General features: G+C 66.0%; 49 protein-coding genes and 1 tRNA gene (1 of these 50 only partly in view). 16 read left to right on the top strand and 34 right to left on the bottom strand.

The genetic code is table 11. The features are described from left to right. The 6 genes in view from ACK4S9_RS12895 to ACK4S9_RS12870 are tightly spaced (at most 37 nt apart) and all read right to left on the bottom strand, a layout consistent with a single transcriptional unit that may run on beyond the window. On the bottom strand, window positions 1-31 hold the beginning of the coding sequence (locus tag ACK4S9_RS12895) for an RNA polymerase factor sigma-54 (protein ID WP_409726176.1). 1,445 nt of this gene lie to the left of the window's left edge; 31 of the gene's 1,476 nt are visible here — the first part of the coding sequence; its start codon is at window positions 29-31; its stop codon lies beyond the left edge, outside the window. A 15-nt stretch (window positions 32-46) separates the two neighbouring features. Beyond that, the gene (lptB, locus tag ACK4S9_RS12890) at window positions 47-832 is read right to left on the bottom strand and encodes an LPS export ABC transporter ATP-binding protein (RefSeq protein ID WP_409726174.1); all 786 of its coding nucleotides are present in this window, start codon (window positions 830-832) and stop codon (window positions 47-49) included. A gap of 8 nt (window positions 833-840) precedes the next feature. Then, entirely contained in the window at window positions 841-1,398 is a 558-nt protein-coding gene (gene lptA, locus ACK4S9_RS12885; protein WP_409726172.1) for a lipopolysaccharide transport periplasmic protein LptA, read from the bottom strand. Window positions 1,399-1,435: 37 nt separating this feature from the next. Continuing rightward, on the bottom strand, window positions 1,436-2,044 hold the full coding sequence (lptC, locus tag ACK4S9_RS12880) for an LPS export ABC transporter periplasmic protein LptC (protein ID WP_409726170.1): 609 nt from the start codon (window positions 2,042-2,044) through the stop codon (window positions 1,436-1,438). 22 nt (window positions 2,045-2,066) lie between these two features. After that, entirely contained in the window at window positions 2,067-2,597 is a 531-nt protein-coding gene (locus ACK4S9_RS12875; RefSeq protein ID WP_409726168.1) for a KdsC family phosphatase, read from the bottom strand. Next, window positions 2,597-3,619: an SIS domain-containing protein gene (locus tag ACK4S9_RS12870; RefSeq protein ID WP_409726166.1), complete on the bottom strand. Its 1,023-nt coding sequence runs from the start codon at window positions 3,617-3,619 to the stop codon at window positions 2,597-2,599. The genes ACK4S9_RS12875 and ACK4S9_RS12870 overlap by 1 nt, the downstream gene beginning before the upstream one ends. Window positions 3,620-3,706: 87 nt before the next feature. Here ACK4S9_RS12870 and ACK4S9_RS12865 point away from each other — a divergent pair, with 87 nt between their 5' ends. After that, the gene (locus ACK4S9_RS12865; RefSeq protein ID WP_409726164.1) at window positions 3,707-5,686 is read left to right on the top strand and encodes a cation:proton antiporter; all 1,980 of its coding nucleotides are present in this window, start codon (window positions 3,707-3,709) and stop codon (window positions 5,684-5,686) included. 110 nt (window positions 5,687-5,796) lie between these two features. On the opposite strand, the gene ACK4S9_RS12860 is transcribed toward ACK4S9_RS12865, so the two are convergent. The 5 genes from ACK4S9_RS12860 to ychF form a co-directional block, all read right to left on the bottom strand. Continuing rightward, window positions 5,797-6,915 (bottom strand): DUF484 family protein, encoded by a 1,119-nt coding sequence (locus ACK4S9_RS12860; RefSeq protein WP_409726162.1) that lies wholly within the window; start codon window positions 6,913-6,915, stop codon window positions 5,797-5,799. A gap of 111 nt (window positions 6,916-7,026) precedes the next feature. Continuing rightward, window positions 7,027-7,872 carry an MOSC domain-containing protein gene (locus ACK4S9_RS12855; protein ID WP_409726160.1) on the bottom strand — a complete coding sequence of 282 codons (846 nt, stop codon included), beginning with the start codon at window positions 7,870-7,872 and terminating at the stop codon, window positions 7,027-7,029. Between the two features lie 57 nt (window positions 7,873-7,929). Further along, window positions 7,930-8,832: a subclass B3 metallo-beta-lactamase gene (gene bla / locus ACK4S9_RS12850; protein WP_409726158.1), complete on the bottom strand. Its 903-nt coding sequence runs from the start codon at window positions 8,830-8,832 to the stop codon at window positions 7,930-7,932. A 183-nt stretch (window positions 8,833-9,015) separates the two neighbouring features. Continuing rightward, window positions 9,016-10,458, bottom strand: coding sequence for a DUF2142 domain-containing protein (locus ACK4S9_RS12845; protein ID WP_409726156.1), 1,443 nt, complete (start codon window positions 10,456-10,458; stop codon window positions 9,016-9,018). A gap of 240 nt (window positions 10,459-10,698) precedes the next feature. Further along, entirely contained in the window at window positions 10,699-11,790 is a 1,092-nt protein-coding gene (gene ychF, locus ACK4S9_RS12840; RefSeq protein ID WP_409726154.1) for a redox-regulated ATPase YchF, read from the bottom strand. Window positions 11,791-12,000: 210 nt separating this feature from the next. Between ychF and ACK4S9_RS12835 the strand changes: the two genes are divergently transcribed. Then, complete coding sequence (locus ACK4S9_RS12835; protein ID WP_409726152.1) at window positions 12,001-12,258, top strand: hypothetical protein; 258 nt, start codon at window positions 12,001-12,003, stop codon at window positions 12,256-12,258. Next, window positions 12,255-12,947: a transglycosylase domain-containing protein gene (locus ACK4S9_RS12830; protein WP_409726150.1), complete on the top strand. Its 693-nt coding sequence runs from the start codon at window positions 12,255-12,257 to the stop codon at window positions 12,945-12,947. The genes ACK4S9_RS12835 and ACK4S9_RS12830 overlap by 4 nt, the downstream gene beginning before the upstream one ends. Here ACK4S9_RS12830 and ACK4S9_RS12825 read toward each other — a convergent pair. After that, window positions 12,944-14,038, bottom strand: a complete 1,095-nt coding sequence (locus ACK4S9_RS12825; protein ID WP_409726148.1) for a patatin-like phospholipase family protein — start codon at window positions 14,036-14,038, stop codon at window positions 12,944-12,946. The two genes, ACK4S9_RS12830 and ACK4S9_RS12825, sit on opposite strands and share 4 nt — an antisense overlap. 99 nt (window positions 14,039-14,137) lie before the next feature. Between ACK4S9_RS12825 and ACK4S9_RS12820 the strand changes: the two genes are divergently transcribed. Next, window positions 14,138-16,000, top strand: a complete 1,863-nt coding sequence (locus tag ACK4S9_RS12820) for a DUF3857 domain-containing transglutaminase family protein (RefSeq protein ID WP_409726146.1) — start codon at window positions 14,138-14,140, stop codon at window positions 15,998-16,000. A 3-nt stretch (window positions 16,001-16,003) separates the two neighbouring features. On the opposite strand, the gene pth is transcribed toward ACK4S9_RS12820, so the two are convergent. The 7 genes from pth to ACK4S9_RS12785 form a co-directional block, all read right to left on the bottom strand. Then, a complete protein-coding gene (gene pth, locus ACK4S9_RS12815; RefSeq protein WP_409726144.1) occupies window positions 16,004-16,588 on the bottom strand; it encodes an aminoacyl-tRNA hydrolase in 585 nt (194 codons plus the stop codon). Between the two features lie 338 nt (window positions 16,589-16,926). After that, window positions 16,927-17,514 carry a 50S ribosomal protein L25/general stress protein Ctc gene (locus ACK4S9_RS12810; protein ID WP_409726142.1) on the bottom strand — a complete coding sequence of 196 codons (588 nt, stop codon included), beginning with the start codon at window positions 17,512-17,514 and terminating at the stop codon, window positions 16,927-16,929. Between the two features lie 247 nt (window positions 17,515-17,761). Beyond that, window positions 17,762-18,712: a ribose-phosphate pyrophosphokinase gene (locus ACK4S9_RS12805; protein WP_409726140.1), complete on the bottom strand. Its 951-nt coding sequence runs from the start codon at window positions 18,710-18,712 to the stop codon at window positions 17,762-17,764. Window positions 18,713-18,855: 143 nt separating this feature from the next. Continuing rightward, window positions 18,856-18,932: transfer RNA gene (locus ACK4S9_RS12800), tRNA-Gln, on the bottom strand. Between the two features lie 71 nt (window positions 18,933-19,003). Beyond that, on the bottom strand, window positions 19,004-19,897 hold the full coding sequence (gene ispE, locus ACK4S9_RS12795) for a 4-(cytidine 5'-diphospho)-2-C-methyl-D-erythritol kinase (RefSeq protein WP_409726138.1): 894 nt from the start codon (window positions 19,895-19,897) through the stop codon (window positions 19,004-19,006). Window positions 19,898-19,903: 6 nt separating this feature from the next. Continuing rightward, the gene (locus tag ACK4S9_RS12790; RefSeq protein WP_409726136.1) at window positions 19,904-20,500 is read right to left on the bottom strand and encodes an outer membrane lipoprotein LolB; all 597 of its coding nucleotides are present in this window, start codon (window positions 20,498-20,500) and stop codon (window positions 19,904-19,906) included. A gap of 35 nt (window positions 20,501-20,535) precedes the next feature. Continuing rightward, entirely contained in the window at window positions 20,536-22,386 is a 1,851-nt protein-coding gene (locus ACK4S9_RS12785; RefSeq protein ID WP_409726134.1) for a tetratricopeptide repeat protein, read from the bottom strand. A 114-nt stretch (window positions 22,387-22,500) separates the two neighbouring features. Here ACK4S9_RS12785 and mutM point away from each other — a divergent pair, with 114 nt between their 5' ends. From mutM to mutY, 3 genes are all read left to right on the top strand, one after another. After that, window positions 22,501-23,346 carry a bifunctional DNA-formamidopyrimidine glycosylase/DNA-(apurinic or apyrimidinic site) lyase gene (mutM, locus tag ACK4S9_RS12780; protein WP_409726132.1) on the top strand — a complete coding sequence of 282 codons (846 nt, stop codon included), beginning with the start codon at window positions 22,501-22,503 and terminating at the stop codon, window positions 23,344-23,346. Between the two features lie 144 nt (window positions 23,347-23,490). Beyond that, a complete protein-coding gene (locus ACK4S9_RS12775) occupies window positions 23,491-25,398 on the top strand; it encodes a dynamin family protein (RefSeq protein WP_409726130.1) in 1,908 nt (635 codons plus the stop codon). Further along, on the top strand, window positions 25,395-26,498 hold the full coding sequence (gene mutY / locus ACK4S9_RS12770) for an A/G-specific adenine glycosylase (RefSeq protein WP_409726128.1): 1,104 nt from the start codon (window positions 25,395-25,397) through the stop codon (window positions 26,496-26,498). The genes ACK4S9_RS12775 and mutY overlap by 4 nt, the downstream gene beginning before the upstream one ends. Before the next feature lie 183 nt (window positions 26,499-26,681). Here mutY and ACK4S9_RS12765 read toward each other — a convergent pair whose 3' ends face one another. From ACK4S9_RS12765 to ACK4S9_RS12730, 8 genes are all read right to left on the bottom strand, one after another. Continuing rightward, window positions 26,682-27,815 (bottom strand): deoxyguanosinetriphosphate triphosphohydrolase, encoded by a 1,134-nt coding sequence (locus ACK4S9_RS12765; RefSeq protein ID WP_409726126.1) that lies wholly within the window; start codon window positions 27,813-27,815, stop codon window positions 26,682-26,684. Window positions 27,816-27,820: 5 nt separating this feature from the next. Continuing rightward, window positions 27,821-29,464, bottom strand: coding sequence for a bifunctional shikimate kinase/3-dehydroquinate synthase AroKB (gene aroKB / locus ACK4S9_RS12760; protein WP_409726209.1), 1,644 nt, complete (start codon window positions 29,462-29,464; stop codon window positions 27,821-27,823). A gap of 138 nt (window positions 29,465-29,602) precedes the next feature. Further along, window positions 29,603-31,708 (bottom strand): hypothetical protein, encoded by a 2,106-nt coding sequence (locus ACK4S9_RS12755; RefSeq protein ID WP_409726124.1) that lies wholly within the window; start codon window positions 31,706-31,708, stop codon window positions 29,603-29,605. A 55-nt stretch (window positions 31,709-31,763) separates the two neighbouring features. Then, window positions 31,764-33,962, bottom strand: coding sequence for a type IV pilus secretin PilQ (gene pilQ, locus ACK4S9_RS12750; RefSeq protein WP_409726122.1), 2,199 nt, complete (start codon window positions 33,960-33,962; stop codon window positions 31,764-31,766). 8 nt (window positions 33,963-33,970) lie between these two features. Continuing rightward, window positions 33,971-34,525: a pilus assembly protein PilP gene (locus tag ACK4S9_RS12745; RefSeq protein ID WP_409726120.1), complete on the bottom strand. Its 555-nt coding sequence runs from the start codon at window positions 34,523-34,525 to the stop codon at window positions 33,971-33,973. Beyond that, entirely contained in the window at window positions 34,522-35,187 is a 666-nt protein-coding gene (locus tag ACK4S9_RS12740) for a type 4a pilus biogenesis protein PilO (RefSeq protein WP_409726118.1), read from the bottom strand. Before ACK4S9_RS12740 ends, ACK4S9_RS12745 begins: the two co-directional genes overlap by 4 nt. Beyond that, window positions 35,184-35,807 carry a PilN domain-containing protein gene (locus ACK4S9_RS12735; protein WP_409726116.1) on the bottom strand — a complete coding sequence of 208 codons (624 nt, stop codon included), beginning with the start codon at window positions 35,805-35,807 and terminating at the stop codon, window positions 35,184-35,186. The genes ACK4S9_RS12740 and ACK4S9_RS12735 overlap by 4 nt, the downstream gene beginning before the upstream one ends. Then, complete coding sequence (locus ACK4S9_RS12730; protein WP_409726114.1) at window positions 35,807-36,871, bottom strand: pilus assembly protein PilM; 1,065 nt, start codon at window positions 36,869-36,871, stop codon at window positions 35,807-35,809. The genes ACK4S9_RS12735 and ACK4S9_RS12730 overlap by 1 nt, the downstream gene beginning before the upstream one ends. Before the next feature lie 479 nt (window positions 36,872-37,350). Between ACK4S9_RS12730 and ACK4S9_RS12725 the strand changes: the two genes are divergently transcribed. Beyond that, the gene (locus ACK4S9_RS12725) at window positions 37,351-39,684 is read left to right on the top strand and encodes a penicillin-binding protein 1A (RefSeq protein WP_409726112.1); all 2,334 of its coding nucleotides are present in this window, start codon (window positions 37,351-37,353) and stop codon (window positions 39,682-39,684) included. A 197-nt stretch (window positions 39,685-39,881) separates the two neighbouring features. Here ACK4S9_RS12725 and cyaY read toward each other — a convergent pair whose 3' ends face one another. Continuing rightward, complete coding sequence (gene cyaY / locus ACK4S9_RS12720; protein ID WP_409726110.1) at window positions 39,882-40,211, bottom strand: iron donor protein CyaY; 330 nt, start codon at window positions 40,209-40,211, stop codon at window positions 39,882-39,884. 41 nt (window positions 40,212-40,252) lie between these two features. Here cyaY and lptM point away from each other — a divergent pair, with 41 nt between their 5' ends. The 6 genes from lptM (at window position 40,253) to ACK4S9_RS12690 (ending at window position 47,471) form a co-directional block, all read left to right on the top strand. Continuing rightward, window positions 40,253-40,444: an LPS translocon maturation chaperone LptM gene (lptM, locus tag ACK4S9_RS12715; protein ID WP_409726108.1), complete on the top strand. Its 192-nt coding sequence runs from the start codon at window positions 40,253-40,255 to the stop codon at window positions 40,442-40,444. An 11-nt stretch (window positions 40,445-40,455) separates the two neighbouring features. Next, window positions 40,456-41,733 (top strand): diaminopimelate decarboxylase, encoded by a 1,278-nt coding sequence (gene lysA / locus ACK4S9_RS12710; RefSeq protein WP_409726106.1) that lies wholly within the window; start codon window positions 40,456-40,458, stop codon window positions 41,731-41,733. 177 nt (window positions 41,734-41,910) lie between these two features. Continuing rightward, window positions 41,911-43,242: a hypothetical protein gene (locus ACK4S9_RS12705; RefSeq protein ID WP_409726104.1), complete on the top strand. Its 1,332-nt coding sequence runs from the start codon at window positions 41,911-41,913 to the stop codon at window positions 43,240-43,242. Next, the gene (locus tag ACK4S9_RS12700) at window positions 43,239-44,579 is read left to right on the top strand and encodes a hypothetical protein (protein ID WP_409726103.1); all 1,341 of its coding nucleotides are present in this window, start codon (window positions 43,239-43,241) and stop codon (window positions 44,577-44,579) included. The genes ACK4S9_RS12705 and ACK4S9_RS12700 overlap by 4 nt, the downstream gene beginning before the upstream one ends. After that, the gene (locus ACK4S9_RS12695; RefSeq protein ID WP_409726101.1) at window positions 44,576-46,126 is read left to right on the top strand and encodes a CHAT domain-containing protein; all 1,551 of its coding nucleotides are present in this window, start codon (window positions 44,576-44,578) and stop codon (window positions 46,124-46,126) included. Before ACK4S9_RS12700 ends, ACK4S9_RS12695 begins: the two co-directional genes overlap by 4 nt. Then, a complete protein-coding gene (locus tag ACK4S9_RS12690) occupies window positions 46,080-47,471 on the top strand; it encodes a hypothetical protein (RefSeq protein WP_409726099.1) in 1,392 nt (463 codons plus the stop codon). The genes ACK4S9_RS12695 and ACK4S9_RS12690 overlap by 47 nt, the downstream gene beginning before the upstream one ends. A gap of 22 nt (window positions 47,472-47,493) precedes the next feature. On the opposite strand, the gene ACK4S9_RS12685 is transcribed toward ACK4S9_RS12690, so the two are convergent. The 4 genes from ACK4S9_RS12685 to ACK4S9_RS12670 all read right to left on the bottom strand — a co-directional run bounded on the left by ACK4S9_RS12685 (window position 47,494) and on the right by ACK4S9_RS12670 (window position 51,294). After that, a complete protein-coding gene (locus ACK4S9_RS12685; RefSeq protein WP_409726097.1) occupies window positions 47,494-48,117 on the bottom strand; it encodes a sulfite oxidase heme-binding subunit YedZ in 624 nt (207 codons plus the stop codon). A 2-nt stretch (window positions 48,118-48,119) separates the two neighbouring features. Continuing rightward, window positions 48,120-49,091 carry a protein-methionine-sulfoxide reductase catalytic subunit MsrP gene (gene msrP / locus ACK4S9_RS12680; protein ID WP_409726095.1) on the bottom strand — a complete coding sequence of 324 codons (972 nt, stop codon included), beginning with the start codon at window positions 49,089-49,091 and terminating at the stop codon, window positions 48,120-48,122. A gap of 131 nt (window positions 49,092-49,222) precedes the next feature. Continuing rightward, on the bottom strand, window positions 49,223-50,611 hold the full coding sequence (locus ACK4S9_RS12675) for a heavy metal sensor histidine kinase (RefSeq protein WP_409726093.1): 1,389 nt from the start codon (window positions 50,609-50,611) through the stop codon (window positions 49,223-49,225). Beyond that, on the bottom strand, window positions 50,608-51,294 hold the full coding sequence (locus tag ACK4S9_RS12670; protein ID WP_409726091.1) for a heavy metal response regulator transcription factor: 687 nt from the start codon (window positions 51,292-51,294) through the stop codon (window positions 50,608-50,610). Before ACK4S9_RS12670 ends, ACK4S9_RS12675 begins: the two co-directional genes overlap by 4 nt. A gap of 157 nt (window positions 51,295-51,451) precedes the next feature. Between ACK4S9_RS12670 and ACK4S9_RS12665 the strand changes: the two genes are divergently transcribed. Both ACK4S9_RS12665 and uraH read left to right on the top strand, forming a co-directional pair. After that, entirely contained in the window at window positions 51,452-51,916 is a 465-nt protein-coding gene (locus ACK4S9_RS12665; RefSeq protein ID WP_409726089.1) for a GlcG/HbpS family heme-binding protein, read from the top strand. A gap of 23 nt (window positions 51,917-51,939) precedes the next feature. Further along, window positions 51,940-52,353, top strand: coding sequence for a hydroxyisourate hydrolase (gene uraH, locus ACK4S9_RS12660; RefSeq protein WP_409726087.1), 414 nt, complete (start codon window positions 51,940-51,942; stop codon window positions 52,351-52,353). A 6-nt stretch (window positions 52,354-52,359) separates the two neighbouring features. Here uraH and ccsB read toward each other — a convergent pair whose 3' ends face one another. Both ccsB and ACK4S9_RS12650 read right to left on the bottom strand, forming a co-directional pair. Further along, a complete protein-coding gene (gene ccsB, locus ACK4S9_RS12655) occupies window positions 52,360-53,526 on the bottom strand; it encodes a c-type cytochrome biogenesis protein CcsB (RefSeq protein ID WP_409726085.1) in 1,167 nt (388 codons plus the stop codon). 21 nt (window positions 53,527-53,547) lie between these two features. After that, window positions 53,548-55,647, bottom strand: coding sequence for a cytochrome c biogenesis protein ResB (locus tag ACK4S9_RS12650; protein WP_409726083.1), 2,100 nt, complete (start codon window positions 55,645-55,647; stop codon window positions 53,548-53,550). Window positions 55,648-55,809: the final 162 nt, after the last annotated feature.

Here is a 55,809-nt window from a genome sequence, read left to right as displayed (position 1 = left end):
GCGAGGTGCGTAACTGCAGGGACTGTTTCATGCCTGGTGCTCTTGATTACATCCTGAAATGCTCGCCGAGATACACGCGCCGCACCGACTCGTTGGCGATGATGTCGTCAGGGCGGCCCGAGGCCAGCACGGCGCCCTGGTTGATGATGTAGGCGCGGTCGCAGATGCCGAGCGTCTCGCGCACGTTGTGGTCGGTGATCAGGACGCCGATGTTGCGCTCCTTCAGGAAGCGCACGATGCGCTGGATCTCGATCACCGCGATCGGATCGACGCCGGCGAAGGGTTCGTCGAGCAGCACGAAACGCGGATTGGTCGCGAGCGCGCGCGCGATCTCGACGCGGCGCCGCTCGCCGCCCGACAGCGACAGCGCCGGGTTCTCGCGCAGCTTCTCGATCTGCAGTTCGGCCAGCAGGGTGTCGAGGCGCTCGTTGATCTGGTCCTTGCCCAGCGCCTTGCCGTCCTCGTTGCGCTGCAGTTCGAGCACGGCGCGGATGTTCTCCTCCACCGTCAGCTTGCGGAACACCGAGGCTTCCTGCGGCAGGTAGGACAGGCCCAGCACCGCGCGCCGGTGGATCGGCAGGCTCGAGATGTCGGTGCCGTTGATGTCGATGGTGCCGGCATCCGAGGGCACCAGGCCGACGATCATGTAGAAGGAGGTGGTCTTGCCGGCGCCGTTGGGGCCGAGCAGGCCCACCACTTCGCCGCATTCCACCTGCAGCGACACGTCGCGCACCACCAGGCGCTTGCCGTAGCTTTTCTGCAGGCCCTTGACGATCAGGGTGCTGCAGCCTTCGACCGCGGTCGCCGCTTCCGCGTTCGTGCCTGCGCTCATGGCTGCCGTCATTGCTTGCTACCTTCGGCGGGCGCCGTGGTACGGCGCGGCGCGATGATCAGGGTGCCGCGGCCGCCGCCGACCTTGCTCGTGCCGGTCGGATCGTTGCGCACCTGGGCCACTTCGCGGCGGTTGTCGTAGGAGATGAAGGGACCCTTGATCTCGTTGGTCATGCGGCCGTTCTCCAGTTCGCGCACTTCGGCGTTGCTGAACAGCCTGACCAGTTCGGCGCGCTCGTCGTATTCGATGCGCTGGGCCTGGCCCTCGACCCACAGGTCGGGACCGCCGTCGCGCTTCTGGCGGAAGGTCGCCAGCTTGCCGTTGTTGGCGGTGAGGGTCACGCTCATGTAGCCTTCCGGCGTTTCCTTGACCAGGGCGCGGTCGGATTTCAGCACCAGGGTGCCGCGCGTGAGCACGACGTTGCCGGTGAGGATGCGGGTCTGCGTGACTTCGTCCACGTCGAGCGAATCGAAGTTGATCACGGCCTGCTTGAGCGAATCGGCGCGCTCCGCCGAGGCGCCGAAGGCGGCCAGGCTGAGGAATACGGCAGCGATGAGTTTTTTCATGTTCTTGCTTTGTCCTGGGTTGACGCGCTGCGGCTGCTCATTGAACCTGCGGCCGCTGCGCGCGTGGCGGATACACGATCTGGCCGCGGCTGGCCAGGTGCAGCTTCTGGGTCGCGTTGTTGGCCACCATGCCGGTGCCGGTCACGGTGGCGGCCCCCAGCCGCATCTCGATCGGCCGCTCGGTCTTGAGGATTTCTTCGTCGGGCAGCACGGTGAGCGCCTGCGTCCGCACGCGCAGTGCTTCGCTGGTCGGCGTGGCCGGGCGCTGGATGTCGACGTTGCCGAGCAGCTCGACGCGGTGTTCCTCGTGGTAGATCTGGGCGCGGTTGGCGACGATGGTCATGCGCGGGCGGCCGGGCGTGATGCCCTGCATCACCGGCGCCTCGACCTGCGACACGTCGCCCAGCGGCGTGTGCGCCAGGCGCTTGCCCGACACCACATAGCTCGGCTTGCCCTCTTCCGTCATGCGCACGAAGGAAAAGTTCTCGACGATGTAGTCCGGCTCGTCCTGCGGCCCGCCGAGGCGGCCGCCGTCCTCGTTCTCCATCACCTGCACCAGCCAGAAGCTGCCGAAGGCGCAGAAGGTCGCGATCATCATGATCGTCAGGAGCTTCCAGCGGTGGGCGGTGCGTTTGTAGGTGACCATGTCTTGCCTCTTTGCCGCCGCCTTATGCGAAATACGGCGCCAGCGCCTGTTCGTAGGTGCCCTGCGCGCGCATGACGAGGTCGCAGACCTCGCGCACGGCGCCGCGGCCGCCCGCGTTCTTGGTGACGTAGTGCGCGCGGTGCTGCACCTCCGGGTGGCCCGAGGGCACGGTGACGGCGAAGCCGACGCGGGTGAACAGCGGCAGGTCGATCACGTCGTCGCCGATGTAGCCGCATTCTTCCGGCGTCACGCCGGTGGCGGCAAGCAGCTCGGCGAAGCCGACGCGCTTGTCGTGGATGCCCTGGTAGACGTGCGAGATGCCCAGGTCGGCGGCGCGCTTGACCACGATCGGCGACTTGCGCGCGCTGATGATGGCCGTCTGCACGCCGGTCTTGTTCAGCAGCTGGATGCCGAGGCCGTCGAGCACGTTGAAGGTCTTGGTGACCTCGCCGTCCGGACCATAGGTGAGGCTGCCGTCGGTGAGCACGCCGTCGACGTCGAAAATCATCACCTTCACGCGCGCCGCGCGCTCCATGAATGCTAATGGGGTCATCAGATCACCTTGGCGCGGGTCAGGTCGTGGATGTGGAGCGCGCCCACCAGGCGGTCGTCGCCGTCGACGACCAGCATCTGGTTGATGCGGAATTCTTCCATGACGGCGACGGCATCCACCGCCAGCTGTTCCGGATGGACGCGGCGCGGGTTGGCGTGCATCACGTCGCGGATGCGGATGTTGGAGAAGTCGGTCACGCGCTCGATCAGGCGGCGCAGGTCGCCGTCGGTGAACACGCCGACCGGGCGCCGCTCGTCGTCGACGATGGCGGTCATGCCCATGCCCTTCTGGCTGATTTCCAGCAGCGCGCGCGTGAGCGGGGTGTCCGGCGAGACGCTCGGCACCGCGTCGCCGCTGCGCATCACGTCGCGCACGTGGGTGAGCAGGCGACGGCCCAGGGCGCCGCCCGGGTGCGACATGGCGAAGTCTTCCTCGCGGAAACCGCGCGCGTCGAGCAGCGCCACGGCCAGCGCGTCGCCCATGGCGAGCGTGACGGTGGTGCTGGTGGTCGGGGCGAGATTCAGGGTGCAGGCTTCCTTGGCCACCGAGATGTCCAGGTGGATCTCGGACAGCTTGGCCAGGCGCGAATGCGGCTTGCCGGTCATGGAGATGACGGGCGTGCCCATGCGCTTGATGGCCGGCAGGATCTCGAGCAGCTCGGACGATTCGCCGGAATTCGAAATGGCGATGAACACGTCGTGCGCGGTCACCATGCCGAGGTCGCCGTGCGCGGCTTCGCCCGGGTGCACGAACATGGCCGGGGTGCCAGTCGAGGCCAGGGTGGCGGCGATCTTGCGGCCGATGTGGCCGGACTTGCCCATGCCGGAGACGACCACGCGCCCGGTGCAGCCGTACAGCAGCTGCACGGCGCGCACGAAACTGTCGTCGTTGCCGAGGCGCGCATGCAGCGCCTGGATAGCGTCGGCTTCGATGGCGAGGGTCTCGCGGCCCAGCTCCAGTACACGGCGGGCCTGGTCCGCGTCAAAACGTTTCAGCATTATTTTTTCATCGGTTAAACTCATATCGGCAGTATAAACGAATTGGGTAAGCAAAAAACTTGCCAGTCGTAACAAACCATAACAACGACAACGGCTTGGCCACTGGCGACGATGCATTCCGGACTCGAACTCACCTTGCTCCTGCTGGGCTGCGCCGTGCTCGGCGTGGTCGCCTTCCGGATGCTGCACCTGCCGCCGATGCTGGGCTATCTGGCGGTGGGCGTGTTGATCGGCCCCCATGCGCTGGCACTTGCGGAAGACAGTCCGGCCACCCATGCGCTGGCCGAATTCGGCGTCGTCTTCCTGATGTTTTCCATCGGGCTCGAATTCTCCTTGGCCCAGCTCAAATCGATGCGGCGCATCGTGTTCGGGCTGGGTATGGCTCAAGTCGTATTGACAATCGTGTCCGCAATGGTGTTTGGCCTGTTCATCTCCTGGTGGGCGCCGACCCTGCAGGTGAGCTGGCAGGCCGCGTTCGCCCTGGGCGGGGCGCTCGCCATGTCGTCGACCGCGATCGTGGTCAAGATGCTCACAGAAAGGCTCGAGCTCGAGAGCGAGCACGGCCGCCGCATCGTCGGCATCCTGCTGTTCCAGGACCTGGCCGTGGTGCCGCTCCTGATCATGATCCCCTCGCTGGCGCGCCCGGCCGAGGAGCTGGCCATCACGCTCGGCTGGGCGGCGCTGAAGGCCGCGCTCGTGCTGGCCCTGCTGTTGAAATTCGGCCAGAAGCTGATGCGCAACTGGTTCACCGTCGTCGCCAAGCGCCGCTCGCAGGAGCTGTTCATGCTCAACCTGCTGCTGGTGACGCTCGGCCTGGCCTGGATCACCGAGCAGGCCGGCCTGTCGCTGGCGCTGGGCGCCTTCGTTGCCGGCATGCTGATCTCCGAGACCCAGTACAAGCACCAGGTGGAAGAAGACATCAAGCCCTTCCGCGACGTGCTGCTCGGGCTGTTCTTCATCACGGTGGGCATGCTGCTCAACCTGCAGCTGGTGCTGCAGCACTGGTGGCTGGTGCTGGCGCTGGTGATCTTCCCGGTGCTGCTCAAGTTCGCGATCATCGCGGCGCTGGCCAAGGCCTTTGGCTCGAGCGACGGCGTGGCCATGCGCACCGGCCTGGCGCTGGCACAGGCGGGCGAGTTCGGCTTCGTGCTGCTCAACCTGGCCATGGGTTCGAAGCTGGTGGATCCCTTCCTGATCCAGCTGGTGCTGGCCTCGATGGTGCTGTCGATGCTGCTCGCGCCCTTCATCATCGACAACATGGACCGCATCGTCATGAAACTGGCGGCCAACGAATGGATGATGCAGTCGCTGCAGCTGACCCAGATCGCCAGCCGCGCCATGAAGACCCAGAAGCACGTGATCATCGCCGGCTTCGGGCGCAGCGGCCAGAGCCTGGCCACCCTGCTCTCCGAGGAAAAGCTGCCCTGGTACGCGCTCGACCTGGACCCGGAGCGGGTGCAGGAAGCCCAGCGCGCCGGCGCCAACGTCTCCTACGGCGACGCGGCGCGCCGCGAAAGCCTGATCGCGGCCGGCATCAACCGCGCCAGCGCGCTGGTGATCACCTTCGCCGACACCAGGTTGGCGCTGAAGGTCCTGCACCTGGTGCACGAGCTGGCCCCGAACCTGGCGGTGATCGTGCGCAGCCACGACGACAGCGACCTCGACGTGCTCAAGCGCGCCGGCGCCACCGAGGTGGTGCCGGAAGCGCTGGAGAGTTCACTGATGCTGGCCTCGCACGCGCTGGTGACGATGGGCGTGCCGCTGCGCCGCGTGGTGCACCGGGTGCAGTTGGCGCGCGACGAGCGCTACGCCTCGCTGCGCGGCTACTTCCACGGCGCCAGCGACGTCTCCGACGACCTCGAGCACACCTACGTGCGCCTGCACTCGGTGACGCTGCACAGCGGCGCCGCGGCGATCGGCCGGCACCTGCGCGAGCTGGCGCTGGAGGAAGTGGGGGCGGAGGTGACGACGCTGCGCAGGAACGGGAAGAGCTTGCACTTCGATCCGGAGACGATCCTGCTGGCGGGGGACGTGCTGGTGCTGCGGGGTGAAGGAGAAGCGGTCAGCCGGGCCGAGAGCCGCTTGCTCTGACCGTAGGGTGGGCGGGTCTCCCGCCCACGCGGAGATTGTTGATGGCTCCGCTGTCGTGCTCGATGATCTCGCAGCTAACTATCACCGCGTGGGCGGCAAAGCCGTCCACCCTACGACAGCGACACCACCCGATTGCGACCATTTGCCTTGGCCTGATACAAGGCCGTATCCGCCTGCGCCACCAGATCCTGCGCCACGCCCTCGATCGCATGATCGCGCTCGAAATCATCGAGCGACGCCACGCCGATCGACACCGTCACCGGCACTTCCTCGCCCGTGTTCAGGTGCACCGGGTTCAGCGCCACGCTGGCGCGGATGCGCTGCGCCACCATGCTGGCGCTTTCCAGGTCGGCGTCGATCAGCAGCACCACGAATTCCTCGCCGCCGAAGCGCGCCAGCGCGTCGGACATGCGCAGCTCGGCCTTGATGCGGTTGGCCACTTCGCGCAGCACCTCGTCGCCGCCGGCATGTCCGACGCTGTCGTTGACCTGCTTGAAGTGGTCGATGTCGATGTACATGCACGAGACACGGTAGCCCTGGCGGCGCGCCCGCGCGATCTCTTCCACCAGGCGGCGGTCGATGTAGCGGCGGTTGTAGACGCCGGTGAGCGAATCGGTCAGCCCGATGAACTTCAGCATCTCGTTGCTGATGACGTTCTCGAGGCAGATCGCGACGATCGATCCCATGTGCTCGATGAAATCGGTGCCGAGGGCCGGCGTGAAGCGATTCGGGTCCGCGCTGCCCAGGTTCAGGCTGCCGATCAGGCGGGTATTGCGCAGCAGCGGCACCAGGGCCACGCTCTGCAGGTTCCTGGGCGGCTGCGGGAACATCGCGCCATGGCGCGACGGCGCATACGGCCCCATGACGGGACGCGGGCGGCGCCCTTCCGCCACCTTGAACCCGAGTTCGTCGGCATGCTCGCAGAACAGGAGGTTGGGCAGCTGTTCGTAGTCCACGCCCAGCTTGTGCATGACGGTATAGATGTCGGCGTCCGGATCGACGAGCGACAGCGTCACGGTATCGAGTTCCGAGATGACCGGCAGCGTGCCGAAGATGGTCGACACCAGTTCCTGGAACGAGCTCGCCCCCACGATCTTCAAATCGAAAGCCTGGTGGCGGGTCATGATCGAGTGGTTGCGCTCGGCCTGCTCGAGCAGGTACGCCATGCGGGAACGCAGGGTCTCGTTCTCCAGCATCAGTTCTCGCGTCTGCGCATCCGGCTCGTGCATAGAAGATTCCTTTCAGCAATAGCCGTAACATTACGCCATCTTTCCAGCCTTGGAAACGAAAAATCACCCGGGTGGGCGATTTAACGACACTGCAACACCTATCTTGCCGGGTCAGAACGCGATGGCGGTATCGAGTTGCTGGCCGACGCGTAACGACGCGCCCTCGCCCGCCGTGACGATGCAGTTCATGCCCATGCAGACCGCGCCGTCCATGCGCGGATTGGCGCGGTAGGCCTGCAGGATGTCGAGCGGATCGGGGCCGGGAATGCCGGTGGCCTGGTCGATCGCCGGGATCGGGCAGCGCGCGCAGGGTTTCACCGGGCGGATCGCCAGGCTGTCCGCCGTGAAGGACTCCAGGTAGTCTTCCTCGAAGGCCTCGATGCCGTCGACCACCAGGTTCGGGCGGAAGCGGTTCATGGGCAGCGGCGCGCGGCCGGCGGCCTGCAACCTGGCGTTGAGGTCGTCGAGCGAGGCCTGGCCGATGACCAGGATCGGGTAGCCGTCGGCAAAGCGGGTTTCGGCGGGCAGGCCGCCGGTCCATTTGGTGCTGGTGGGGCGGTGCACGTCCGGGCGGAAGCGCACCAGGCGGCAAGGCCCCTGGATGGCATCGGCGAACCAGCCGGCGGCGGCATCGCCGCAGTCGGCGGCGTCAACGCTGTGGTCCCAGATCTGGACGGTGATTTTTGCTGCCGCGGGGTCATGCGCGAGCGGCAGGCGCAGCGGCGGCATGCCGGGGGCGTTCACCTCGACGGCATCGCCATCGATACGCGGGGTAATGAGCGCCATGCGCGGGAATTCGCGCTGGGTCAGGAACTGGCCCTCGCGCGTGACCAGCATCCACTCGCGGTCGTGCACGCCCTGCGCGACCAGGCCCGAGACGAGGAATTGCGCCTCCGCTACCTGGATGCCGGCGCAGGACTTGATCGGGTAGATGAGGAGTTCGGTGACGGTGACCATGCTGTTAGCGCTTGCAAGTGAAGGCCGACAGTATGGCAGCAATCAAGATCCTTGTCCTCAGCCCCCGGTGGCCTTGGCCTTTTCAATGCGCTCGCGCTGCAGCCGCGCTTCGAAGCTCTTGGCAGCGCTCGCCGCCAGCTTGCGGCAGCCTTCCGGATCGATGAATGGGTTCGATTGCGCAGTCTTCGCCGCCGCCTTGTTAAAAGCATCGCTGAAGCCCGGATGGGCGGCGATCACGATGTCGCACTTCAGCTTGGCGACCTTGTCGATCGTGTTGCGAAACGCTGCCGAGCGGTCCGGATAGTTGGCGCCGCCGGTGAAGTAGAAGCCGTCGGTGGACACCGCTGTCAGGCTGTCGGCATACACCACGTCGAGGCAACGCCCTGCTTCGCAGGACTGCCAGGTCCAGGTGGTGCCGCCGGGCGTGTGGCCGGGCGTGTAGTGGACGGTGAAACGCAGCGGGCCGACCGACAGGGTTTCGCCGTCCGCCACTTCCTTCACCTGTGCGACTTTGGGAATGTAGAAACGTTCCTTCGGGTCGTACTGCGGATCGTCGGTGCCGGGTGTGCCGTCGCGCAGCACCTGGGCGCCATGCGGGCTGTGGGCGACCGTGGCGCCGCTGGCCTTCTGCAGCGCGGCAATGCCGCCGGCGTGGTCGAAGTGGGCGTGCGAGTTCAGGATCAGCTTGACGTCCTTCATCTTGAAGCCGAGGGATTCGATGTTCTTCTGGATCAGCGGGGCGGACTGCGGCAGCGCGCCGTCGAGCAGGACGTGGCCTTGCGGGCTGGTGACCAGGATGGCGGACAGGCCGGCGGTGCCAACGTACCAGGTGTTGCCGTGGATGTTGAAGGGCTTGGTGGGCTGGTTCCATTCGGCGCAGGAACCGCAGTTGATCGCGTCTTGCGCCAGAGCAGCGCTCGCGGCCAGCAGGAGGACGGTCGTCGCCAGGCTTGTTCTCATGGTTCGCTCACTGATCTGTTTTGCTTGAGTCTAGTGGGCCATAAATGCGGCAATCAGGAAACCACTGTGGGATGAACTTCCATCTACATGGGACGAACGTTCGACGGCTGCATCGGGGCAGCCGCCATCAATCCTGGATGACACGTTCGATATGTTTCTTTGCTTTGCAACAGGGATTACGAGCTAAATAGTCCAATAAGAGACACAAGCTGCCATTACCCCTCCGGCTATGAGTACTACAATCGACGGCGCAAACATTTTTTCAGTAAACCGTTGCCACGCCGAAGTCGTTCTCAAAAATCCAGCCATAACTATCCCCAATAGCGGTAGAAATGGCGTGAAGTAGCGGCCTTGCGTTCCCTGGATATAGTCTGCGCCATAGGGAGTTCCCGTGAGATAAAGGGCTGTTTCTATGAGCACCAGCATTCCAAGACATAAGATCAACCACCACGTCAATTGCCCCTTGTCTACCGTTTTTTTTGCAGACGCGCTTTTAACGAGGCATACAACCAGAGCAAAGCCTGCGAACAAGTATAAAGGAATCGGGAGAATGATCGTATTCCAGCCGAATCTTCCGATAATTCCTACGATGTATGTCGGCAGTCGATCGACAATGCTCGTTATTAATACGTAGCAATAGCTGAATGGTGATGCGAGTATAAACTGGAGCTGCTCCATGGGAATGGCCGTGATCTCCCGCTGCAGCGTTTTTCGCGATACGAGCGATGCCTGAAATCCTCCCCCGTGGCCTCCTAATGCGGTCCATGCAAGAAACAACACGATTCCTGCCGCTATCGCCCCCAAGACAATCAGTTGATTTCTATTGCTTAGCTTATTCTTGATGGAAAAGCCTGCAGCTGCGATTGGTAGATATACTCCTTTTGCCAAAATCAGTCCGATAATGGCCAATGGCATGGCGACCGACTGCCAATTCATCATGTTTCGAGGCTGTATTGAGTAGAAAGCCATTGCAGTGACGAGAAAGCTGAGGCCGAGAATCGTCGAGTCGGGAGAGAGGGAGCCGATTTGAAACAGCGTCATCGGAAGCGCAAGAATTCCTACCATGACCGAGCGGCCAAAAGGCATTATCGAAATTGCTGCCAGCGCAAGCAGGATGCCGCAAAGCGCATTCACAAAACGACCGCTGTAGAATTGCAGCAGTATTGGCGCATCCAACGCTCGAGCAACAAAAATGCCCAATGCCTGCGGTAGATACATCGTCGGCGAATAAGAAGCGGCATTTGGAAACACGACAAACACGCTACCACTGGTGTTCGAGGTGTGAAACACGTGCTTCAGCACATCCGATACTACATATTTCTCTCCAGACTCCACTGCTTTGAGAGGGAATGTCGAGCCGGTCAGTTCGCGTACGTCTTGCGGGAGTACATATCCCAATCCTCCTTGCCCATGGGTGTTCTTCACTCCCCCGACAGCAACCTGGTAGGACTTAAAAAAATGGAATGTTTCGTCAGGGGATTGGAACGGAGGAATAATCAGGCAATACACCAGAGCGGCTGCCAGAAACAGCCAACTCAGCCATCGTGGGTAAGATTCCGTCTCGATCGCCTTGACAGGACCAAGCGTCTTGAGGTCATTTTTTAGTATGTCCGTTTCGTTTTTCATATTGGCCGTAGATGCTTGAACTCAGTTGTCTCAAACTTTATTAATTCTGAGCATGTGTTAATTTTACATTCAGCCGATTTATCAATAAGATCCGACTGTTGTTTATATCCATGTCCGGTAGCGTACGCGCGTATTTCCATATTCGCAACGTACGAATTGGATTTAAACAACAAAAAACCCCGCAAGCGCTAGGCTATGCGGGGTTTGTAGTCCGGAAGATTCGCGGAACCGGATGCTCTGTCAGACGTTAAACAGGAAGTTCAACACATCCCCATCCTTGACGATGTACTCCTTGCCTTCCGCCCGCATCTTGCCCGCTTCCTTGGCGCCCGCCTCACCCTTGTAGGCGATGTAGTCGTCGAAGGAAATGGTCTGTGCACGGATGAAGCCGCGCTCGAAGTCGGTATGGATCACGCCCGCGGCCTGCGGCGCGGTGGCGCCAATCGGCACGGTCCAGGCGCGTACTTCCTTCACGCCGGCGGTGAAGTAGGTTTGCAGGCCCAGCAGCTTGAAGCCGGCGCGGATCAGGCGGTCCAGGCCCGGCTCGTCCATGCCCATGTCAGCCAGGAATTCCTTCTTGTCGGCGTCGTCCATCTCCGCGATTTCCGACTCGATGGCCGCGCAGATGGCGACGATCGGGGCGTTCTGCTCGGCGGCGAAGGCGGTCAACTGGTCCAGCAGCGGGTTGTTGGTAAAGCCGCTGTCCGAGACGTTGGCCACGTACATGGCCGGCTTGGCGGTGATCAGGCTCAGCTGCTTGAGCAGGGCCATGTCATCGGCGTCCAGGCCCAGGGTGCGGACCGGCAGGCCTTCGTTCAGGTGCGGCAGGACCTTTTCCAGCAACGTGACCAGCTTGAGTGCATCCTTGTCGCCCGAACGCGCCTTCTTCTGCTCGCGGTGGATCGCCTTCTCGACGGTGGACAGGTCGGCCAGCGCCAGTTCGGTCTGGATCACGACGATGTCGTCCAGGGGGCTGACCTTGCCGGCCACGTGGATGACGTTGTCGTCTTCGAAGCAGCGCACCACGTTGACGATGGCGTCGGTTTCACGGATGTGCGACAGGAACTGGTTGCCCAAGCCCTCGCCTTTCGACGCGCCGGCCACCAGGCCCGCGATGTCGACGAATTCCACGATGGCCTTGACCACGCGCTCCGGCTTGACGATGGCAGCCAGCTGGTCGATGCGCGGATCCGGCACCTCGACCACGCCGACGTTCGGCTCGATGGTGCAGAACGGGTAGTTTTCAGCCGGGATGCCGGCCTTGGTCAGTGCGTTGAACAGGGTGGACTTGCCGACGTTCGGCAGGCCGACGATGCCGCATTTGAGGCTCATGGGAACTCTTTCTATTCGGTGAACGCGGAGCGCGGATACAGCCTGCTCCAAAACCCCACATTGTAACCTCGGACGCGTCGGGTTGCCGAAAAAAACGGCGTGCGCCGCCGCTGCTGTTGCGTCCAATTGCACATCCTATGCGTGCAAAAGCGCGTATTTTGGCCGGGATCGTTGCTGATAAGATTAAAAATCCCCGTCTTCTGGAACGACATGACCCCGCAAGCCTTGCAATACATTGCCGACTACATGATGCCGGCCTTCCCGCCAAGCCGTTCCGACCTCGGTTTCCTGTTCGGCACCCGGCATGGCGTCGACCAGTTTTGCGAGACCGCACACGCGCTCTGGCAGGATGGCATGTTCGACCGCCTGCTGGTGTCGGGCGGACGCACCGCCGGACAGGCCACGGCCGAGGCGGACGTGATCGGCGCGCGGCTGGTACAGCTCGGTATGCCCGCGGTGCTGCCGTGACGCGCGTGCGCAAGGCATGGCGCCTGTCCGCGCTGCTGGCGGCATTCGTGCTGGCCTACTTGGCCGTAGCGGCCGCCTGGGCGTGGACGGCGTTCGATGACGCGCTCCGTTTGGCGCCGCTCACGGAAACGGTGGTGCTCTCCGAACGCCAGGCCGCGATCCTGCTGCGCGTCGAAGACCCGGACTTCTACGGTCATCCTGGCCTGAGCATCGGCCAGGGCCAGGGCGTGGCCACCATTTCATCGGCGGTGGCGCGTGACCTGTTCCTCGGCAAAGACCGGCTCGACGGCGTGCAAGGTGTGTTCCAGGCCTTCTACCGCGGCGTGTTCGCCTGCTGCAAGCGCATCGACCTGGGCCGCGACATGATGGCGCTGGTGCTGGACGCCAGGATGTCCAAGCGCGAACAGCTGCAGCGCTATACCGCCACCGTCTACATGGGTACGCACGAAGGGCAGCAGCTCAAGGGGCTGGCGCAGGCCGCGCGCAGCTACCTGGGCAAGCCGCTCGCGGCGGCGACGGACGAGGAATTCATCCGGCTGGTGGCGATGATCAAGGCCCCCAACCACTACCACCCCTCACGCAACCCGGCGGCGCTGGCCGAGCGCGCGGCGCGCATCCAGGCGCTGCTGCTCGGCAGCTGCGCGCCCGACGGCTGGTTCGATACCGACTACGCGGGCTGCGCGACCTAGATCGGCTTGATCAGCGACAGGTCTGGCTTGGCCACGAACGCGGCCAGCTCGTCGCGCAGGCGCTGCCCCTCCCCCATCGCGCGTTGCCAGTTGCGGATGCGCTCGTCATGGTCGAGGCCATAGAACTTGAAGTCCGCCCGGTCCGGCAGCTTGGCGCGCGGCAGGGTGCGCAGGAATTCGCTCGATGGCGAGACGATCAGCACGTTGTCGAGCCAGTGGCGGTGGGCTCGCCCCGCACGGCGCCATGGGAAGCCCTTGTCGAGCCAGCCCGGCACGATGTGCTGCGTGAAGTGCGGGTACAGCACCAGGTCGCCCTTCGCCTCGCCGGCGGCCTTCGCATAGGGCAAGGCGAGGTGGTAGTCGATGATGCCACCGTCCCAGTAGCAGCCGGGCGGCAGGTCCGCGATGCCGCTGACCGGCTTCATGATGAGCGGCAGCGTGCCCGAGGCCAGCAGGCTGGCGGCGAGGTTCTGGCGCGTGAGCGAGGAAAAATGGGTGGTGAAGGCGTCGAAGCGCTCGCGCAGCCAGGGCGCCCGGGCACGCGCGTCGCCGATCACGACACGTTCCATCATGCGCCCCAGCCAGGCACGCGAGCAGGCATTGTGCAGTGCCGCCGCGGCGAAACCGCGCAGCTCGGCGCGCGAATGCGCCGGCGACGCCAGGCTGCCCTTGCCGCGCACCGCCAGCAGGTGCAGGCGGTGGTGCGGATGGCTGACGATGTCGTCTTCGTGGCCGCGCACGAACTCGCCCAGCAGGCCCTGCACCACCTCGTCGATCTGCTGCTGGGTCGGCTTCTTGCTGGTGTAGCGCTGGCCCGCGTACAGCTCGCCCAGGCGCGCAAACGCCTTGACCGGGTCGCGCTGGCAGGCGGCGGCCATGCGCCATGCGCCGATCGAGGAACCGATCAGCACGCGCTCGCGCGGCGCGCCAGGGAGCCATTCGCCGAACATCCATTGGTCGAGCGCCTGGAAGATCAGGCCCTTGGGGCCGCCGGCCGCGGCCGGCACGATGGCGATGTCCTGCGCGCGCAAGCCCTGCGCGCCGATCTGGGCCAGGGCCTGCGGCCCGGCGTGGAATGTAAGTGCCTTCATGGGCCGAAATTATGGCAGGAAGAAGCTACTTGCGCAGGCTCAAGGGTGGCACGGAGGCGCTGCGTAACATGGGTCGGTCGCTTTTGCGGGGAGCCGCCCATGCCCTTCCGATTTGCCATGTTCCTCATGCTGCTCCTCGCCTGCGGCCGATTGGCGGCGGCCGACAGCGGCACAGACCCTTCGGTCCTCATCGAACGGCACTGGCAGCACTTCACGGTCGACGCCGACGGCGCCTACACCCTCGACGTCGAACTGGCAAAGACGATGCTCACGCCGGCCGCCGTCGAGCAGCATGCCGAGCAGTTCGTCGGCTTCAATGGCTCGCTCGACGAAATCATCTCCATCGAAGCATGGACCACCAAGCCCGACGGGCGCCGCGTGCCGGTCGGGCCGGAGCAGATCCGCGACCAGCACGAAGCCGCCTCGCCGGACGCGCCCATGTTCCAGGACACGCGCCTGAAAGTCGTGATCTTCCCGGGCGTGCAAGCCGGCGACACGCTCACCCTGCGCTATTCGCTACGGCGCCATACGCCGCTGTTTCCCGGCCAGTTCGAAGATTTCACGGTGGCCCGCCCCTACCGCCACAAGGACTTCCGGCTCAGCTACGACTTGCCGGCCTCGATGAGCTTGCAGGCCGATGCCGTCGGCTTCGTCCCGGAGTTTGCCGTCAGCGCGCCGGGCCGGCGCCGCCATGCGTTTCGCTACGTGGACGGCGCCAATCCACGCATCGAACAGGGTTCGGTGAGCCATCTCGACCATGGACGGCGGCTGGCGGTCTCCACCTTCCCCGACTATCCGGCTTTTGCGCAGGCCTATCATGCGCGCGCCAGCGCGGCAGCCAGGCCGGATGCCGCCATCGCGGCGCTGGCAAGCCAGCTCACGCAAGGCCTCGACGACACGCAGGCGCGGGCGATCGCGCTGTCGGACTGGGTGCGGCGTAATATCCGCTACGTCGCGGTCTACCTGGGGCCGGGCGGCGTGGTGCCGCACCCTGCCTCTTCCGTGCTGGCGAACCGCTATGGCGACTGCAAGGACCATGCGGTGCTGCTGCAGGCCCTGCTGGCAGCCGCCGGCATCCCGTCCAGCGCCGCGCTGGTCAACGGCGACGATGCCTACCGCCTGCCCGCGGTGCCGACGCTGGGCGTGCTGAACCACGTGATCGTCTACGTGCCGCAGTTGCAGCTCTTCCTCGACCCGACCGCCGGCACGGTGGCGGGCGGCTTCCTGCCACCGAGCCTGCTCGGCAAACCGGTGCTGCTAACGGAGTCCGGCGGATTCGCGGTCACGCCGGTGTACCAGCCGGCGCGCAGCCGCACCCTGACGCGCTTCGCTATCGCGCGCGACGGCAGCAGCCGCTTCCACGTCCGGCGCACCAGCGGCGGCGCCATCGCGGAACCCTACCGCCAGGCCGTGCGCGCCACGCCCCAGGCCGAGCGCGAGCGTTTTGTCAGGCGCATGCTGGCAGGGCTGGGACAGACCGGCGATGGCCTGTTCGAGCCGGGCGAGACCGAGGGCGCCGGCAAAGGCTCGCCGCGGGACGACTACACGCTGGGCTTCTCGGGTGCGACCGACGGTTTCGTGCGCCTGCCCGGTCCGGCCGCGCTGCCCACCACCTACAACTTCTGGGGTGGGCTGGGCGACGCGGTATTCGAGCTGGGACGCGAACCGGAGCGGCGCCAGGAATTCGTCTGCCCCGCCATCGATGCGGAGGACGAACTGCGCTACGCGCTGCCGCCGCGTACCCGCGTGCTGGCGCTGCCCAAGGGGGTGACCGTCGATGACGGCAGCTTCTTCTACCGCTCGCAGTATGCGCGCCAGGGCGATGAGGTGGTGGTCAAGCGCCGTCTGCAGTTCCGGCATACGGCGGCCACCTGCACGCCGGAAGACTACCACCGGATGCGGCCGGCCCTCGAGCGCATGATGGGCGACCTGCGCGGACAGGTGGTGCTGCGGGGACGCTAGCGCTCAGGCGGTATGCAGCTGCATCATCGCCACGTCCATCTTGCCTTCGCAGCACAGCGGAACGATGCGCAGGGCCTTGTCGATCGATTCCTCGATCAGGGTCTGCTCTTCGCGGCGCGGGCGGTGCAGCACGAAGTCCGCCACGGCCTGCTGCAGGTTCAGGCTGCGCGGGTGGCCGATGCCCAAGCGCAGGCGCCAGTATTCCTGGGTGCCGAGGGCGGAGGTAATATCCTTCAGGCCGTTGTGGCCGCCCGATGAGCCGCCCTTCTTGAGCTTGGCGACGCCCGGCAGCATGTCGAGTTCGTCGTGTACGACGAGCACCTCGTCCGGGTTGATTTTATAGAAGCGCGCCAGCGCGCCGACCGACTGGCCGGAGCGGTTCATGTAGGTCAGCGGTTCCAGCAGCCAGACTTCGTTGCCGGCGATCCGGGTCTTCGCCACCATCGCATTGAAGCGCGATTCACGCTGCAGGCGGCAGCCCGGCAGCGAATTGGCCAGGTTGTCGACCAGCCAGAAGCCGGCGTTGTGGCGGGTTTGTTCGTATTCCGGGCCCGGGTTGCCGAGGCCGACGATCAGACGGATGGACATGCGCTGTCTACTTTGATTCTAGGAAAAAGAGGATTATCGCTGAAAAACGCAGCGCGCCGTCATTCGTAGGGTGGGCGGCTGCACCACAACAATATGATCTGCCGCTAAAACGCTGCCGCCCACGCGTTCAAGCAGCGGAAGAACAGACGCGCGGGCAGGCTCATCGTGCTTTGAACGCGTGGGCGGCGACGAAGCCGCGGTGTGGGCGCCGTCCGGGTAGAGCCGCCCACCCTACGGAAAAGCACGACATCGCGAACCGGGAAAAGCAAAAACCCGCCGGGCAAGCCACGGCGGGTTTCGATTCCAGCAAGCCGCCGAAGCGGCCGGCAAAGAAGGTATTACTCGGCAGCGGCTTCAGCCGATGCTGCGCCACGCGGGATCGAGGTGGTCACCAGGGTCAGGTTCTGGCCGTGGGTCAGCGCGGTCACGCCTTCTGGCAGGGTCAGGTCGTTCACGTGGACCGACTGGCCGGCTTCCAGCTTGCTCAGGTCGACTTCGATGAACTCCGGCAGTTTGCCCGGCAGGCAAGCCACTTCCAGTTCGTTGGCGACGTGCGAGATCACAGCGCTGCTCAGCTTGACGGCCGGCGAGATGTCGGCGTTGATGAAGTGCAGGGTGACCTTGGTGTGGATCGGCTTCGATGCGTCGACGCGCTGGAAGTCAGCGTGCAGGACCAGTTGCTTGTATGCGTGCATCTGGAAGTCGCGCAGCAGGACTTGCTGGGTCTTGCCTTCGATTTCGAGGTCCAGCACCGAACCGTGGAAAGCTTCTTTCTTGAGCGCGTGGAACAGCGCGTTGCCATCCAGGGCGATCAGTTGCGGGGCTTCGGCGCCACCGTAGATGATGCCCGGGGTCTGGCCAGCGTTGCGCAGGCGGCGGCTCGCTCCGGTCCCCTGCTGAGTGCGGTTGAATGCGACTACTTTCATGTGAAACTCCAAGATAAACGGGTCCGAATGCCAGGAACGCCTGGCCCGGTAACCCAGTGGTGACTCCCCCGCGACCAGGGGAGTCGTGAACAAGCGCCATGCTGCGCGCTCAAGATTTCGTAAAACTGACATTTTCGGCATCGCCGGAAATGTCATCCCCGCGAAGGCGGGGACCCAAGTTCTATTTACGTCAACGGCGCGCCGGCCATGTCAGCCAGGCGCGCCGCAAAATACGACGTGTTGTTGCTTAATCGACGAACAGCGAGATGACCGAGTCGCCCTTGACGATCCGCTTGAAGGTCTCGGCCAGCAGCGGTGCGCAGGTCAGCTGGCGGATCTTGGTGCAGGCGGCGCCGGCTTCGCTCAGCGGGATGGTGTCGGTGACGACCAGCTCGTCGAGCGGGGAATTCTGGATGCGCTCGATTGCCGGGCCCGACAGGACCGGGTGCGTGCAGTAGGCAACGACCTTCTTGGCGCCGCGCTCTTTCAGCACTTCGGCGGCCTTGCACAGCGTGCCGGCGGTGTCGACCATGTCGTCCATGATCACGCAGTTGCGGCCTTCGACTTCACCGATGATGTTCATGACTTCCGACACGTTCGCCTTCGGGCGGCGCTTGTCGATGATCGCCAGGTCGCAGCCGAGGCGCTTGGCCAGCGCACGGGCGCGCACCACGCCGCCGACGTCCGGCGACACGACCAGCAGGTCGTCGTAGTTGCGCTTCTGCAGGTCACCCAGCAGGATCGGCGATGCGTAGATGTTATCGACCGGGATGTCGAAGAAGCCCTGGATCTGGTCGGCGTGCAGGTCCATGATCAGGACGCGCTCGACGCCGGCTTCTTCCAGCATGTTGGCGACGACCTTGGCCGAGATCGCGACGCGCGCCGAGCGCGGGCGGCGGTCCTGGCGGGCATAGCCGAAGTAAGGGATGGCGGCGGTGATGCGGCCTGCCGATGCGCGCTTGAGAGCGTCGACCATCAGCATGATTTCCATCAGGTTGTCGTTGGTCGGTGCGCAGGTCGATTGCAGGACGAAGACATCCTTGCCGCGCACGTTCTCGTTGATCTCGACCATGACTTCGCCGTCCGAGAATTTCGAGACGACTGCTTTACCGAGTGGAATGCCGAGGTTTTTGGCGACCCCCTCTGCTAGTGCCGGATTAGCGTTGCCGGTAAAAACCATCAGGTTTTCGTAAGCCATGGAGGGAATCCCAAGAAATGCGTTGTTGATACTGGAAAAACAATCAGCCGGACGAACCGGCTGATTAGCTTATGGATGCAGGCCGAACGCTGCACCGCTGTTTATCCCGCTGGAGGATCATGCCTCGACAGCCGGGAAAACTTTGGCAGGGGAACAAGGATTCGAACCTTGGAATGCCGGAATCAAAATCCGGTGCCTTAACCAACTTGGCGATTCCCCTACACGACTTGAAGCTTGCCGTTACATTCTACGTATTTTAACGTCTAACGTCGCGACAGGCAAAATTTTATTCTACAACTCGTTGATTTGCAAGAGCGATTTCATCGGGTGGCTCGCCAGCGAATGCGCTTTCCATGCTTTCCACTGCTTTGGCACCTGTGCCAGAACCTGGTCCGCTTCGCGCTCGCCGGAGAAGGCACAGAACAAACATGCCCCCGAGCCAGTCATCCTGGCATCGCCGTAGCCGCCCAGCCATCTCACCGCCTCTGCTACCGGCGGGAACAGGCGTTCAGCCACGTCCTGCAAATCATTTTTTCCGAAGCCAATCTGCTTGCCTGAAACAGCGAGGCTGCTGGAAAAGTCCGCTATTGTAACGGGCTTCGTATCCCGCGTCAAATCGTGCGCGGAAAAAATTGCCGGCGTCGGCACCGCGACGCCCGGCTCGAGCACCACATACCAGCAATCCGGCCCCGGCACCGCCTGCAGGGCTTCGCCCACGCCTTCCACGAACGCGGTCTCGCCGAACAAGAAGAAGGGGATGTCGGCGCCGAGCGGCAGGCCCAGGTCCATCAGTTCCTGCGTGCCCAAGCCGGTGCCCCACAGATGGTTGGCCGCCATCAGCGCGGTGGCCGCGTCCGACGAGCCGCCACCCAGCCCGCCGCCCATCGGCAGGATCTTCTCGATGGCGACGTCGATGCCCGGCGGCAGGCGGCCGTGGCGGCGCGCATGTTCCGCCTGCAACAGGCGCAGCGCGCGCACGATCAGGTCCTGGTCCTGCGGCACCCCCGGCACCTCGGTCGTACGTACGATTTGCTCGTCGTCGCGCAGGTCGAAGTGCAAGGTGTCGCCATGGTCGATCAGCTGGAACACGCTTTGCAGCAGGTGGTAGCCGTCGGCGCGGCGGCCGGTCACGTGCAGGAACAGATTCAGCTTGGCCGGAGCCGGGCAATCGTGAAGCGAGCGCATTGATGCTTATCCCTGTCCTGCCGGGTTGATGACGATGCGGATTTCGAGGTCCTGGATATCTCCCACCGCGGCACGGGTGGCGTGGATGACGCGCGGCACCGGCTGGGCGGCGTTCGGGTCCTGCCACTCGACGAAGCGCAGGCGCCAGCCGTCTTGCGTGACGAGCTCGTTGCGTGCCGGCGAAGCGCTGAAGCGCTGCCCCTGCGCATCCACGGCATAGCCCTGCAGCCAGTCACGCAGGCCCGACACCGGCAGCGGCCAGCCCAGCGTGCGCTGGCTCAGGGTGTCGACGTCGGCTTCCGTCACCGGTGCGCGGCCGGCCTGGGTCAGCGTGGCCGATTGCGGCCTGACCTCGATGGTGGCGACCGTCTGGCCCAGCGGGTTGGCGATGGTGACATCCACCTGGCCCGGGCGCTGCGTCCAGTCGAAGTTGACGGTCATCGATTCGCGGTTGCCGCTCTTCTGGTAGTTGACCGACAGGCGGCCGCTGAGATCGATGGCATCGCGGTAAGCGCCCACGGTGGCGACATTGGTGCTGGTGGTGGCGCAGCCGGCAAGGACGGCGGCGCAAGCGAACAGGGTGAGGCGACGGGTAAGCGGCATCGGCAAAGGGGGCGGAATCGAAAGCGTGGATTATTTCACAAGCTCTGGCGCAGGCGCGCCAGCGTGCTGCGCAGGGTGTCGTTCTGCGGGTCCTTGGCACGCGCCTCGCGCCACAGCTCCTGCGCGGCGGCCTGCTGCCCCTTCTGGAACAGCACCTCGCCCAGGTGCACGGCGATTTCCGGGTCGCGCCGCAGCGCATAGGCATTGCGCAGGTACTTCTCGGCCTCGTCCAGCTTGCCCAGGCGGTACTGCACCCAGCCCATGCTGTCCATGATGAAGGGGTCGCCCGGCGCCATCTCGAGCGCCTTGGCGATCAGGGCGTGGGCCTCCTGCAGGCGGACATTGCGATCGGCCAGCGAGTAACCGAGCGCGTTGTAGGCATGGTGGTTGTCCGGCGCCAGCGCCATCACCTCGCGCAGCAGCTTTTCCATCACTTCCACGCGGCCGATCTTTTCGGCCAGCAGGGCGAAGTCGTACAGCAGGTCCGGGTTCTTGGGGAAGCGCTTGGCGGCGGCCTCCATCAGCGAATACGCCTCGAGCAGGCGGCCGGCATCGCGCAGCAGCTGCACTTCGGCCACCGCCACCTGGGCCTGCTGTGCCGGCTCGAGCGGCTTGAGGCCGGCCAGCAGCTTGCGCCCGCCCGCCAGGTCGCCCTGCTTGGCCATCAACTGGGCGCGGCGCAACTGGGCGCTGAGCAGCAACTGGGGGTCGGTGCCGGCGGGGACCTTGTCGAGCCAGGCCAGCGCGGCCGGGACGTCGCCGCGCTCGTCCGCGATCTGGGCCAGGATCAGGAGCGCGCGGGTGGGGTCGCGCTCGTCTTCCGGATTGCGGCCGAGCACCTCGACGAAGCGGGTGAAATAGCCTTCGGCGGCCTTGGGATCGTTCATCTGGGTGGCCAGCACGCCCAGCGCGTACAGGTTGCCGGCATCGTCCGGACGCCCCTTGAGCAGGGTCTCGAACTGGGCGCGCGCCTGGCCGTACTGCTTCTGGTTGACCAGGACCCGGGCGTGTGCGGCGCGCACCTCGCGCGCTTCCGGGTGGGCTTTCAGGAAGGCTTCCAGCATCGGGGCGGTCTTGGCTTCGTCCTCGATGACCTGGGCCATCATCAGCACCGCGATCTCGGAATCCGGCTTGAGGCCGAGCGCCGCCTGCGCCGCGCGCTGGGCCGCTTCGCGGTCGCCGCGCCCCAGCGCCGCCTGGGCGCGCACGATATGCGCCTCGAAGGTATTGTCGTAGGGAGCGATGACGCGCTCGAGCATCGCATTGGCCGCCTCCTTGTCCTTGGCGCGGCCCAGCAGCTGCTGGATCTGGAACAACAGCACCCCGCGCTTGTCCGGCGGCGCTTCCTTCAGGCGCTCCACGAAAACCGGCTCGACGTCGGCGATATTGTCCGAGGTGACCACCATGCCGACGAAGTACTGGGTCGCCTCGTCCGACTGCGGGTCGAGCTCGCGCCACAGGCGCACGGCGGCCAGGGTGTCGTCGGCCTGGCGCGCGGCCACCGCCATCTCGGCCGCGCGGCGCGCCAGGCGCGGATCGCGCGTCTGCTGGGCCAGCGAGAGCATGGTGAGGTAGGGCCCCTGCCAGTCGCCCTTGCGGAATGCAAACTCGGCCTTAAGTAACTGGTTCAGCATGCTGCTGGTGAGCTGGACCTTGGGCAGCCGCGCTTCCACCTCGGCCCGGGCTTTCGCCTCCAGTTCCTCCTCGTCGGCCTCTGCCTGTGCGGTGTCGGCGTCACTGGAGCCTGCCTCGGCGGCGGCCAGCGGCGTGTCCGAGGACGCGCTTGCGGCCCCGGCCGCGGCCTGTTGCGCAGTTTGCTGTCCCGGCGCGACGGCGCATGCCGCCAGGATGCTCGAGAGGGTTACAATGACGAAAGCGTTTTTCAAGGCAAGTCCATTCTGAGATGTTGTCTCTGATTCTACGCTCAAGCATGCGCCCGCGTGCACTGCAGCGCGATTTACTTAATGGCTGCCTAAGAATTTACACCACTCCCCTTCCCTATGCCTGAACTGCCAGAAGTAGAAGTCACCCGGCGCGGTGTCGCGCCCCATATCGAAGGCCGCGTCGTCGAACAGGTGATCGTGCGCCGCGACGGCCTGCGCTGGCCCTTCCCGCCTGGTTTGTCCGAGCGCCTGGCCGGCCGCCGCATCCTCGCCACCGGGCGCCGCGGCAAGTACCTGCTGATCGAGTTCGAGCACGGCACCCTGATCGTCCACCTCGGCATGTCCGGCCACCTGCGCGTGCTGCCGCCGGGGATCGAGCCGCGCAAGCACGACCATTTCGACCTGGTGGTCGTCGGGACGGATGCGGGTCCGGAGGGACGACAGGTGCTGCGCCTGCACGATCCGCGCCGCTTCGGCGCCGTGCTCTGGCACGGCAAGGACGAAGGCGAACTCGAAGAACACCTGCTGCTGCGCGGCCTGGGCGTGGAGCCGCTGGGCGAGGGCTTTTCGGGCGAACTCCTGTGGCGCGAGACGCGCAAGCGCAATGCGCCGATCAAGCAGGTGCTGCTGGCCGGCGATATCGTGGTCGGAGTCGGCAACATCTACGCCTGCGAAAGCCTGTTCCGGGCCGGGATCAACCCGAAGACGCCGGCCGCGCGTATCAGCCGCGCCCGCTACGAGCGGCTGGCCGAAGCCATCAAGGACATCCTGGCCGCCGCCATCGTGCAGGGCGGCAGCACGCTGCGCGACTTTATTGCTGTAAACGGACAATCCGGGTATTTCCAGCAGACATATTTCGTCTATGATCGTGCTGGAGTGCCCTGCCGCAACTGTGGGTCGCCGGTCCGCCAGATCAAGCAGGGCCAGCGTTCGACCTTCTATTGCGTGCAATGCCAGCGCTGAATCCGTAGGGGTGATCTGGTCCAGTGGACCAGATCACGCGTAGCCGACCGCGCGTTCAAACTCTTGATGCATTGTGGCTATGCACGCCGGAGTCGAACGCGCGGCCGGGAAACCCGGCCACCCTACAAAACGAGCTAAATAACGATGCAGGATTTTCAAGAGTATGGCGCATGGCGCACCGCCGTCGCGCAGCAGTTGCAAGCGTATGGCGCCGCGCTGCGCGAGGCCGCGCTGATCGACGGCGGCGGCGAGCAGCAGCTCGAGCGGGCCCTGGCGCGCCTGCGCGACGACCGCCTGTCGGTCGCCTTCGTGGCCGAGTTCTCGCGCGGCAAGACCGAGCTGATCAACGCGATCTTCTTCGCCGACTACGGCCAGCGCATCCTGCCGTCCAGCGCCGGGCGCACCACCATGTGCCCGACCGAGCTGCTGTACGACCCGGCGCTGCCGCCCTGCATCCGGCTGCTGCCGATCGAGACCCGGCGCTCTCGCCTGTCCACCAGCGATTACCGGGACGACAGCGCCAGCTGGACCGTGCTGCCGCTCGACCTCGATGCCCCCGAACGCATGAGCGACGCCTTCCGCCAGGTAAGCCAGACACGGCGCGTGCCTTCTCTTGAAGCGCAGGAGTACGGCCTGTGGGACCCGGAAGACCCGGACCTCGCTTCCAGCCTGGGGGCGGACGGCACGGTCGAGATCCCGCAGTGGCGCCACGCCATCATCAACCTGCCGCATCCGCTGTTGAAGCAGGGCCTGGTGATCCTCGACACGCCGGGCCTGAACGCGATCGGCACCGAGCCGGAGCTGACCCTCAAGCTGATCCCGAACGCGCATGCGGTGCTGTTCGTGCTGGCCGCCGATACCGGCGTCACCCGCAGCGACATCGACGTCTGGCGCACCCACATCGGCACGGGACCGGGGCGCCTGGCGGTGCTGAACAAGATCGACGCGATGTGGGACGAGCTGCGCTCGCCGCAGGAAAACGAGGCCGAGATCGCGCGCCAGCAGCACGATGCCGCCCAGTTGCTGGGCCTGGAGGCCGCGCGCGTGTATCCGGTGTCGGCGCAGAAGGCCCTGGTCGGCAAGATCAACGGCGACATGGCCCTGTTCGAGAGAAGCCGCCTGGGGCAGCTGGAAGCCGCGCTGTTCCACGACCTGGTCCCGGCGCGCCGCGCCATCATCGCGCGCCAGCTGCGCGCCGACCTCGAGCAGCTGGTCGCCGGCCAGCAGGCCCTGGGCGCGGCGCGCATGCGCGACCTGGTCGAGCAGCTGCAGGAACTGAAAAGCCTGCGCGGCAAGAACCGGGGCGTGATCGCCCACATGGTGCGCCGCGTCGAGCTGGAAAAGAAGGAATTCGACGCCAGCCTGTTCAAGCTGCAGGGCACGCGCGCGGTGTTCGCGCGCCTGTCCACCGAGCTGTACTCGACGCTGGGCATGGACGCCGTGCAGCAGCACACCGAGGCGGTACGCGCGGCGATGCAGGCGGCGCGCTTCGCGACCGGCATGCGGGCCCCGGTGCGCAGCTATTTCGAGGCGATGCGGGCCAACCTCGAGGCCTCCGCCGGCAGGGTCAATGAAATCGGCGCCATGATGGATAGCATGGTTCGCAAGTTCTCGGCCGAGCATGGCCTGTCCTTGGGCAGCCCGATGGCGCTGTCGCTGGAACGCTACCGGCGTGAGATCGACGAGGTGGAGGAGCTGTTCCTGAAGCAGTTCGGCACCGCCACCCTGCTCATGACCAGCCGCGCCACCCTGCTCGAGCGCTTCTTCGACTCGATCGCCTCGCGCGTGCGCCACGTCTTCCGCGCCGCCAACCTGGAGGCCGAAACCTGGCTGAAGGTGCTCATGGCGCCGCTCGAGACGGCGATCCGCCAGCACCGCGACGGGCTGCGCCACCGCCAGGCCTCGATCCAGCGCATCCACGATGCCACCGACAGCCTGGAACAGAAGATCGCCGCCTTCGAGAGCACCCGGCAGGCCCTGGACGGCACCCGCACGGCGCTTGCGGACATGGCGCAGCAGCTCAGCGCAGTATTGGAAAAACAAGCAGCATGAAACGCCTCACCGAATTCGACCAATTGGCCGACCCGAGCTTTTCAACGGCCGTGATCGACTGGCAGCGCAGCCACGGCCGCCACACCCTGCCCTGGCAGAACACCACCGACGCCTACCGCATCTGGCTGTCCGAGATCATGCTGCAGCAGACCCAGGTGGCGGCGGTGCTCGGCTATTACGCCCGCTTCCTGGAGCGCTTCCCGACCGTGCAGGCCCTGGCCGACGCCCCGGTTGATGCCGTGATGGCGCACTGGAGCGGCCTGGGTTACTACACCCGGGCGCGCAACCTGCATGCCTGCGCCAAGCGCGTGGTGCAGGAGTACGGCGGCGTGTTCCCGAGCGATCCGGCGCTGCTGGCTGACCTGCCCGGCATCGGCCGCTCAACCGCCGCGGCGATTGCCGCGTTCTCGAGCGGCGCGCGCGCCGCCATCCTGGACGGCAACGTCAAGCGTGTGTTCGCGCGGGTGTTCGGCATCGACCAGTATCCGGGCGAGAAGCGGGTCGAGGACGCGCTGTGGCAGCGCGCCGATGCGCTGCTGCCGGAGGAAGGGATCGAATCGTACACGCAGGGCCTGATGGACCTGGGGGCGACCCTGTGCACGCGCAGCCGTCCGGATTGCCCGCGCTGCCCGCTGCAGGCACGCTGCGTCGCCCATGCCACGGGGCGCACGGCGGAACTCCCGGTGCGCAAACCAAAGAAGGCCACCCCGGAAAAGCGCGCCGCGCTGCTGGTGGTGATCGACCGCGGGCAGGTGCTGCTGGAGCAGCGCCCGGGGACCGGCATCTGGGGCGGATTGCTGTCGCTGCCGGAGGTCGACGGGCACCTGGGGGTGGATGTGGATGCCGTGTCGTCGCTTGACGCCGCAAAGGCCGCGGCGCAGTTCGGGACCGTGGACGAGGTGCGGGCGCTCAGGCCGCTGGTGCATGTGTTTACCCACTACAAGCTGCACATCGCGCCGTGGCAGGTGACGCTGGATGCACGTGGGAGCGCAACCGGCAGGCACCTGTGGTGGGATTTGCACGCGATTGGCGAGGCGCCGCTGCCGGCGCCGGTCAAGAAGCTGCTGCAGGAGCTGGGACAGCCGGGGTTGTTTGGTTGATCGCCAGCTCCCCACTGCATTCATTCCACTGTTAGCAGTGAGACCGTCATCCCGGCGAAGGCCGGGATCCAATTTCTTTCGTGGACCGCTAACGCTTGCGTGCACCCGCCAACGCGGCGCAACGAACTTGGGTTCCGGCCTTCGCCGGAACGACGGTTCATAAGCTAACGACCGACGGTAACGTCAGAAGTGATCGAGCGAAAAAATCCTGCGATGCTCCCGGATCGCATACCGGTCCGTCATCCCCGCAATGTAGTCCGCAATCTTCCTCGCCTGCCGCATCGGATCCCCTTCCACCTGGTAATCGTTCGGCAGCAGCACCGGGTCCGTCAGGAAGGCCTCGAACAGCTCGCGCACGATGCGGCTGGCCTTCACGCGCATGCGGTTCACCTGGAAGTGCCGGTACAGGTTCGCGTACAGGAAGCGTTTCAGGGCGGTGGTCTCGGCGCGCATCTGCGGCGAGAAGCGGATCAGGGGCGGGCCGGCGCGCACGTCGTCGATGCTCTGCGGCGCCGCTTCCTGCAGCAGCGCCCTCGAGGTCTCGACCAGGTCGGCCGTCATCGCGGTGATCATCAGGCGGATCGTCTCGTACAGCGCGCGCCGCCCCGGCAGGCCCGGATACTGGGTCTCCACCGTATGACGGTGGCGCGCGAACAGTTCCACCTCTTCCATCTGGGCCATGGTGAGCAGGCCGGAACGCAGGCCGTCGTCGATGTCGTGGTTGTTGTAGGCGATCTCGTCGGCCAGGTTGGTCAGCTGGGCTTCCAGGCTGGGCTGGCTGCGTTCCATGAAACGGCGCCCGAGCTCGCCCAGCTGGCGGGCGTTGGCCAGCGAGCAGTGCTTGAGGATGCCTTCGCGGGTTTCGAACGTCAGGTTGAGGCCGTCGAAGGCGCCGTAGTGCTCTTCCAGCTCGTCGACCACGCGCAGGCTCTGCAGGTTGTGCTCGAAGCCGCCGTAGTCCTTCATGCACTCGTTGAGCACGTCCTGGCCCACGTGACCGAAGGGCGTGTGTCCGAGGTCGTGCGCCAGCGCGGTGGCTTCGACCAGGTCTTCGTTGAGCGCCAGGCTGCGCGCCAGCGTGCGGCCGATCTGGGCCACCTCGATCGAGTGCGTGAGCCGGGTGCGGAACAGGTCGCCCTCGTGGTTGAGGAAGACCTGGGTCTTGTACTCGAGCCGGCGGAAGGCGGTCGAGTGGATGATGCGGTCGCGGTCGCGCTGGAATTCGCTGCGCGACCCTGCCGGCGGCTCGATGTGGGCGCGGCCGCGCGACTTCGACGAATGGGCTGCGTAGGGGGCAAGGCGTGCGTCGAAGTCCATGGCGATCATTCCTTTGTCGTATCCACGCAGGCCGCCAGCGTGGCCTTCAGGATTTCCGGCGGCACCGTCGTGATCGACGGGCTGCCCAGGGGCTTGAGCAGGATGAACTTGATCGCCCCGCCCTCGTTCTTCTTGTCCACCGCCATCAGCTCGATCCAGCGCTCCGCGCCCAGGTCGGGCGCCACGGTCGGCAGGCCGGCTGCTTTCACCAGATTGCGCACGCGCTCGACCGTCGCCGCGTCGATCAGGCCGAGGCGCGCCGACAGGTCGGCCGCCATCACCATGCCGCAGCCGACGGCTTCGCCGTGCAGCCAGGTGCCGAAGCCGAGGCCGGCCTCGATCGCGTGGCCGAAGGTGTGCCCGAAATTGAGCACCGCGCGCAGGCCGCCTTCGCGCTCGTCCTTGCGCACCACTTCCGCCTTGATCTCGCAGGAGCGCGCGATCGCGTAGGCCATCGCCTCGGGCTCGCGCCCCACCAGGCGGCCGATATTGGCCTCGATCCACTCGAAGTAGGCGGCATCGAGGATGGCGCCGTGCTTGATCACCTCGGCCAGGCCGGCCGCCAGTTCGCGCGGCGGCAGGGTGTCGAGGGTGGCGGTGTCGGCGATCACGGCGCGCGGCTGGTAGAAAGCGCCGATCATGTTCTTGCCGAGCGGGTGGTTGATGCCGGTCTTGCCGCCCACCGAGGAATCGACCTGCGACAGCAGCGTGGTCGGCACCTGCACGAAGGGCACGCCGCGCATGTAGCTGCTCGCTGCGAAGCCGGCCAGGTCGCCGATCACGCCGCCGCCCAGCGCCACGATCGTGGTCTTGCGGTCGCACTTGTGCTGGAGCAGCGCGTCGAACACCAGGTTCAGCGACTGCCAGTTCTTGTGCTCCTCGCCGTCCGGCAGGATGATCTCGACCACCTCGCGGCCGCTGGCGCGCAGTGCGCCGGCGACGCGCGCCAGGTACAGCGGCGCGACGGTGGTGTTGGTGACGATGGCGGCCTTGCCGCCGTCGATGTGGCGCGCGAGCAGCGCGCCGTCGTCCAGCAGCCTGGGGCCGATCGTGATCGGGTAGCTGCGGTCGCCCAGTTCGACGTTGAGGATGGTGGGTGCCGGTTGGTTCATTGCGTTCATCGGGTCGCTTGCCAGCTGGCGCGCCCGGGAGGCGGCATGCGCGGCCTCCTGCACGGCGAGCTGGTCCAAAATGATCTGTACCATCGATTGTACGTTAGGTCGGCCGGTATCGATGACGAGGTCCGCGATCTCGCGATACAGGGGGTCGCGCTGGGCCAGCAGTTCCTCGAGTTTGGCGCGCGGATCGGCGGTCTGCAGCAGCGGGCGGTTCTTGTCGTGCGCGGTGCGCTGCAGGATGCTGCCGATCGAGGCGCGCAGGTAGACCACGGTGCCGCGCTCGGCCAGCAGCGCGCGGCTGGCGGGGTTCAGCACGGCGCCGCCGCCGGTGGCCAGCACCAGGCCGTCCTGCGCGCTCAGCTCGCGGATCATGTCCGCTTCGCGGCGGCGGAAACTGCCCTCTCCCTCGATCTCGAAGATCCAGGGAATCGAGGCGCCGGTACGGGCTTCGATCTCGTGGTCGGAATCGACGAAGCGCATGCCGAGCTTGCGCGCCAGTTGGCGTCCGATGGTGGTCTTCCCCGCCCCCATCAGGCCGACCAGGAAGATGTTGTTGTTCTTGGGATGAGGCACTGCCAGGTCCGCAGAAATGAAAAAAGACGGCCAGTATAGACTGGCCGCCTCTTTTTGCGTCAAATCCGCATCACACGGATCAGTCTGAACCGCCCTTCAGATGTACTTGAACTTGTAGGGAGTCACCGTATTGCCCGGGGTTTTGACCTCCAGCGTCAATCCGCCGGTGCTGCAGGCTTCGTCCGGCGTCACCGTCACGGCGTGCAAAGTGCCTCCGCGCGCCGTGGTATTGACTACCGAGGCCGGCGCCACGAGAGAGACTGCCACCTTGCTGGCATCGCCCACGGTGAGCGTCGTGTTGCGCGGCATGGGATTGTTCAGGAGATCGGTCAGGCGGAAGCGCAGTTCGACTACGGAACAGCTTGCGCCGGCAATGCCCTTCAGGTCGGTCGGCTCACCGTCGGCCGCGGTCCAGTCGCGCCAGGTACCGTCGCTCTCGCGGACCTGCCGGATCAGGCGCGGATGGGAACCGCTGAACACGAGCTCGATCGAGCGGCGGATGTAGTTCAGGCCCCACTCCTTGTTGCCCGCCGCCTTGTAGCCACCCCCGCCATATGGAATCGGCAGGTCGCCCTTCTGCGCGTTGTACTGGCCGTCGCCGTCGGCATCCAGGAATGGATCTCCCATGTCGCCCTGCTGTCCGGTCGCCGGCTGCGGGAACTCCTCGCCGCCGCTGAGGCATTTGTCGACCAGCGGACGGTAAGGAGTGGTGGCCGGGACGAGGCAGGTGTACTGCCCGTCGCCGTTCGCATCAACGAAGTTCTCGATACCCTGGGCGTAGGCCAGCACGGTGACGCGGCCGTCGAGCGGGCGGAATTCCTGGGAACGCAGGGTCACTGTGCATGCGCCATCCTTGGTGAGGCAGGCGCCCTGGGCGGCCGAGCCGATCGAACCGCCTTCGGTCACGAAGTTGACCGCGGTGTTGTCCGACACGGGATTGCCGTACTGGTCGGCCATCATCACCTTGATCTCGGTTTCCTCGCCGTCGTGATTCCAGCCCTCGATGTTGTAGGTCTCCGCGCTCATCGACATGAACTTCTGGATCGGCAGGCCGGTGGATACGGTCAGCGTGTCGGACAGGCCGCTGATCTTGACACCGTTGCGCGTCGCCTCGGCCAACACGCGCACCGGGGTCGGGATCGTGCCCGACGAGACCATGGTCGTGACCAGGCCGCTCGCATCGGTGGTGGCGTTCGTCGGCGAGACCGACAGGCCGCCGGTGGTGGTGGTCGGGGTAAAATCCACGTTCACGCCGCGCAGGCCGTTGCCCTGCTGGTCGACCACGCGGAAGCTCAGCTGGGCCGTCTCCGAGCGGCCCAGGCCGCCCGAACCCTTCAGGACGATCGAGCTGCCGGTCGCGCTGCTGCCGTTGAACTGGATCGCACCGATGTTGGCGGCATCGACGTCGAGACTGATGCTCTGGCTCGAGTTGCCGACCGAAACGGTAATGGTGTCACGCCCCAGGGTGCAGCCGTTGTTGGTGTAGGTGGCAACCTGGACGCCGTTGGCGAAGGCGCCCGGCACCAGGGTCGCGCTGCCCACGCCCACGCACAGCGAGGTCATGTTCAGGCCCGACACCGAACTTGCGGGCTGGCCGCCGCTGGTCACGGGGATATTCAGCGACACGGTGCTGAAGGCCGGCAGGCGGCCGGTCAGGGCCGAGGCGAAACTCAAGGCGCCTACCGTCAGGGGTGCGGCCCCCACGGCGATATTACTGGTGGCGGTCACGGTCTTGCCTTCGACCACCGAGGTCGCGGTGATCCCGGTCGCGCCGGCCGAACTGGTGCCGGCCGGCTTGACCGACACCACGGCCACGCCATTGGCATCGGTCAGGGCGGAACCGGTATCCGGCGTGAAGGTGACCAGGCTGCTGGCGCTCGCGCTGAACTGGACGATGACGTTCGCGGCCGGCTTGCCGGCGGCGTTCAGGACGGTCGCCTTGACCGAGGCGCTCTGGCCGCCCGACAGCGAGGTGATGGCGGCGCCGCTGCCGTCGCTCAGCGCGAGGCTGACTTTCGGCTCGCTGGCGGCCGGGGTGCCGGTTCCGCCGCCGCCTGAACCGCTGCCGCCCGAACCGGCACCGCCGGTGCTGCCCGGGTTGCCGCCGCCGCCGCCGCAGGCGACGAGCATGGCGGCGGCAAGGCCGATCGCGGTCCAGCGGCCGATCGACGCCCGGACATCGTGTTTGGAAGAGTCACGCATGACTTCTGTTCTTTCTATTGTTATGTCGTTGGAATGTCTTGCCCGGGCTTTGCGCTCAGCGTCCCGCCGCCGCGTCGGTCACGATCTTCGGCGTGATGAACACCAGCAGTTCGGTCTTGGTGCTTTCGCGGCCGGTCGTCTTGAACAGGTAGCCGACCAGCGGCACGTCGCCCAGCAGCGGGACCTTGGTCTCGTTGTTGCGCTCGGTCTGCTGGTAGATACCGCCCAGCACCACCGTGCCGCCGTTCTCGACCATGACCTTGGTCTTCACGTGCTGCGTGTTGATCGCCGGGCCGGCGCGGGTTTCCTCGCCCTTCGAGTCCTTGTTGACGTCGACCTCGAGCACGACGTTGCCGTCCGGGGTGATCTGCGGGATCACTTCGAGGCGCAGGTTGGCCTTCTTGAAGGTGATCGAGGTCGCGCCGCTGCTGGTGGCGACCTGGTACGGCAGTTCGATGCCCTGCTCGATCACGGCGATCTGCTTGTCCTCGGTGACCACGCGCGGGCTCGAGATGATCTTGCCCTTGCCGTCCGCTTCCAGCGCCGACAGTTCCAGGTTGAGGAAGCGGTTGGCGGCCGAGGAGAACAGGCTGAAGGCCAGCGAGGACGCCGGGATGCCGCCGATCGGCGCGGCCGGCAGGTTGACCATGGTGGTGTTGTTGAAGGATTCCTGGTCCAGGCCGACCTGCCCGGTGGTCTGGCCGACGCCGGTCAGGTTGCCGCCGATGGCGACGCGCTCGTTGCCCTTGACCTGCCAGCCGGAATCGCCGCCGCGGATGGTGCGCATGTCCGCGAAGCCCAGCTTGGCGCCGAGGTTGCGCGAGAAGCCGTCGTTCGCTTCCACCAGGCGCGCCTCGATCAGCACCTGCTTGGAGGCGACGTCGGTCTTCTGGATCAGCTTGCGGATGTCCTCGATCTTCGAGGCGATGTCGGTCACGAACAGCTGGTTGGTGCGCGGGTCGATGATGGCGCTGCCGCGCTTGGACAGCACGCGGTTTCTGTTGCCGGTGTCGGCGGAAGCGGCGCCTTCCGCGTCCAGGCCGAACACGGTGCGGAAGGACTCGACCTTCTGGTAGTTCAGCTGGAAGATCTCGGAGCGCAGCGGCTCGAGGTCGGCGATCTGGGCGCGCTGCTCGAGCTCGAGCTTCTCCTTGGTCAGCAGTTCCTCGCGCGGCGCGATCCACAGCACGTTGCCGTTCTTGCGCATGTCCAGGCCCTTGGCCTGCAGGACCACGTCCAGGGCCTGGTCCCAGGGCACGTCGCGCAGATGCAGGGTCAGGTTGCCGGTGACGGAATCGCTGGCGATGATGTTCAGATTCGAGATGTCGGCGATCGCCTGCAGCGCGGCGCGCACTTCCACGTTCTGGAAGTTGAAGGACAGCTTTTCGCCGCGATAGCCGCTGGCGTTGCCGCCCGGGCGGTTCGGGTCTTCCTTGACCGGACGGACGTCGACGATCAGCTGGGTGTCGCTCTGGTATACCGACTGTTCCCACGTGCCTTGCGCCTCGATCGTCATGCGCACGTTCTCGCCCTGGGTGGTGGTGGTGATGCGCGATACCGGGGTGCCGAAGTCGGTCACGTCGAGGCGGCGGCGCAGCGTCGGTGGCAGGCCGGTGCGCAGGAAGTCGACGATCACCTGGTTGCCGGCCTGGCGCACGTCGACGCCGACCTGGCCGTTCGGCAGATCGACCACGACGCGGCCTTCGCCGTTGCTGCCGCGGCGGAAGTCGAGGTCGCGCAGCATCTGTTTGGCGGCCGGCGCGGCGGACGCGTTTGAGGCGACCGGCATGCCCGAGGCGTTCACGGCCTGGGCCAGGCCGCCCGAGCCTTCGACGGTGACGATCACCGACTTGCCGTCGATGGCGGTGGCATAGTTCAGCGCACGCGCCATGTTCAGCACCAGGCGGGTGCGTTCGCCGGCCTGCACCAGGTTCAGGCTGCGCACGTCGCCGAGGTTGACGTCCTGCGAGGTCTTGCCGGTGGCGTTGCTGGTGGCGCCGAAGTCCAGCGCGATGCGGGCCGGGTTGGTGATCGAGAAGCCGATCGGCGCCTTCGACGGCGCCTCGCGCATGGCGATATTCAGGACCACGTTGGCGCCCTGCTGGTTGGCGGTGATCGACTCGATGGCATTCGCGGGCAACTGAGCCTGGGCCGCGGCCGCGCCGGCGGCCAGCGCCATCAGGACAGCAGCGCCACAGCGCGCCAGCCAGGCCGGTACGGTGATGCGGAGGGTGCGAATGGTTTGCGTGTTCATGCCTGGGCTCATTTCCCGGTCTCCTTGCTTTCCGCCAGCTCGATCGTCGCCTTGCGCTCGACCCAGTCGCCGGTGGGGTCCTGCACTGTTTCCCTGATGTCGATCGCGCCTTCGCTGATGCGCGTGACCATCCCGTGATTCTGTCCAATGCGCTGGCCGGCCCTGACCCGATAGATCTGCGTGTCGATCTGCACCAGCGCGTAGCTGGCGCCGCCCTTCTGCAGGGTGCCGACCATGCGCATGACGTCGAGCGGATAGTGCTCGAGCACCTCGCGCGGCCGGCTATCGTCCGGCTGCAGCGGATCGGTGCTGGTGGCCGCCATCCGCGCCATCTCGCCCAGCAGCTTGGCCTCGCTGAAGGGCTCGACCGCTTCGCCCGGGTGATAGGCGTAGGGGACGAATTCCTTCGGCTCCGGCAGCGGCTTGACCTTCGGCACGGTCTCGCGCTCGACCTGCTTCATCCAGTCGCGCACTTCCTGCACGTCGCCGTCGCCGCAGCCGGCCAGCAGGGCCGCCGCGCCGAATGCGAACGCGAGCTGCATGACTTTGCCCTTGCGCGTCATTTCGCCGCTCCTTCCTGCGTCTTCTTGTCCTTGCGCGCTTTCTTTTGCGCGCCGATCTCGTCGGCGTCGAGATAGCGGAAGGTCTTGGCCACCGCTTCCAGCTGCAGCGCGCCGTCCCTGGTGGTCAGGACCATGTTGTTGAGCGTGACGATGCGCGGCAGGTGGGCCATGTCGGCGGCGAAGGCGCCGACGTCGTTGTACTTGCCGCTCACCTTGATGTCGATCGGCAGTTCGGCGTAGTAGTCGCGGATCACTTCCTGGCCCGGCTTGAACAGCTCGAACTGCAGGCCGCGGCCGACGCCGGCCTGGTTGATGTCGGACAGCAGGTCCGCCATTTCCGACTTGCTCGGCAACTGCTTTTCGAGGCGGACCACGTACTGGTCGACCTGGGCCTTCTGGGCCCGCAGGGCCTCGAGGTTGATGGCCTGGGCCATCTTGATCCGGTATTCGTCGCGCAGGTTGGCTTCCTGGGCGGCGAGCCCTTCCTGTTCCTGGAACTGCTCGCTCCAGTAGAAGAAATGGCCGAGGCCGATGACGGCCGCCATCACGCCGGCCGCGCACAGCAGGCGCGGGGCCAGCGGCCATTGCCCGGGCTGGCGGCCCTGCAGGTCCTGGAACTGCGCGGCGAGCTGGGCGCCGAGGTCTTTGAGATCGATGTTCATGGTGTTCCCGCCGCCTTCGCGACCTGTTGCCCGGCGCCGCCGGCGTCCGCCTCCTGCTCGCGCGGGCGCTTGATCGCCACGTCCATCTGGAACTCGACGACCCTGCGGCCGGTCGTCTTGCCCTGGGCCAGGGTAGCGACCTTCACTTCGGTCAGGTTCGGACGCTCCAGCCAGGGCGAGGAACCGGACACGTTGCGCAGCAGCTCGGCGACCCGCTCCTGCGACTGCGCGTAGCCGTTCAGCGTCACCCGCTGGCCGTCCTGGCGGAAGGACTTCAGGTGCACGCCTTCGGGCGTCTGGCGCACCAGTTCGTCGAGCACGTAGACCGGCTGGTTGCGGTCGCTCTGCAGGTCCTCGACCGCCTGCTGGCGCGCCTTCAGGGCTTCGATTTCTTCCTTCAGGGTCTTGATCTGGCCGATCTTCTTGTCCAGTTCCGCGCTGGCCTGCTTGAGCACCAGGTTGCGTTCGTTCTGGACCGAGATGCGGCTGGCGTTCCAGGCGCCGACCAGCAGCACCACGGCGGCGCCGGCGACGCCGCCCGCCGCCAGCATGGCCACGAAGGCCGCCTGCTTCTGCTTGCGCTTGGCTTCGCGGTGGGGTAACAGGTTAATGCGGATCATCAGCCGAACCTCCGCAGGGCCAGGCCGCAGGCGACCAGGTAGGCCGCGCCTTCCTGGCGCAACTGCTGTTCGCGCACCAGCGCGCCGTAGGACATGCCCTGGAACGGCGCCACGATGCTGCTCGGGACACGGGTGCGTCCGCCGATCAGTTCGAGAAGGCCAGGCAGCGCGGCGCAGCCGCCGGCCAGGTAGAGCTGGTCGATCCGGGTATAGGGCGTGGAGGTGAAGAAGAACTGGATCGCGCGCGTGACTTCCAGCGCGGCGCTCTCCAGGAAAGGCCGGAGCAGCTCGGCGCGGTAGTTCTCCGGCAGGTCGTCGGCGCGCTTGCGGGCTTCCGCGTCCTCGAACGAGAGGCCATAGGCGCGCACGATGTCCTGGGTCAGCGTGTTGCCACCGAAGGGCTGCTCGCGCTCGTAGATGGTCTCGCCGTCCTGCAGCACCGACACGTGGGTGGACTGGGCGCCGATCTGGAACAGCGCCACGATCTGGCCGGGCTTCGCATTCGCGGCGCGGGCCAGCGCGGCGCGCGCGGCATAGGATTCGATGTCCATCACGGTGGCCGTCAGGCCGGCCGCTTCGGCGATCGCCACGCGGTCCTCGACCTTTTCGCGGCGCGCGGCGGCCAGCATGACTTCCATGTCGTCGCTCGAGTTCGGAGCCTGGCCGATCACGTCGAAGTCCAGGCTCACTTCGTCCAGCGCGAACGGGATGTACTGGCTGGCTTCGGACTCGACCTGCACTTCCAACTGGTCTTCCGACAGGCCGGCCGGCAGGATGATCTTCTTGGTGATGACCGCGGCCGGCGGCATGCCCAGCGCCACGTGCCTGGCCTTGGTGCCGCTCTTTTTCCAGACCCGGCGCACGGCCTCGGCCACCTGGTCGATGTTTTCGATGTTGCCGTCCACGACCGCGCCACGCGGCAGCGGTTCGGCGGCGTAGCGCTCGAGGCGCAGTTCACCCTTGCCGGCGTCTTCCAGCTCGACCAGGCGAACGCCCGACGTGCTGATGTCGAGTCCGGCCAGCGGCGGACTCGACTTCCCGAACAAGGAACCTAGATTGATCACGAGCGCACTCCTCGGCTACCCTCCCGCCTGACGCAGGATCTATGGGCACCTCGAACAACCTGCTGCGCGTTGCACTGGCGGTCCGCGATGCCCGCTGTACTCGTCGTACAGCTACGCTTCTCGACCACCATTGCCGCCGCTCGCTACGGTTCTTCGAGGTGCCCTTGTGTTGAACGCCCGCTTGGGGGTATGTCCTGTTAAATCACTCAGTTGAAACAATGAGTTGGTGCATATTTATGAGGCACCGCGTTAGATCGTACTTAAAAGGATGCACCCAGACAAGATATTTCTATGAAGGAACACCTTAATCCGGCGCATGCGCGCCACACTCCGGTACAGAGTGTTATCACCCCTGCCACGACCGTTTCCAGCTTGCCATTGTTCTGCTTGCTTTTGCTTAAGTCTGTGCTCAGCAAGGCGTGTGTCTAGGTCGAAACGAGTGACTTATAATGGGACGGTTCAAGGGAGTAAAAACCAGCATGAAAGAGAAACAATCGCCCAAGTCGGGCGCATCGAAATACAGTCCCAAGCGCCTGATCCTGATGGCATTCGGGGCCATTACCGGCCTGGGCGTCATCGGCGTGCTGGTGCTCGTGTTCGCGCTCGCGATGGCCTACCCGAACCTGCCCGCGCTCGACACCATCACCGACTACCGCCCCAAGATGCCGCTGCGCATCTTCACCGCCGATAACGTCCTGATCGGCGAATTCGGCGAAGAGCGCCGCACCCTGGTGCGCTTCAAGGACATCCCGGACGTCATGAAGAAGGCGGTGCTGTCGATCGAGGACGACCGCTTCTACGAGCACAGCGGCATCGACTACTGGGGCATCCTGCGCGCGGTGTTCCGCAACGCCACCAGCAGCACCCGCCAGGGCGCCTCGACCATCACCCAGCAGGTGGCGCGCAACTTCTTCCTCTCGTCCGAGCAGACCTTCAAGCGCAAGGCCTACGAGGCGATGCTGGCCTGGAAGATCGAGAAGAACCTCTCGAAGGACCAGATCCTCGAGCTCTACATGAACCAGATCTACCTGGGCCAGCGCGCCTTCGGCTTCCAGTCGGCGGCCCAGATCTATTTCGGCAAGGACCTGCGCGACATCAGCGTGGCCGAGGCCGCGATGCTGGCCGGCCTGCCGAAGGCGCCGTCCGCCTACAATCCGGTCGTCAACCCGACCCGCGCCAGGACCCGCCAGCAGTACATCCTGCAGCGCATGCGCGACCTGGGCTACATCACCGAGGCCCAGTACGCGCAGGCCAGGGACGAAAGGCTCACGATCAAGACCGACAGCACCGCCTTCGGCGTGCACGCCGAATACGTGGCCGAGATGGCGCGCCAGCTGGTCTACGAGCAGTTCAAGGAAGACACCTACACCCGCGGCCTGAACGTGTTCACCACCATCACCAAGGCCGACCAGGACGCGGCCTACCTGGCGGTGCGCCGCGGCGTGATGGACTACGAGCGCCGCCAGGCTTACCGCGGCCCGGAATCCTACATCGACATCCCCAAGAGCAAGGGCGAAGCGGAGGAAGCCATCGAGGCCGAGCTGGCCGAGCATCCGGACAGCGACAACCTGGTCGCCGCCATCGTGCTGCAGGCCTCGCCGTCGAAGGTGTCCGCCACCATCGCCTCGGGCGAGACCATCGAGATCAGCGGCCCGGGCCTGTCCTTCGCCAAGGCCTGGCTGTCGGAAAAGGCGGCGCCTAACCGCCGCCTGCGCCGCGGCGCCGTGATCCGCGTGATGCAGAACGACGAGTCGAAGTGGGTCATCACCCAGATGCCGGAAGTGGAATCGGCCTTCGTTGCCGCCAGCACCGAGGACGGCGCGATCCGCGCGCTGGTGGGCGGCTTCGACTTCAACCGCAACAAGTTCAACCACGTGACGCAGGCCTGGCGCCAGCCGGGCTCCTCGTTCAAGCCCTTCATCTATTCGGCCTCGCTCGAGCGCGGCCTGTCGCCGGCGACGATCATCAACGACGCCCCGATCTCGTTCGATGCCGGCCAGACCGGCGGCCAGGCCTGGGAGCCGAAGAACTACGACAACCGCTACGAAGGCCCGATCACCATGCGGCGCGGCCTGACGCAGTCGAAGAACATGGTCTCGATCCGTATCCTGAACAAGATCGGCGCGCGCTACGGCCAGGAATTCGCGACCCGCTTCGGCTTCGACGCCGAGCGCAACCCGGCCTACCTGACGCTGGCCCTGGGCGCGGGTTCGACCACGCCGCTGCAGATGGCCGGCGCCTATGCCGTGTTCGCCAACGGCGGCTACCGCATCAGCCCCTACCTCATCTCGAAGGTGACCGACAGCGACGGCAAGGTGTTGTCGGAGGCGCGTCCGGAGCGCGCCGGGGTCGAGGCCAACCGCGTGATCGACGCGCGCAACGCCTTCCTGGTCGATTCCATGCTGCGCGACGTGGTGCGCTACGGCACCGCGAACAAGGCCATGTCGCTCAAGCGCACCGACCTGGCCGGCAAGACCGGCACCACCAACGACTCGATCGACGCCTGGTTCGCCGGCTACAACCCGAAGCTGGTGGGCGTGGCCTGGATCGGCTACGACCAGCCGAGGAATCTCGGCAACCGCGAGACCGGCGGCGGCCTGGCCCTGCCGATCTGGATCAACTACATGGGCAAGGCGCTCAAGGGCGAGGAAAACGTCGATCGCGACGTGCCGCCGGGGCTGATCCTGGCCAATGGCGAGTACTACTATGCCGAGACGCCGCCGGGCACCGGGGTCGCGACGCTGGACGTGGGCCCGCCGCCGGCGCCGGCCGAGCAGAAGCAGCGCGACGCGGTCAGGAACGAACTGTTCTGATTTTTGACCGAATGGTAAAAAAAATGGCGACCCAAGGGTCGCCATTTTGTTTTTGCTTTCGTAGGGTGGGCGGCTCTGCCGCCCACGCGGTGATAGGCAACGGATGAATCGCCGTGCCCGATGATCTCGCGGCCGCTTGACCGCGTGGGCAGGAAACCTGCCCACCCTACGATTTCGTGGTCATTCCACCGAGGGGATTAACCCATCGAGACCGGCGCTCCGCCCTGCTCCGTCACGTACTGCGACAGCGACGCGAACAGCTCGCTATCGTCACGCGTGTTGCGCCACTCGTCGCCGACGCGCTTGTAGTGGTAGCCGCCCGAGCGCGCCGCTACCCACATTTCCTGCAGCGGCGCCTGGCTGTTGATGATGATCTTCGACGCGTTCGACAGGAATTCGACTTCCAGCACATTGCCGCTGCGCTTGCATTCGACGTCGACCACGTCGTCGTCGTTCAGCTTGTCGAGGCAGGCCTCGATGCGGTCCAGGGTGCTTTCGGCCAGCGCCAAAAATTCGGAATCGGTCATGCTACACTCCAAAGTCTGCTAATTAAACCCCCATTCTAATCGTGAAGTCCACCATCGCACTTCTTTCCGGCGCGGCCGTGCTTGCCGCCCTGGCCGGCTGTGGCCAGACGGGTCCGCTCTACATGCCGAACCCGCCCGCAAAACCGGACCCTGCCGCCACGGCCGCGGCCAATCCGCAGCCCGCCCAGCCCGTTCCGTCCAACAACGCCTCCACCCCGGCACCCACCAAGTAAAAGCCCTGTTCATGTCGCACTTCCAGTACCAGAACGGCGTCCTGCACGCCGATAGCGTTGCCCTGCCCGCCATCGCCGAACAATTCGGCACGCCGACCTACGTCTATTCCAAATCGGCGCTGCTGGAGAACTTCCGCGCCTATTCCGATGCCTGCCATGGCCGCGACGCACTGGTGTGCTACGCGATGAAGGCCAATTCGAACCTGGCCATCATCGACCTGCTGGCGCGCGCGGGCGCCGGCTTCGACATCGTCTCGGGCGGCGAGCTGCTGCGCGTGATCGCCGCCGGCGGCGACCCGGGCAAGACCATCTTCTCGGGCGTCGGCAAGACCGTCGAGGAAATGAAGCTGGCGCTGGAAAAGAACATCCTGTGCTTCAACGTCGAATCGATCCCCGAACTGCACCGCCTCGACGAAGTGGCCGGCAGCATGGGCAAGCGCGCGCCGGTCTCGCTGCGCGTGAACCCGAACGTGGACGCCAAGACCCACCCCTACATCGCCACCGGCCTGAAGGCCAACAAGTTCGGCGTGGCGTTCGACGAAGCCCTGGACACCTACCGCACCGCCGCCTCGCTGCCGAACCTGGACGTGGTCGGCATCGACTGCCACATCGGCTCGCAGCTGCTGGACGACGCGCCCCTCCTGGAAGCGCTCGACAAGCTGATCGAGCTGATCGACACCCTGGCCGGTGAAGGCATCGTCTTGCACCACCTCGACATCGGCGGCGGCCTGGGCGTGAACTATGGCGCCGAGGGCGACAAGCCGCCGGTCCCGGTGGGCGACTACCTGGGCCGCCTGTTCGCCCGCATCGATGCCTGGCGCGCCGAAAAGTACGACGGCAAGCCGGTCAAGGTGATCTTCGAGCCGGGCCGCTCGATCGTGGCCGACACCGGCGTGCTGCTGACGGCCATCGAATACCTCAAGCCGGGCGTGGAAAAGAACTTCGCCATCGTCGACGCGGCCATGAACGACCTGATGCGCCCGACCCTGTACCAGGCCTGGATGGGCGTGCAGCCGGTCGTGCCGCGCGAAGGCGACAAGCTGACCTACGACGTGGTGGGTCCGGTGTGCGAATCGGGCGACTGGCTGGCGCGCGAGCGCGACCTGGCCGTCGAGCCGGGCGACCTGCTGGCGATCATGACCGCCGGCGCCTACGGCATGACCATGGCCTCGAACTACAACACCCGCGGCCGCGCTGCCGAGGTGATCGTCGACGGCGAGCAGGTGCACGTGATTCGCCAGCGCGAGAATCCTGCCGATTTGTTTGCGCTGGAATCGATGCTGAAATAAGGCGTCCCCCACACTGACTGACTGGCACAGCCGTGTAAACAAGCTCTTGCGGTGTGTCAGGTCGAACTCTCTTTGAGTTTGAGCGGGATCAAGCGCCCCTGCAAAATTAGAGGTCTGTACGTCACCCTCCGCGTTAGACTAATTGCTCGCCTTTTGAGCGCCGCACGCGGAGGTCATATGGCTGAGGATGATGCTGCGGAACCGTCGCTGAGAATTCCCGCAGGCGACGGCACCGATGTCCCACTGTACCTGGTTTCATTCGACAAGCAGGGGCGCTGCACGGCGCCGCGCACGCGGTCAGCGGTGCTGGCCGAGGCTGCAAGCGGGCGCTTTACCGACCTGCACATCTACTCGCATGGCTGGAACAATGTGTTCGACGAGGCCGTGCGGCACTACACCGAGTTCTTCCAAGAGTACTTCGGCCTGCGTCCCGGCGAGGGACTGGGCGGTCGCCCCTACCATCCTCTGCTCGTCGGGATGATCTGGCCCAGCACCGCCCTGCTGGCGCCGGGCGAAGAAACGCCGGCACTGGCAGGCGCCGCCGAGGCGCCATTCCCTGAACTGGCCGCGCTGGCCGACGAGCTGCCGCCACAGGAGGCGTCGCGGCTGGCCGCCCTGGCATCGCGACCAGGCCCGCTGCTGGGCGACGAGGCCCTTGCCCTGGCCAACCTGCTGGCGCCGCTCCTGGAGCGCCACGCCGGCGGCGACGACGACAGCGGCCTCCCGGCCGGCGCTGCCCCAGCGCTGCTGCAGCGCTGGGGCAGCGATGCGCCGCCTGGCAGCGCGCCGACCGGTGCCCCGGGCAGTCTGCCGATCGCGGGTGACGCCGCGCCGGTCGGCCTGGAGGCGGGCGGGATCCTCGGTTTCCTGAATCCGCGCGAGATCGTCCGCAAGGCGACCGTTTTCATCATGAAAGACCGAGCCGGCCTGATCGGCAGCACCGGCGTGGCCGAACTGGTGCGCGATGCGGTGGCCACCAATAGCGTCCGGGTGCACCTGACCGGGCATTCCTACGGCGCCAAGCTGGTGCTGTCGGCATTGGCGCAGCTACCGCCGCCGCAGCGGGTAAGCTCGGTGCTGTTGCTGCAGCCGGCGGTTAGTGCTCGCTGTTTCGCCCAGCGTATCGAGGCACATGGCGGCCGGTCCGGCGGCTATCGCCACGTCCTCGACAGGATGGCCCAGCCGCTGTTCACCACCTTCAGCCTGCACGACCGCGCGCTCACCAGCTTTTACCCGCTGGCCCTGAGGCGCGGACGCGACCAGGGAGAAGTCGCCGGCGTGCCCGGCCCGTTCGCGGCGCTCGGCGCGGTGGGTCCACAGGGGATGGCGCAGGGCGAAGTGGTCGTCACTCCAATCCTAAAACGGCCGTCCCTGTATGCGCAGGCAGCGCCGGGTGTGCGGGTCTACGCCCTCGACGGCAACGTAGGCATCACGGGCCACGGCGACGTGCGCAATGGCTTCACCGAATGGGCGCTGGTGAACCTGGTGCGTCAGGGAGTAGCATCATGAGCCGCATCGAGAACGTCCAAGAGCGCCTGCAGCGGGACTACCGCCTGCGCGTTCTGCGAATCTACATGGACACCACCTCGAGCGAAAAGCCACTCGCGGTGTTCACTCTCACGCTCGGCAGTGGCCTCGAGGTGGCGCTGCTGACGGCATCGATGCCTGAACTCGGGTTCGACGAACGTGCGCGCGACACCCGGGACGGCAGCCTTGCCCTGCCCGACCGCTTCGCAGTTCCGGCCCATGTCACCGAGGCGCTCAAGGCCTGGCTGGCCGAGGATGCGGCGCCCGCCGAGCCGCTGTGGATGCGGCTGTCGGTTCCCCTCGGGCTGCTCGCCGCGATCCCCTGGGAAGAGTTGCTGCAACCGGTGCTGCGCGTACCGATCCTGCGCTTGCCGTACCAGGCTCTGATGCCGCGCATCCCCCCGGCTGACATCGACACGGTGGTGTGCATCAGCTCGCCGCACGACGAGCCGGGCCTGGACGAACGCATCGAGGGCTTCATCCATGAGGTGCCGATGGAGCTGGCGCAGGCCACACGCTTCCACCTGTTCGGCAACAGCGCGATGCATGCAATGCTGTGCGCGGTGAAACAGCGTTACGAGGACCAAGTGTGGATTCAAGTCTACGATCCGGGCCAGGCCGGGAAGATCAGGCGGCCGGGGACGAATCCATGGCTGGCATGGATGGAGGCCGAAATGGGCCAGGGCAGCACCGACGTCGTGCATTTCCTGTGTCACGGCGCCCAGGAGTTGGACGAGGGCTCCCTGTTGTTGGCCGCGGATCCCGTCGATGGCGGCCTGCCGGCCTGCGTGCTGGACCGGGAAACCTTGATCACCTTCCTCGACCATCTCGGCGCCTGGTGCGTGGCCTTCACGTCCGCGCCTGCCGAACGATCGGCGGCCGGCATGCGCCTGCTGCAGACGGCGGTTGCCCAGCACCGGCCGGGACCGGTCCTGGTGCACGACATGAACGTCGCCGGCAGCCGCGCGGCGCTGCGTGCGGCCTATCGCTTCCTGTTCAACCACCCATGCCCACCGCCCGCCGTGGCCGCGGTCGCGCTGTACTGTCATCCGACACTGCTGGCGGCGCATGAAGACGACCAGGTCAGCCGCGAGCAACTGGCGCGCTTCACGCTCGACCGGCGGCTCGGCGGCAAGGTGAGCAACCCACGCATCCCTTGGCTGGCGTCGAGCCAGCGCAAGCTCGAGGCCACCGCCGGCGAATTGGCCGATGCGGTCGGGGAAGGCGCGGTCGGCCGTGCCCGCGCGCGCAAGCTGGTGCTCAATGCACTTGCCATGCAGGCGGCGCCCAAGCGCTCGCGGCGCGGGAGGTCAAAGTGAGCATCGTCGTCGCCCTGGAAGACCTGCTGAACGGGAGTCCCCTGCTTTACCTGATCGAGCAGGACGAAGACGGCGGAAGCCTGCCGGCGCAAGTGAGTGAAGCGCTCGTCAGCACCATCGAAACCAACATACGCCAGCTACCAACCGCACCCGACCAGGCCGCACTGGTACGGCAGATCGGCCAGGACCTGCTGGCCCTGCTGAGCAGTCATCCGGACATCGAAGCGGTCATCCGGAAAAAGCTGAACGCCAACCGCAAGCATGAGGAACCGATCTACCTGTACTTCAAGCACCAGATCACCAAGTTCGAACACTGGCCCTGGGAAGCCTTGTATGCGAAGGACGTCGGATTCCTGGCTCAGGACAAGAAATTTGCGGTAGCGCGCTCGCAGTGCTGCAATTATGGAAAATCGGAGTGGGCTTTCGAACCGCCCTTGCGCATCCTGGCCGTGTTGGGAGCAAGCGGCAGCAGCAGCGGGCGGGACAAACCGGTCTCGGGCAAGGAACAATGGCACAGCCTGCGCGATGCGGTCGCGGCGAGCGGCCTGCCGGTCGAGCTGCGGGTGCTGACCTGCGAACGTACACTCCGGAACGGCATCAATCGCGAGCGGCTCGACTGGGCCGCGGCCGACCTGATACCGCCGGACAAGCCGGCCCGGCCGGGCCACCGGATTCCCCCTCCCGAAGCCGGCCTCGCGCCGCGCGACCTGCTGTTCAACTACATCGAGGCCTACGCGCCGCACATCCTGCATGTCTTCTCGCACGCCACCGCCGATCCGAATCCCCAGTTGCAGGTGGGCACCTACCGCGACTGGGAGCTGTGCAGCCAGGGCAGCATCCTCATCGAAGGCAACCAGTTGAAGGAACGCGCCGACAGCGACGGCAACATCTGGCTGGTGACGCTCAATTGCTGCGAAACCGCGATGAACGGTCCGGGCACCGGGGCACTGTCGATGTCGGTCGCCGCGATGCTGGCCCGCCAGGGCGTTCCGGCCGTGGTCGGGATGCGCGAGCAAATCTCGAAAGACTTTGCCAACGCATTCAGCCATTTGTTCTATGACGCCTTGCTCAACGACCTGCGCGCGCGCATCACAAGGGCACCCGCAAGCGGCGGACTGGTCGACATCCACTGGGCCTGCGGCCTGTTCAAGATACGGCAGCGCGTGGCAGACGGCGCCAGTAGCCTGCTCGAATGGACGCTGCCCGTGATGCACACCGCGTACGACTTCAAGCTGATGGTCAAGACACCCATCCTCGCTGCGCCCATCCTGTCTCGCACGAAGACGGCCCGCACCAAGCCGGCAAAGGGCAGCATGCGGACACGTGCAACGCCCAAGCCGAAACGCTTGTCCGAGAAGCAGGCGAGGGAGCTGACAGATGAGCTCCTGCAGCTGTACGAAGACCGGAAACTTTTTGTCAGAAAGAAGCCAGTCGTCAAGGTCATCGACCGGCGCATCGCCACCATCGCCAGGTTGCTGGACCTGGCGCCAGGAGACAGCCATGCCAGATCAGGTCCGTCCATCGCAACTGGAAGTGAATGCCTTTGACGGTAGCGGCCGCGCCCACAGCCCACTGGCGGACGGGTGGCGCCGCTGGACCCTGCAACACGCCCCGCCGGCTGTCCGCGCCTTCCTGCGGGCGCCACCGCGGGCCGATCCGCGCGACTGGCGCGACCAGCGCGTCGGCTGGGGCCTGGTGCTGCCGTTCAACCCGGCGCTCACGTCGGCCGAACTGGAAACGGCGGTCGATGCGCCGGAACCTATCCAGGAACTGGTACGCAGGCGCGGGACGAACGGCCGTCCCGCTTCCGTGCTGCGCCATGTGCCTGAGGACGGTCACATCGGCTTCCTGCGGCGCGGCGCTGTCGACCTGCCGGTCAACCAGTCGCTGTACGGCACCGGCGAGCGTTCGGTGCCGCGCTATCTCTTGATTTATGCCCGGCCGGACCAGATTCCCTGGGAGGTGCAGTACAGCCTGCAGAGCCACCGCTGCGTGGGCCGCCTCAGCCTGGAGGGTGAAGGGCTCGACAACTATGTCGCTGCCTTGCTGGACGAGTGGAAAGACGCGGGAGCGGAAGGGGCCGGCCACGATGCCGCCCTGGTCTGGGCGGCCGACCATCGCAACGGCGACATCACCAGCCTGATGCGCGAGTCGATCGCCGCGCCAGTGGCCGAGAGGCTGCGCAGCGACCCGGATATCGGTCCCGGCACCCACTTCATTGACGGCAGCAGGGAAGACGCGAGCGCCGCCGCTCTAGCTCACGCCCTGGCGGCGCGGCGCCCCGGCTTCATCGTGAGCACCAGCCACGGCATGACCGGACCGCTGGATCAGGTGGACCTGATGACTGCGCAGCTCGGCCTGCCCGTCGACAGCAACTACCAGCTGGTCAAGCCGGACGTGCTGCTGCGCGACTGGCAGCCGGGCGGAGCGATCTGGTATGCGCATGCCTGCTGCGGGGCCGGCAGCGACGTCCGCACCCTGTTCGACGGCCTGCTCGAACAGGGTTCCGCGGTTGACCTGCTGCTGCAAGGCGTGACCCGGTGCGGCGCCCGCGTGGCGCCTCTGCCGCAGGCCCTGCTCGGCGCACGGCGTCCGCTGCGCGCTTTCATCGGACACGTGGAGCCGACCTTCAACTGGACGCTGCAGCAGCGGGAGACCCGGCAGTTCACCACCGATCCGCTGCTTTCCGGACTGTACGAGGAACTGTTCCAGCCGTTGCCGGTCGGGCTGGCGCTGGCGCCGCTGTATGCCCAGCTGGGCGGCCTGTATGTGGATTACGAACGCTTCCTGCGCAAGACCAGCCATTTCCAGATGCTGCACCGCCTGCTGGTCGTGCGCGATACGCAAAGCACCGTGATCCTCGGCGACCCGACCGTGGCGCTGCCCATCTGAGCGGAGCCTACCGGCATCCGGATCAGGTGCGCGCTGCGGTACGCGCCCGCGCCGCGCTCCAGTACACGCGCAATCCCAGCAGCGCCGCCACGATCAGCCCGAAAATGATCGGCTCCTGGAAGTCGTTCTTCCCCGCCTTCATCCACCAGAAATGCAGGATGCCCAGCGGCGCCACCACGTAGATCAGGCGGTGCAGCCACTGCCAGCGCTTGCCGCCCAGCTTGCGGATCATCGCATTGGTGCTGGTCGCCGCCAGCGGAATGAGCAGGACGAAGGCGATGAATCCCACCGTGATGAAGGGCCGTTTCACGACGTCCCTGAGCATCCCCGCGACGTCGAAGAAGTGGTCGAACCAGAAGAAGCAGGTGAAGTGCAGCAGCGCATAGAAAAAGGCGAACAGCCCCAGCATGCGCCGCAGCCGCACTACCCAGTTCCAGCCCGTGAGACGGCGCAGCGGCGTCACCGCCAGCGTGATGCACAGGAAGTACAGGGTCCAGTCGCCGGTGCCGCGCGTGAGGAATTCTAGCGGCTCGACCGGCACGCCTTGCGCCACCAGCCAGGCCATGCGCAGGAAGGGCAGCAGCGCCAGCACGAACACGGCCGCCTTGATCGCGCCGACCTGCTTGCTCGAGGGGTTGAAAGCCATCGTCAATAGAACTTCTTGAGGTCCATGCCGCTGTACAGCGAGGCGACCTGGTCGTAGCCGTTGAACATCAGGGTCTTGCGCTTGCGCTGGAAGAAGCCGTCCTCGCCGATGCGGCGCTCGGTGGCCTGCGACCAGCGCGGATGGTCCACGTTGGGGTTCACGTTCGAATAGAAGCCGTATTCCGTCGGGGCCGAATCGTTCCAGGCGGTGCGCGGCTGGCGGCTCACCAGGCGGATCCGGACGATCGACTTGGCCGACTTGAAACCGTACTTCCAGGGCACGACCAGGCGCACCGGCGCGCCGTTCTGGTTCGGTAGCACCTGGCCGTACATGCCGACCGTCAGTAGCGTGAGCGGATGCATGGCCTCGTCCATGCGCAGGCCTTCCACATAGGGCCAGTCGAGCACGCCGCTGCGCAGGCCCGGCATCTGCTTGCGGTCGGCCAGCGTGGTGAACTCGACGAATTTCGCGTTGCCGGTCGGCTCGACCTGCTTGAGCAGGTTCGACAGCGAGTAGCCGACCCAGGGAATCACCATCGACCAGCCCTCGACGCAGCGCAGGCGGTAGATGCGCTCTTCCAGCGGCGCCAGCTTGAGGATGCGGTCGATGTCGAGCGTGACCGGCTTTTTCACCTCGCCCTCGATCGTCACCGTCCACGGCCGGGTGCGCAGGGTGTGCGCATTCTCGGCCGGGTCGCCCTTGTCGAGGCCGAATTCATAGAAGTTGTTGTACGAACTGGCGTCCTTGAAGGAGGTCTGCTGTTCCTGGGTGGACAGGGCCGCGTTGCGGGTCGCGGCGAGCCTGGTTCCTTGCGCGAAGGCCTCGCGGTTGGCCATCTCCCAGATCCCGCTGCCGACCGCGGCGGTGGCCGCGATGCGGGCGATGAACTGGCGCCGGCCTTCGTAGACGTCGCGCGGCGTGATCTCGGACGGATACGGGAGATCGATCCCGTTCGGACTGCGTTTGAAAAGCATGGCTGACTCCGCTACAGAGAGAGATTTCAGGTTACACCAGCCGGCTTGGGCGCACGTTAGCGTCGACTGCCGACCGGCAAGGATGAGGCCCGCTACGCTGGACAAAAGCGCGTCAGGCCCCGCCCGCTGCCTTACCCGGTGGGAAAGGCGAGAATGAAACGGGTGACGGGACCGTCCGACTGCACCGTCGCTTTGCCACCGTGCAAGTTCAGGATGGCGCTGACGATGGACAGGCCCAGGCCCGTGGAACCTTCCGCATCGCTGCGGGCGCTGTCGGCGCGGTAGAAGCGGTCGAACAGGTGTTCCAGGTGCGCACGCGGAATCGCCGCGCCGACGTTGCTCACGCTCAGCTCGAGCATGCCGGGGCGCGGCTCGGCATGCAGCGCGATCGTGCTGCCCCGGTCCGCATGGCGCACCGCGTTCGAGACCAGGTTGGCCAGTGCCCGCCGCACCAGCGCCGGGTCGGCGGCGAAGCGCCCTTCTCCGCTGCAGCGCAGGCGCAGGCCGCGCTCCTCGGCCATGCCTTCGTAGAAACCGGCCACGCGCTCGAGTTCATCCAGCGCCACCAGCGGCTGGCGCGCCAGGACCACCTCGTCCTGGCCGGCGCGGGCGAGGAACAGCATGCTCTCGATCATGCGCGCGAGGCGCTCGAGTTCCTCGATGTTCGAGGCCAGCAGGGCTTCGTACTCTTCCCGGCTGCGGCCCTGCCCGAGCGCGACCTGGCTTTGCCCGATCATGTTCGTCACCGGCGTCCTGAACTCGTGCGCCAGGTCGGCCGAGAAGCCGGACAGGCGCGCATAGCCGTCCTGCAGGCGTTGCAGCATGGCGTTGAAGGCATCGATCAGCGGCCGCAGCTCGATTGGTGCGGCGCCGATGTCGAGGCGCTGCGCCAGCGTGCCCGGCTTGATGAGCGCCGCATGCTCGGCGACCTTGTGCAGCGGACGCAGGCCGCGGCGCAGCATCAGGGCCGCCAGCGCGGCGGCAAGCAGGGCGCCGACCGCGCAGGCCGCCAGAATCCGGGCGCGGTAGCGCGCGAACATGGCGGTACGCTCGGCATAGGCGCGCGCCACCACCACCGCTACCTGGGTCGTGCCCAGGCGGGCGCTGCCCGCGACGACCCGGCCGGGAATGCCGCCCTGCGCGGTCCAGCCGGCGATGGCGTCGCGGCCGGGCGCCGGCCCGGCCTGCTGCGGCACTGGATAGCGCTCGCCGCGCGGGTTGATGTCGGCCAGTACCGCCCCGTCCGGGCCGACGATGCGCACCAGCGAGTTCTCCTGGCCGCTCATGGTGTCGCGGAAAAAATCGGGTTGCGCCGCCAGCAGCTCGGCCGCGCCCGGCCGGCCGAGCACGATCTGCACCTGGCGCAGCTTGCCCAGCAGTTGCAGGTCGTCGCGGCGCGCGATCTCGGCCACGAAGGCGCGGTACAGGTAGATGCCGAGGCCCGCCGCGGTAAGCGCGACGATCAGCACGAAGGCGAGCGTCACGCGCAGGGTCAGGGAGTGGCGCAGGGAGGATGTCATGCCAGGGCCTGCGCCTCGCAGACATAGCCCATGCCGCGCCGCGTGTGGATCAGCTTTTGCGCGAACGGGTCGTCGATCTTGCGCCGCAGGCGGCGCACGGCGGCGTCGATGACGTTGGTGTCGCTGTCGAAGTTCATGTCCCAGACCTGGGACGCGATCAGGGCGCGCGACAGCACCTGCCCCTGGCGCCGCGCCAGCAGGTGCAGCAGCGCGAATTCCTGGGCCGTGAGGGCGATGGTCTCGCTGCCGCGCCGCACGCGGCGGCGCAGCACGTCGATCTCGAGGTCGGCGATCCGGATCAGTTCTTCCTCGCGCACGGGCCCGCGCCGCAGCAGGCTGCGGATGCGCGCCACCAGCTCGACGAAGGCGAAAGGCTTGACCAGGTAGTCGTCGGCGCCCAGTTCCAGCCCGCGCACGCGGTCCTCGACCTCGTCGCGCGCCGTCAGGAACAGCACCGGGATCTGTTCGGTCTCCGGGTCGGCGCGCAGGGCTTCCAGCACCTGCCAGCCATCCATGCGCGGCAGCATGACGTCGAGCACGACCAGCTCGATCTCTTCCTCGCGGGCGATGGCCAGGCCGTCGCGGCCGTTACGCGCCAGCCGCACCGCGAAGCCGGATTCCGCCAGGCCGCGCTCCAGGTAGTCGCCGGTTTTCGGCTCGTCTTCGATCACGAGGATGGTCATGGCGCAAAGAAGAATAAAACCCCATTCTAGGCCGATCCCTTGCAGCCCAACATGACAGATTTGTCATCCAGCCGTCATGCCGGCGTCGGGGCCGGCCTGCGAACATGCGGCTTCTTCCACCCTCCGACAAGACACGATGTTCAAGCAGATTTTTCTCATGAGCGTAGCGCTGGCCGCAGCCCCGGTCCACGCCCAGCTGGCCCCGCAGCCGGACCTGGGCCTGGAAGCGGCCAGGCGCCTGGCCGACGGCGCCCTGCAGGCCTGCCGCAGCCAGGGACGGGCCATCGCCGTGGCGGTGCTCGACCGCGGCGGCGATGTGCTGGTCCTGCAGCGCGACGAGCGCGTCGGTACGCACAACGCCGAAGCCAGCCGGCGCAAGGCCTATACCGCCCTGTCGACCCGCAGGCATACCCTGGGACTGGCGCGCGATGCGCAGGCCGCGCCGGACGCTCGCAACCTGGCCAGCATGCCCGAATTATTGCTGCTGGGCGGCGGCATTCCCTTGCTGGTGCAAGGCAGGCCGGCCGGCGCCATCGGCGTCGCCGGCGGCGGAGCAAGCAACGATCACGCGTGCGCGCTCGCCGCCGTCAAGGCCGTGCCCGAACTCGACCAGATCCAATGACCCATTCACCGAAGGAGAACAGCATGCGACACATCTTCAAGCTCACCCTGGCCACCACGCTCGCCTGCGCCGCCATGACGGCCGGCGCCGCCGAACGCAATCCGCTGAGCGTGCACGTCCTCGATCTGCAGAGCGGGAAACCGACCGCCGGCATCGGGGTGACGCTGGAGCAGCAAGCCGGAGGACAATGGCGCGAACTGGCCAGCGGCGTCACCGACGCGCAAGGCCGCATTCCGGCGCTCTATCCGGAGGGGAAAGCGATGGCGGCAGGCGACTACCGCATCGTGTTCAAGACGGGCGAGCACTACAAGCGCAAGGGACAGCCCAGCTTCTTCCCGCGCATCCCGGTCGAATTCACCGTGGATGCGCCGGCGCAGCACTACCACATCCCGCTGCTGCTGAGCCCCTTCGGCTACTCGACTTATCGAGGCAACTAAGCCGGCTTACAGCTCGCCGTAGGAGTGCAGCCCCGACAGGAACATGTTCACGCCCAGGAAGGCGAAGGTCGTCACCAGGAGGCCCACCACCGACCACCAGGCCGCCACGCGGCCGCGCAGGCCCGACATGAGGCGCATGTGCAGCCAGGCCGCGTAGTTGAGCCAGACGATCAGGGCCCAGGTTTCCTTCGGGTCCCAGGACCAGTAGCCGCCCCAGGCCTCGGCGGCCCACAGGGCGCCCAGGATGGTGGCGACGGTGAAGAAGGCGAAGCCGACCGAGATCGACTTGTACATCACGTCGTCCAGCACCTCCAGCGCGGGCAGGCGGTCGGCCAGGATGCCGTGGGATTTGAGCAGGTAGGCGCAGCCGACCATCGCGGCCAGCGCGAAGGTGCCGTAGCCGATGAAGTTGGCCGGCACGTGGATCTTCATCCACCAGCTCTGCAGGGCCGGCACCAGCGGCTGGATCTGGGCGGCGTCGCGCGACACCGTGTACCACAGCAGGAAGGCGACCGCGGCCGCGATGATCAGGAGCACGAAGGCCCCCAGCTGGCGGGTCGCGTAGCGCTGTTCATAGTAGAGGTAGAACAGCGCCGTGATGATGGCGAACAGGATGAAGACTTCATACAGGTTCGATACCGGGATGTGGCCGACGTCCGGGCCCATCAGGTAGGACTCGTACCAGCGCACCATCATGCCGACCGAGCCGAGCACTGCGCCGGCCCAGCACAGCTTGCTGCCGACCGAGCCGCCGAATTCCGAACGGCCGATCAGCCCGATCCAGTAGAACACGGTCGAGAACACGAACAGCGCGCTCATCCACAGGATGGCGGACTGGCTCGACAGCATGTATTTCAGGAAGAATTTCTGGTTGGCGGCATCGATGGCGCCGCCGTACAGCGAGATCGCCCACAGCGACAGCACCGCCACCAGCGGCAGCAGCCAGCGCATCGGCTTCCAGTACCAGCCCAGCAGCGCGAAGGTCGGGGCCGTGAGCACCAGGATCACCTTCTCGTAGATGTCCATGTGGTGCGCGTAACGGTTCAGCGCGAACAGCGCCCCCGCCAGCAGGGCGGCGCCGTACAGCCAGTCGAAGGCGTTCAGGCTGCGGAAGAAGCCCGGCTGCTGGACATAGGCTCCGGGTTTGCCGGTTTGGGCTTGCGACAGTTCCATCTTGGTCTCCTTGCCGCGGCATCAGGCCGGCAGCGGCAGTTTTACTTTCAAATCGTCGAATTCGCGCTCGAAGTCGAGCGTCTTGCGCTGGGTGCTCATGGCCATCAGCGCATGGGCGCCCTCGTCGCCATCACCAGCCGAGCGGATCCACACCCACATGCGCCGTTCACGAATATAAAACATTGCGAACACGCCGGCTACCAGCAGCAGGCAACCGAGGTAGACGATGTTCTTGCCCGGCGAGCGCGTCAGCTGCAGCACCGATGCCTTCACTTCGGTGAACTCTTCCAACTGCAGGTAGACCGGGGCGCCGTAGAACACGCTGTCCGACAGCGCATTGGTGGCCAGCTGCAGGAAGTGGCCGTTGGCCTCGGTGGCCTCGACCGGCGCCAGGCCGGCGCGCGCATTGGCGGCCTGCCACAGCTCCCACAGGGCGCCGTTGAGCATCTTCATGAAGATGCCGGCGGCCTTTTCCTGCTCGGCCGGCGGAATCTTCTCCAGGAACTGCGAGACGCCGATGAAGCCGCCGCGGCCCCCACCCTCGCCGGCGAAGATGGCCAGGGTGCGGGCGGCGGATTCTTCCAACTGGCCGCCCAGGCCCGCCTGCTGCTCCGGCGCCAGCGCGCGCGCCGCGTAGCGCTTCGCCGCGTCCTGGCGCAGCGAGGCGTCGGCCAGGGCCGCGCGCAGGCGCATCCAGGTGCGCACGCTGTAGTCGGCATCCGCCGGGATGCGCAGGAAGCTGAAGTTTTCCTGCGGATTGCTGCGCACGCCAGCCAGGTAGACCTGGGCGCCGTCGAGCGTGAGCGGCTGCATGTAGTTCATGAACTCGCGCGCCTGGCCGGTCTTGTCGCGCAGCTTGTACTGCACGCTCGGGCCGACGTTCTTGAGGTCCTTGGCGTGGTCGCTCCGCGCCGCCGAGCCGGAGGCCTTGCCGAGCGTCGCGCTGAGCTGTTCGTTGAACGAGGTGTTCTTCGCCACCGCGCGCGCATCCTGGTTGGCCGCGATGTTCTCGACGTTGAAGGGACGGAAACCCGACCACTCCACCGACCAGGTCTCGCCGCCCTGCTTGAGCTCCGTACTTGCCCCCACCGTGCCTTCGATCTGGAAGGCCTTGTCGGCCGTGCCGCTCATCGGGAAGCCGGTGAGCTTGAGCTTGCTGCCGCCGTCGTCGAAGCTCGACTGATAGACGGCGATGCCCTTGTAGATCAGCGGGTGGTTGACCTTGATCGTGGCCGGGAAGGTCTTGCCGGTCTCGTGGTCGCGCACCGTGACGTCGCTGGCGAACAGCTTGGGCATGCCGGTCGAGTAGAAATCGATGTGGAATTTTTCCAGCTTGATCGAGAACGGCAATTCCTGCACCAGCACGCCCGAGGCCTGCGGCAGCAGCGCCGTATCGCTGGTCTGGCCTTCGGCGATCAGGGTATTGCCGCGGAAGGTCGGGTTCGAGATGCCAAGGCGGTGCTGGGCCGGGATGTCGGCGATCACGCCGCTGCCGCCGAAGGGCGTCTTGCCGAAGAACCACTGCTGGAACTTGACCGGCAATTCCGAGTCGAGCATGCCGCCCAGCAGGATCACGATGATGGCCGTGTGCGCGAAGATGTAGCCGAACTTGTTGCCGGCGCCCTTCTTCGCCGCCACCAGCGTGCCGCCATCCTTCTCGAGCAGCTTGATCGCATAGCCGGCATGGCGCAAGCGTTCGGCGGTCTGGGCCACCAGGGTGGCGCGGGCCACCGGCGCGGTCCATTCCAGCTTGTGGTGGAAGTTACGCAAGGATTCCTCGCGCACGTGCTCGCGCCAGCTGCGCATGTCGCGCACCATCTTCGGCGCATTGCGCACCACGCACAGGGCGGTGGAAACGATCAGGAAGACCAGGATCAGCAGGAACCACCAGCTCGTGTACACGTTGTACAGGCCGAGCTTGGCGAACACCTCGAACCAGAACGGGCCGAACTGGTTCACGTAGTTCGGCATGGGCTCGTTCTGCTTGAGGACGGTGCCGATGATCGAAGCGATCGAGACGATGGTCAACAGGCTGATGGCGAAGCGCATCGAGGACACCAGCTCGACCGCTTCGGCGAACCCGCGGCGGCGGGTGTTCAGTTCAATTCCGGTGGTACTCATGTTCTATCTTCTACAGCCCGTAAAGCTCAGCAAAACTGCTAGAGCATACCGCAGTTGTAGGGTGGGGGGGGGGGCCCCCCCCCCCGGGGGGGTGAAGTAGAAGTTAGTTGCGGCGCAGCGGGGGGGGGGGGGAGCAGGGGGGGGGGGGGCCCCCCCCCCCCC

It is taken from the genome of Massilia sp. (genome assembly GCF_046293535.1).
Classification (GTDB): domain Bacteria; phylum Pseudomonadota; class Gammaproteobacteria; order Burkholderiales; family Burkholderiaceae_D; genus Telluria.
Note: the sequence above shows the minus strand (reverse complement) of the source record. Positions and strands in the feature narration are given on the sequence as shown.

What these genes read in the sequence shown, in the direction of transcription:
- ACK4S9_RS12650 (WP_409726083.1), bottom strand. Translation starts at nt 55,647, where the DNA reads ATGAGTACCACCGGAATTGAACTGAACACCCGCCGCCGCGGGTTCGCC.
- ispE (WP_409726138.1), bottom strand. Translation starts at nt 19,897, where the DNA reads ATGCGCTCGCTTCACGATTGCCCGGCTCCGGCCAAGCTGAATCTGTTC.
- ACK4S9_RS12860 (WP_409726162.1), bottom strand. Translation starts at nt 6,915, where the DNA reads ATGCACGAGCCGGATGCGCAGACGCGAGAACTGATGCTGGAGAACGAG.
- ccsB (WP_409726085.1), bottom strand. Translation starts at nt 53,526, where the DNA reads ATGGAACTGTCGCAAGCCCAAACCGGCAAACCCGGAGCCTATGTCCAG.
- lptA (WP_409726172.1), bottom strand. Translation starts at nt 1,398, where the DNA reads ATGAAAAAACTCATCGCTGCCGTATTCCTCAGCCTGGCCGCCTTCGGC.
- ACK4S9_RS12740 (WP_409726118.1), bottom strand. Translation starts at nt 35,187, where the DNA reads ATGAACATCGATCTCAAAGACCTCGGCGCCCAGCTCGCCGCGCAGTTC.
- lptC (WP_409726170.1), bottom strand. Translation starts at nt 2,044, where the DNA reads ATGGTCACCTACAAACGCACCGCCCACCGCTGGAAGCTCCTGACGATC.
- ACK4S9_RS12870 (WP_409726166.1), bottom strand. Translation starts at nt 3,619, where the DNA reads ATGAGTTTAACCGATGAAAAAATAATGCTGAAACGTTTTGACGCGGAC.
- ACK4S9_RS12670 (WP_409726091.1), bottom strand. Translation starts at nt 51,294, where the DNA reads ATGACCATCCTCGTGATCGAAGACGAGCCGAAAACCGGCGACTACCTG.
- ACK4S9_RS12705 (WP_409726104.1), top strand. Translation starts at nt 41,911, where the DNA reads ATGGCTGAGGATGATGCTGCGGAACCGTCGCTGAGAATTCCCGCAGGC.
- mutY (WP_409726128.1), top strand. Translation starts at nt 25,395, where the DNA reads ATGAAACGCCTCACCGAATTCGACCAATTGGCCGACCCGAGCTTTTCA.
- ACK4S9_RS12765 (WP_409726126.1), bottom strand. Translation starts at nt 27,815, where the DNA reads ATGGACTTCGACGCACGCCTTGCCCCCTACGCAGCCCATTCGTCGAAG.
- ACK4S9_RS12825 (WP_409726148.1), bottom strand. Translation starts at nt 14,038, where the DNA reads ATGAAGGCACTTACATTCCACGCCGGGCCGCAGGCCCTGGCCCAGATC.
- ACK4S9_RS12700 (WP_409726103.1), top strand. Translation starts at nt 43,239, where the DNA reads ATGAGCCGCATCGAGAACGTCCAAGAGCGCCTGCAGCGGGACTACCGC.
- ACK4S9_RS12855 (WP_409726160.1), bottom strand. Translation starts at nt 7,872, where the DNA reads ATGGTCACCGTCACCGAACTCCTCATCTACCCGATCAAGTCCTGCGCC.
- ACK4S9_RS12675 (WP_409726093.1), bottom strand. Translation starts at nt 50,611, where the DNA reads ATGACATCCTCCCTGCGCCACTCCCTGACCCTGCGCGTGACGCTCGCC.
- ACK4S9_RS12865 (WP_409726164.1), top strand. Translation starts at nt 3,707, where the DNA reads ATGCATTCCGGACTCGAACTCACCTTGCTCCTGCTGGGCTGCGCCGTG.
- ACK4S9_RS12725 (WP_409726112.1), top strand. Translation starts at nt 37,351, where the DNA reads ATGAAAGAGAAACAATCGCCCAAGTCGGGCGCATCGAAATACAGTCCC.
- ACK4S9_RS12875 (WP_409726168.1), bottom strand. Translation starts at nt 2,597, where the DNA reads ATGACCCCATTAGCATTCATGGAGCGCGCGGCGCGCGTGAAGGTGATG.
- msrP (WP_409726095.1), bottom strand. Translation starts at nt 49,091, where the DNA reads ATGCTTTTCAAACGCAGTCCGAACGGGATCGATCTCCCGTATCCGTCC.
- ACK4S9_RS12690 (WP_409726099.1), top strand. Translation starts at nt 46,080, where the DNA reads ATGCCAGATCAGGTCCGTCCATCGCAACTGGAAGTGAATGCCTTTGAC.
- ACK4S9_RS12685 (WP_409726097.1), bottom strand. Translation starts at nt 48,117, where the DNA reads ATGGCTTTCAACCCCTCGAGCAAGCAGGTCGGCGCGATCAAGGCGGCC.
- cyaY (WP_409726110.1), bottom strand. Translation starts at nt 40,211, where the DNA reads ATGACCGATTCCGAATTTTTGGCGCTGGCCGAAAGCACCCTGGACCGC.
- bla (WP_409726158.1), bottom strand. Translation starts at nt 8,832, where the DNA reads ATGAGAACAAGCCTGGCGACGACCGTCCTCCTGCTGGCCGCGAGCGCT.
- ACK4S9_RS12820 (WP_409726146.1), top strand. Translation starts at nt 14,138, where the DNA reads ATGCCCTTCCGATTTGCCATGTTCCTCATGCTGCTCCTCGCCTGCGGC.
- aroKB (WP_409726209.1), bottom strand. Translation starts at nt 29,464, where the DNA reads ATGGGGGCGGGGAAGACCACCATCGGACGCCAACTGGCGCGCAAGCTC.
- ACK4S9_RS12805 (WP_409726140.1), bottom strand. Translation starts at nt 18,712, where the DNA reads ATGGCTTACGAAAACCTGATGGTTTTTACCGGCAACGCTAATCCGGCA.
- mutM (WP_409726132.1), top strand. Translation starts at nt 22,501, where the DNA reads ATGCCTGAACTGCCAGAAGTAGAAGTCACCCGGCGCGGTGTCGCGCCC.
- ACK4S9_RS12755 (WP_409726124.1), bottom strand. Translation starts at nt 31,708, where the DNA reads ATGCGTGACTCTTCCAAACACGATGTCCGGGCGTCGATCGGCCGCTGG.
- lptB (WP_409726174.1), bottom strand. Translation starts at nt 832, where the DNA reads ATGAGCGCAGGCACGAACGCGGAAGCGGCGACCGCGGTCGAAGGCTGC.
- ACK4S9_RS12810 (WP_409726142.1), bottom strand. Translation starts at nt 17,514, where the DNA reads ATGAAAGTAGTCGCATTCAACCGCACTCAGCAGGGGACCGGAGCGAGC.
- ACK4S9_RS12775 (WP_409726130.1), top strand. Translation starts at nt 23,491, where the DNA reads ATGCAGGATTTTCAAGAGTATGGCGCATGGCGCACCGCCGTCGCGCAG.
- pilQ (WP_409726122.1), bottom strand. Translation starts at nt 33,962, where the DNA reads ATGAACACGCAAACCATTCGCACCCTCCGCATCACCGTACCGGCCTGG.
- ychF (WP_409726154.1), bottom strand. Translation starts at nt 11,790, where the DNA reads ATGAGCCTCAAATGCGGCATCGTCGGCCTGCCGAACGTCGGCAAGTCC.
- lysA (WP_409726106.1), top strand. Translation starts at nt 40,456, where the DNA reads ATGTCGCACTTCCAGTACCAGAACGGCGTCCTGCACGCCGATAGCGTT.
- ACK4S9_RS12735 (WP_409726116.1), bottom strand. Translation starts at nt 35,807, where the DNA reads ATGATCCGCATTAACCTGTTACCCCACCGCGAAGCCAAGCGCAAGCAG.
- ACK4S9_RS12790 (WP_409726136.1), bottom strand. Translation starts at nt 20,500, where the DNA reads ATGCCGCTTACCCGTCGCCTCACCCTGTTCGCTTGCGCCGCCGTCCTT.
- pth (WP_409726144.1), bottom strand. Translation starts at nt 16,588, where the DNA reads ATGTCCATCCGTCTGATCGTCGGCCTCGGCAACCCGGGCCCGGAATAC.
- uraH (WP_409726087.1), top strand. Translation starts at nt 51,940, where the DNA reads ATGCGACACATCTTCAAGCTCACCCTGGCCACCACGCTCGCCTGCGCC.
- ACK4S9_RS12835 (WP_409726152.1), top strand. Translation starts at nt 12,001, where the DNA reads ATGACCCCGCAAGCCTTGCAATACATTGCCGACTACATGATGCCGGCC.
- ACK4S9_RS12665 (WP_409726089.1), top strand. Translation starts at nt 51,452, where the DNA reads ATGAGCGTAGCGCTGGCCGCAGCCCCGGTCCACGCCCAGCTGGCCCCG.
- ACK4S9_RS12845 (WP_409726156.1), bottom strand. Translation starts at nt 10,458, where the DNA reads ATGAAAAACGAAACGGACATACTAAAAAATGACCTCAAGACGCTTGGT.
- ACK4S9_RS12745 (WP_409726120.1), bottom strand. Translation starts at nt 34,525, where the DNA reads ATGACGCGCAAGGGCAAAGTCATGCAGCTCGCGTTCGCATTCGGCGCG.